The following is a 55,578-nucleotide window of genomic DNA, read 5'->3' as shown; positions in this document are numbered from 1 at the left end:
CGGCAGGGGCCTTCCTGGTAATGCCCCTTGCCGAGCATGGCTCGGCACTACACGTTGGGTTTGTCGGTAAGGCCCCTTGCCGAGCATGGCTCGGCACTACCGCCTGCGGTCTACCGGCTGTGGCCCAGCACCAGTTCGATCACGAACTGGCTGCCGAAGAACGCCAGCAGCAGCAGCGCCATCGCGGTCAGCGTCCAGTGCACGGCCTTGCTGCCACGCCAGCCGTAACGGCGGCGGCCGATCAACAAGGTGCCGAACACGATCCAGGACAGCACGCTGAGCACGGTCTTGTGCACCAGCTTCTGCGCCAACAGATTGTCGACGAACAGCACGCCGGTCAGCAGGGTCAGGGTCAGCAGACAGAAACCAACCGTGATCGTGCGGAACAGCAGGGTCTCCAGGTCGGCCAGCGGCGGCAGGGCACGCAGCCAAGGGCGGAAGTCGCGGCGGCGCAAGGCCCGCTCCTGCAGCCACAACATGATCGCCAGCAGGGCTGCCACGCTCAGCGTGGCGTAGGCCAGCAGTGCCAGCCAGGCGTGGGTGGCCAGGCGCCAGCCCAGCAGCTTGCTCGGCTCATGGCCGTAGCCGTGGTAGGCCAGCAGCAGGATCGCCGCCATCGGGAACACCACCACGCCCAGCGCCGACATACGCCCGCGTGCGCCAACCACGGCGGTCAATGCCGCCATGCCCAGGCCTACCAGCGACAACGCCGCGAAGAAGTGCATGTCCGGGCCACCGGCCGTTTTCATCGCCACCATCAGGTGGTAGCCAGCGTGCAACAGCACGGCGGCGATGGTGGGTGCCAGCCAGTTTCGCGACGGTGGACTGCGCTCGCCGGCCAGTCCGCGGATCAGCAGGGCGGTGGACGCCAGATAGAGTGCAGTGGCGATGAGAACGATTGTCATCGCTGCAGTTTCGCATACAGGCCCGTCGCTGGCGATCTGAACCGGCGGTGGCGGCGGCTGGCCGTTATACTAACTGCCTCTGTTTCCACGATTTCCGCAGGTTCCGTCGCATGTTCGAGTCACTGACCCAGCGCCTTTCCGGCACCATCGAGCGCCTGCGTGGGCGCGGCCGCCTGACTGAAGAAAACATCCGCGAGGCCACCCGTGAGGTGCGCATCGCCCTGCTGGAGGCCGATGTGGCCCTGCCAGTGGTGCAGGCCCTGATCGAGAAGATCAAGGTCCGCGCGGTTGGCCAGGAGGTGCTCAAGTCGCTGACCCCGGGCCAGGCCCTGATCAAGGTGGTACGCGATGAGCTGACCGCGGTGATGGGCGCGCAGGCCACCGACCTGAATCTCAATGTGCCGGCGCCGGCCATCATTTTGATGGCGGGCCTGCAGGGTGCCGGCAAGACCACCACGGTCGGCAAGCTGGCCAAGCACCTGAAGGAAAAGCGCAAGAAGAAGGTGATGGTGGTATCTGCCGACGTTTACCGTCCGGCCGCCATCGAGCAGTTGAAGACCCTGGCAGAACAGGTCGGCGTGCTGTTCTTCCCGTCCGCGCCGGACCAGAAGCCGGTGGACATTGTCCGTGCCGCCATCGATGACGCGCGCAAGTCCTTCGCCGACGTGCTGTTGGTTGATACCGCCGGCCGCCTGGCCATCGACGAAGCGATGATGGCCGAGATCAAGGCCCTGCACGCGGCGGTCAACCCGGCTGAAACCCTGTTCGTGGTCGATGCGATGACCGGTCAGGACGCCGCCAACACCGCCAAGGCCTTCGGTGAAGCGTTGCCGCTGACCGGCGTGGTGCTGACCAAGACCGATGGTGACGCCCGTGGCGGTGCCGCGCTGAGCGTGCGCTACATCACCGGCAAGCCGATCAAGTTCACCGGTACCGGTGAAAAGGTCGACGGCCTGGATGTGTTCCACCCGGAACGTGTGGCCAGCCGCATCCTCGACATGGGCGACGTGCTGTCGCTGGTCGAGCAGGTTGAGCAGCAGGTCGACAAGGACAAGGCGCAGAAGCTGGCCGAGAAGGTCGCCAAGGGCAAGAAGTTCGACCTGAACGACATGCGCGACCAGTTGGAACAGATGCAGAACATGGGCGGCATCGGTGGGCTGATGGACAAGCTGCCGGGCCTGGGGCAGATCCCCGAACACCTCAAGGCGCAGGTCAGCCAGAGCAAGGAAGTGCCGCGCATGATCGCCATCATTGGCTCGATGACCAAGAAGGAGCGGCGCAACCCGGGCCTGCTCAATGGCTCGCGCCGTGCCCGTATCGCGCGTGGCTCCGGCACCCAGCCGGCCGACGTCAACAAGCTGATGAAGCAGTACATGCAGATGGAAAAAATGATGGGCAAGCTTGCCGGTGGCGGCATGAAGGGCATGATGCGCAACATGAAGGGCATGCTCGGCGCCATGAGCGGCAAGGGCGGCCTGCCGTTCCGTTGATCACAACGGATTCCAACCGATAAAAAAGGAGTGGTGCATGAACAACAGGATGTATCTGGTATTGGCGGTGTTGGCGCTGGGCGCGTGTGGTGAAGACCGCTCGATCTCGCAGAAAGCCGGCAGTGCGATCAGCGGCACTGCTACCGATTTTGTCGCGGGCCTGGGCGAAGGCGTCGACAAGCGCATGGCGCTCAAGCTCGATGTGGCGCCGGAAGTCGTCAGCAATGGCATGACCGTGACCCTGGGCAAGAGCCGTGGCATGGGCTCCAAGGACGCCTCGGTCTACGTGGTGGCAAGCAAGCCGTACAAGGGTGTATTTCTGGCGCGTGCATTGGACGAGTCGGGCGCCGAAATTGGCCGCTCGCGGGTGGAAGTGGATTTCCCCGCCGATGATGCGCAGTATGTGAACTTCACCTTCAACGAAGAGATGGACAGCCAGCTGGTGCGCTCCTACGCCCTCTCGCTACGCTGAGCGGCTTGGCTACCGGCGGCACGATCACCGCCATGCACAACGCCGTCATTTCAGCCCGGACCGAAGCGTTCTGCCAACGCTTCGGTCTTGAACTTCCGATCCTGTTGGCACCAATGGCTGGCGCCTGTCCGGTGCCGCTGTCTGCCGCACTTGCCAATGCCGGCAGCATGGGCGCGATGGGCGCGGTGCTGTCCACGCCAGAACAGATCACACAATGGATGCATGCATTCGGCCAGCAGTCGCAGGGGCCGGCGCAGGTCAATCTATGGGTGCCGGATCCTGCGCCGCAGCGCGATCCTTCTGCCGAAGCGGCTACACGCGAGTTTCTGGCGCAATGGGGACCTGCGGTTGCGACAGAAGCGGGCGATGCCGGTCCTGCCGATTTCGATGCCCAGTTCGACGCGCTGATTGCCGCCCGGCCAGCGGTCGCGTCAACCATCATGGGGGTATTCACTGCCGCACAGGTGGCACGGCTGCAGGCCGCCGGCATTGCCTGGTTCGCCTGCGTGACCACCTTGAGCGAAGCGCTGCAAGCGCAGGCTGCCGGTGCCGATGCGGTGGTCGCGCAGGGCATGGAGGCTGGCGGCCATCGCGGCGCGTTTGATGCCGCACAGGCCGAACGGCAGATGGTCGGCTTGTTTGCCTTGCTGCCGCGCCTGGTCGATCACCTGAGCGTGCCGGTGATCGCCGCTGGCGGCATTGCCGATGGTCGCGGTGTCGCGGCCGCCTTGATGTTGGGCGCCAGCGCAGTGCAGCTGGGTACGGCATTCCTGGCCGCCGACGAATCCGATGTTCCTGCGGCGTGGAAGCAGGCGTTGGCGGTTGCCGAGCCCGAAGCCACGCGTGCGACGCGGGCCTTCAGTGGCCGACTTGGACGTGCCCTGGATACCGCTTATGTGCGTGCGGCCGAGGCGGTCGATGCGCCAGCGCCACGGCCCTATCCGGTGCAGCGCGGACTGACCGCTGGCATGCGCAGGCAGGCCAATGCCGCCAATCGGCTCGATGCAATGCAGGCATGGGCAGGACAGTCGGCATGGATGGCCAAGCGCGCGCCTGCAGCGCAGATTCTGCGTGCCATGTGGGCGCAGACGCAGGCGTTGCCATGAGCGTGCTGTTCTGCAATGGACAGCTGGCCGATGCCGGCGCCTTGAGTGCGGCGCTGGTCAACTACGGTCACTTCACTTCATTGCAGGTGCGCGCTGGGGCGGTGCAGGGCTGGGCGCTGCACCTTGAGCGCTTGCAGCAGGGTACGCGCGAGCTGTTTGCGGTTGAACTGGATGCTGCGCAGGTACTGGCATGGCTGCAGCAGGCGTTGCGGCAGCTGGATACGGCGGACGCCTCGGTCCGGATCACGGTGTTCTCGCGACAGTTTGATTTCCGCCAGCCGCTGCGTGCGGTACCGGTGGATGTATTGGTCGGTGTTGGTGCACCGGCACAGATTCCAGCGCTTGCGCGCTCCGTGCTGCCACTGCGCTATCAACGCGAGTTGGCACATATCAAGCACGTGGGGACGTTCCCGCTGTTCCAGCTGCGCCGGCAGGCACTGCAACGTGGGTTTGACGACGCGTTGTTTGTCGATGCGCAAGGGCGCATCAGCGAAGGCACAACCTGGAACCTGGCATTGTGGGACGGCGCGCAGGTGTACTGGCCGCAGGCCTCGGCGCTGCGTGGCAGCGCCGAACGTCTGCTCATGGACGGCTTGGCTGCACTGGGCCAGACGCAGGTCAATGCTGAAGTGCAGCTGTCGACGCTGGCCCGGTTCAGCGGCGCAGCGGCGTTCAATGCCTCTGGTATCTGGCCGTTGGCAGCGATTGGTGAATACCCGCTGGCGCAATCCGAAGTGCTGTTGGCGCATCTGCAACAGGCGCTGGCACGGACCCCCTGGCTGCCGCTCTAGCGCGGTGCGTGGGGTGAATGCAGTTGCTCATCGTGCGGGCGCATGTGGATGCGCGGCGGCGGTGCACTGCGCGTATTCCTGTTGGCTCAGTTTCTGGTCTTTGTTGATGTCGCAACGATGCAGCCGTGCCGCTACGCCCGGAGGGTAGACGTCGATCTCGGACATGGTGACGACGCCATCCTTGTCTTTGTCCAGCTGGGTATAGCTGGGCAAGCTGCTGTCAGCTGCAGGTGGTGCGGCTTGCGCCAATGAACAGCCGCCAGCAAGGAGCATGGTGGCCACGAATAGTTGTGTTGGGTGGGACATGCGCATCACGGTTTCCTCGCAGCCGGACCACCCGGCTGTCTGCCGCCCTAGCAGGCGCTGGCGCGTCTTTGCACAATGTGAAAAAAGGCGGACGGGTGCGTTTGCCGGGAACCAGGATTCATTCGCGGTTGGCAGGTGGCAGCAGGCGGTTGCTGATTCCCGGCATACGGCGCGCGTGTTATTGATCTCCCATGCACAACTATATGGCGTTGGGGTGTTGGCATGATGTTTGATCTGGCTTGGCCGCAGGCCCCCTTGCAATGGGCGGTGACGGTGCTGGTTTTCATCGCGCATCTATTGGTTGCGGCGCGCGCGCTGACCCGGCCGAATCGAGCACCGGCATCACGCGCGGCGTGGGTGACAGTGATCATGCTGGCACCGGTGCTGGGCATGTTTGCCTACCTGCTATTGGGCGAAACCAGTATCGGGCGTGCACGTTCACGGCGCCTGCAGCAGACGGTTCGAATGCTGCAGGCACAGGGCGATCCGTCCAGCAGCGTCTTCGCCGAAGCCGGTGGCAAGGCGGCGTCCTTGTTCGCCCTGGCACAATCGATCAATGGCTTTGCGCCACAGCAGGGCAACCGGATCATGCTGTTGGGTGCAGCGCAGGCAGCGGCTGCTGCGCCCATGGAGGACTGCCGTGCGGCCATCGATCAGCTGGTGCGGGACATCGGCCAGGCGCAACAGAGCGTGCATATCGCTTTTTACATCTGGCTTGATGATGGCGCGGGCGGCCGCGTTGCTGACGCGGTGGCGTCCGCTGCCGGGCGCGGTGTGGCCTGCAGGGTGATGGTGGATGCGTTGGGTTCGCGCGCGTTCAGTGGCAGCCCACGCTGGTCACAACTGCAGCAGGCCGGGGTCAAACTGGTGCGCACCCTGGATGATCTGACCCGGCTACAACACGTGGCCTTCAGCCGCATGGATCTGCGTGATCACCGCAAGATCGTGGTCATCGACAACTGCATCGCCTATTGCGGCAGCCAGAACTGTGCCGATCCGGAGTTCCGGGTCAAACCAGGTTACGCGCCATGGATAGACCTGCTGCTGCGCTGCGAAGGCCCGGTGGTTGCGCAGGTCCAGCGGCTGTTCCTCAGTGGCTGGATTCCTGAAACCGGTGAGCAGGGACTGGACACTTACGCGGTGGCAACGCCGCAGCCGCAGTTCGACGATGGCGGTCTGGCAATGGCGTTTGAAACAGGCCCGGTTACCCGCCACAACGCGATGACCGATATGTTCGTGGCCTGCATCTATGCGGCGCGGCATGAATTGATCATCAGCACGCCGTATTTCGTGCCGGACGAAGCGCTGCTGCGCGCGATCTGCGCGGCACCGCGGCGTGGCGTGCGCACGCGGGTGATCTTTCCCAAACGCAATGACTCCTGGCTGGTGGGGCAGAGCAGTCGCAGCACTTATGCCGACCTGCTGCAGTGTGGCGTGGAGGTCTACGAGTATCCGCTGGGCCTGCTGCACGCCAAGTCATTGACCGTGGATGGAGAGATCGCACTGATCGGCTCGGCCAATATGGACCGGCGCAGTCTGGAGTTGAACTTCGAGAACAATCTGCTGATTGCCGACAATGCGGTCACCGCCAGCATCGTGCAGCGGCAGGAAGGCTATCTGTCGGTATCCGAGCCGGTGCTGTTGTCGCAGGTGATGGCGTGGCCGCTGGCCACGCGCTTGGTGCGCAACGCCGTGGCGATGATGTCGCCGGTGTTGTGATTGGCCTGGATCAAGCGGCTGGCGCGCTGTCGCCGCGCAGCAGGCCCATGAACTCACCGAACAGGCGCCGATCGATCAGGCGTCCGCGGTCGTTGGCCAGGATTTCAATGGCGCGCTGCATCGGCATGGGGCCACGATACGGGCGCTGCGAGGTCATCGCATCGAAGCCATCAACGATGGTCAGGATGCGCGACTCAAGCGGGATGTCTTCGCCCTGCAGGCCGTGCGGATAGCCACTGCCATCCCATGCTTCGTGATGATGGCGGATCAGCTTGGCAACCGCTTTGGCGTCACTGCGGCCGGTGGCGGCAAACAGGCGTGCACCGCGTTCCGGATGGGTGCGCATCGCCGAGACTTTTTCTTCGTCCAACTTGCCCGGATGCAGCAGGACGTCGTCGCGTATACCGATCTTGCCGACATCGTGGAAGCGCGCAGCCAGCACGAGATGGCCGATGCGCTCTTCGGACAGGTCACAGCGGCGGCCCATGGCCTGGGCGAGTTGCGAGACGCGATCGCAATGGTGGTCGGTATAGCTGTCGCGCTGGTCCAGCGCAGCGGCCAATACATCGATGGCACAGGAGCTGTCTTCCGGTGGATGCGACAGGCCCACAGGCGTGGTGATGGTCAACATGAGTGCGGAGCCGCGTGGGGGCGGCTGCGAGCGTAAGAGAGGGGGCGTTATTTTCAACGCCCTTTCACCTTCACGCAATCTTTACCCTTTGATCTATTCAGCTGTGTGCCGGACGCAGCGTGGTCAACAACGCACGCGCGGCGTTGAAGCGGTCCGCGCTTTCCGGCAGCGGATGCTTGATGCGCAGTTTGTCCGGGCCATCCATTTGATACAGCTTGGGTTGCTTCTGGATCAGCTGTATCACCACCATCGGGTCGATGTTGGGCTTGCTGTCGAACACGATGCGGCCACCGTTCTCGCCCAGCTCCAGCTTGCGGATGCCCAGTTCGTTGGCCTGCAGCTTGAGCTCGGCGATGGCGAACAGATGCTTGACCGGATCCGGCAACAGGCCGAAGCGATCAATCATTTCCACCTGCAGTTCGCGCAGGCGCTCGCTGTCGCGTGCCGAGCTGATGCGCTTGTACAGGGTCAGGCGGGTATGCACATCCGGCAGGTAGTCTTCCGGAATCAAGGCCGGCACATGCAGTTCGACGTCGGCACCGCGTGCTTCTTCGCCTGCATCCAGATCCGGCAGCTTGCCCGACTTGATCGAACGCACCGCGCGTTCCAATAGCTCGGTGTACAGGCTGAAGCCGATCTCGGCCATCTGCCCGCTCTGGTCTTCACCCAGCAGCTCACCAGCACCACGGATCTCAAGATCGTGGGTGGCCAGGGTGAAGCCTGCGCCCAGTTCATCCATCGAGGCGATGGCATCCAGGCGCTTCTGCGCATCCGGTGTGATCGAGCGTTTGTCCGGCACCAGCAGATAGGCGTACGCACGATGGTGCGAGCGACCAACGCGGCCACGCAGCTGATGCAGCTGCGCAAGACCAAAGCGGTCGGCACGGTTGATGATGATGGTGTTGGCGTTGGGGATGTCGATGCCGGACTCGATGATGGTACTGGCCAGCAGCACGTTGAAGCGCTGCTTCTGGAAATCCAGCATCACCCGTTCCAGCTCGCGTTCGGGCATCTGCCCATGGGCCATGCCGATACGCGCCTCGGGCACCAGCTCGGACAACTCGCGCTGCATCCGGCCCATGCTTTCCACATCGTTGTGCAGGAAGTACAGCTGGCCACCACGCGACAACTCGCGCTGGAAGGCCTCGCGCAGCTGCGCGTTGTCCCAGGCAGTGACGAAGGTTTTGACCGCCAGGCGGTTCGGTGGCGGCGTGGCGATGATCGATAGATCACGCAGACCGGCCATGGCCATGTTCAAGGTGCGCGGGATCGGCGTAGCGGTCAGGGTCAGCAGGTGCACGTTGGCGCGCATCGCCTTCAGCGCTTCCTTCTGGCGCACGCCAAAGCGCTGCTCTTCATCGACGATGACCAGGCCCAGGTCCTTGAACTTCACGTCCGGCTGCAGCAGGCGATGCGTGCCGATGATGACATCGATCGTGCCTTCGGCAACCTTGTCCAGCTCGGCCTTGATTTCCTTGCTGGTCTTGAAGCGCGACAGCACTTCCACCCGCAGCGGATAGTCGGCGAAGCGGTCGCGGAAGTTGCGGTAGTGCTGTTCGGCCAGCAGCGTGGTCGGCACCAATACGGCGACCTGCTTGCCACCACTTGCCGCAGCGAACGCCGCGCGCAGAGCGACTTCGGTCTTGCCGAAGCCGACGTCACCGCAGACCACGCGGTCCATCGGTTGGCTGGATTGCAGGTCACGGAGCGTCGCTTCGATCGCAGCCTGCTGATCAGGTGTTTCCTCGAACGGGAAGCCGGCCGCGAACGGCTCGTACAGCGAGCGGTCGATATCCAATGCCAGACCGGCACGGGCGCGGCGACGCGCCTGGATTTCCAGTAGCTCGGCGGCAACGTCGCGGACCTTCTCGGCCGCCTTGCGCTTGGCCTTGGCCCATTGCTCGCCGCCAAGCGAATGCAGCGGCGCGGTTTCCGGCGACGCGCCGGAGTAGCGGCTGATCAGGTGCAGCTGCGCGACCGGCACATACAGGCGGTCGCCCTTGGCGTATTCGATCTCGAGGAACTCGCCGGGCATGCCACCGACGTCCATCGCGATCAATCCGCGGTAGCGGCCAACGCCATGATCTTCATGGACGATGGGCGCACCTTCGGTCAGCTCGCCAAGGTCACGGATGATGGACTCGGGCTCGCGCCCGGCACGACGCGTACGCCGCGCCTGTCCCGCACGCTCCGGGAACAGCTGGCGCTCGGTAAGCACGGCCAAGGCCGGCTCGCTGAGCGCAAAGCCGTCATCCAGTGGTGCAACGGTAATGGCGAACTTGAGCCCCTCTCCCTTGGGGAGAGGGGTTGGGGAGAGGGTAGGGGGCGCAAGCCCACCAGCTGTCTGGCTCTTGCCAGCAGCCTTACCCCCATCCGACCCTTCGGGCCACCTTCCCCCGATGGGGGAAGGCAGGAAGTCGTTGAAGCTGCCTACAACCTCAGGCCGCAACTCAGCCGCCTGCAACACTTCCAACAAGGCCTCACGCCGTCCCGGCGAATCGGCCGCGATCAACACCCGACCCGGGTAATGCTCGATGAAGGACTTCAATGCCTGCCCCGCCGGCGCATCCTTGGCGGCGACCGGCAACGGCGGCAGCGGCTGGTCACCCAGCGGCTGTGCCTCGGCGGCGCGCGGATGATCGGCCGCGCAGACTTCCACGCGCGGCAGTTTGTTGAACTGCTCGCGCAGCTTGTCCGGTGACTGGTAGATCTCGTCCGGCGGCAGCAGCGGCCGCTCGATATCGTGGCGACGCTGTTCGTAGCGGCTGTTGGTCTGCAGCCAGAACGCATCGGAGGCGTCGCTGACGCCGCTGCCAAGCACGGTCATGAAGCCGTCCGGCAGGTAGTCGAACAGCGTCGCGGTCTGCTTGAAGAACAGCGGCAGCATGTATTCGATGCCAGAAGGCGCCAGGCCAGCCTTCAGGTCCTGATACAGCGGACTGCGCCGGGTATCCACGTCGAAGCGTTCGCGCAACGTGGCCAGCACCATGTTGAGGCTGGCTTCGTCCATCGGCACTTCGCGGCCGGGCAGCATCTTTACCGCAGTGACCTTGTCCAGCGAGCGCTGCGATTCCGGGTCGAACTCGCGGATGGAGTCGATGTCCTCGTCCAGCAGCTCGATGCGCAGCGGCGCCTCGGCGCCCATCGGATAGACATCGAGCAGGCCGCCACGCACGGCGAAATCACCCGGGTCCATGACCTGCACCACATTGCGGTAGCCGGCGCTTTCCAGGCGGCGCTTTTCAGCGTCCATGTCCAGGCGCTGACCAACCTTGAGGTCGAAGCTGCCACCGACGATGTAGCTCAGCGGCGCCAAGCGCTGCAGCAGGGTCTGCACCGGCACCACGACGATGCCTTGTTTCAGTGTCGGCAGCCGGTGCAGGGCGGCAAGACGCTGCGAAATGATGTCCGGGTGCGGGCTGAACTGATCGTAGGGCAGGGTTTCCCAATCCGGGAACGGTACCACCGGCAGCGAGCTGTCTGTACCCAGCAGGGTCTGCAGATCAGCTACCAGCTGATGCGCGCTGTGGTTGTCGCGTGTTACCAGCAGCAGCGGTTTGGCGTGTGCCTGCGCCGCGCAGGCGACATGCCAGGCCAGCGCACTGCTGGAAGCCGGGGCGCGCCACCAGGCGCGGAGCTGGCCCGAACGGGGCAGCGGCGGAATGGGGTAGGTAATAGGCGACATGAACCGCGAATTTTACCAGATGCGCCCTTGCTGCCAGTCCAAGCCAGATCTGATGTGCGCAGCAGGGCAGCGCGCAGGCCCAGGATGCGACAGGCGCCATGTCGGCGCCTGTCGGTGAGTCGAGTCTGGAATGCCCGCTCAGGTAGCCAGTTCGAGCACCATCCGCACCAGTCCTGGGGCGGCTGCCGGGTGTGGCACCTGCTTGAAGCCCAGCGAAGCGGCCAGTTGCAGCATCGGCTCATTGTCCTGGGCGATATCGCCGTACAGGCGGTCCAGGTACTTGCCGCGCGCCCATTTGACCAGTTTGCGCATCAGCTGCCGACCCAGACCCTGACCAGCGAGGAAGCCGCTGACCAGGATCGCGTATTCGGCATCGCGGGTGCCCGGGATGATGGAGGCGCGGGCTACCGCGCCCACTACCGCCTCGCCAGGCGGCAGCGGCTCGGCCGCGACCAGCGCGATCTCGGTCTTGGGATTGGGGTGGGTCAAGCGCTGTGTGGTCTCATCAGAAAGTGATTCCACCGACTGCAGGAACTTGCCGCGCACTTCTTCCGGCCCGAACAGGGCAAACGCGCCCTGCAGCGGCGCACCGTCTTCAGGGCGGATGGGTCGTATCAGCAGCTCACGGCCGCTGGGTGCCTTGAAATTTTCATGCCACGGGGGCATGCGGTTGCGAGTTGCCATGACTACGTTTCCTCCAAAGTCGCCTGATTCTGTCACCGTGGCTGCTACGTTCTGTGAACGCGGTCCAAAGCGGCTGCAGATTGGCGGCGCTGCCTGTCATTCGGGCGTCTTCAGCCACTCCAGCCGGGTCGAGGTGCCGGTTTCACCCAGATACTGCTTCAGGACCGGCAAGGCCGGGGCCAGCACCTGCTCAAATTGCCATGGCGGGTTCAGCAACAGCATCCCGCTACCATTCAGACGCAGCGGGGAGTCGTCGGCCCTCACCATGAATTCGGCAACCAGGATGGACTTGGCCGGCAGCGCGGCCGCCTTGCGGAAGAACGGCTGCAGGGTGCGGCGTTGCTTGATCGGGTACCAGACCGCGCACTGCGCCTGGGGCATCCGGGTCAGGATCTCACGCAGGGTTGAGATGATCAGCGGGTACTCGGCGTCCTGCACCTCATAGGGCGGGTCGATCAGCACCAGCGCCCGGCCGATCTTGATGGCGCCGCTCTTGGGCGGGATGAAGGCGCGGATGGCTTCGTAGCCGTTGCCAGCGTGTACCTGTACCCGGCGGTCGTGGGCAAACAGCTCCTTGAGTGCGGTGACCTCATCCTTCTGCAGCTCACAGGCGGCCATACGGTCCTGTTCGCGCAGGGCGCGGGCGGCCAGCAGCGGTGAGCCAGGGTAGGAGATCAAGGCGCCAACCGGGTTGTCGGCCTGCACCGCGCGCAGGTAGTGCTCCACCACTTCGGGCAGCGACGGGGTGGTCATCAGTCGCAGCACGCCTTCATCGATCTCGGCGGTTTTGCGGCTTTCCTCGGCGGACAGCAGGTAACGGCCGCGGCCGGCATGCGTGTCCAGCACGAAGAACGGCGAGTCTTTGCGCTTGAGCGCGTCGATCATCGCCAACATGACGATGTGCTTGAGAACGTCGGCGTGGTTGCCGGCGTGGAAGGCGTGGCGATAATTCATCGGCGAAGTTTACGGCTTGCAGCGTGGTGTGGGCGTTTTCATTGGTGGGTGCTGGCTGGGCGAAAGCGCGCAAGGGGGCGCTGAAGGGCGATCTGGCCCACTCCAGGGCCTGTCGATTGCTGCCTGCCGCTGGCGTCTGCAGCAAGGCCAGCTATGCTGATGCAATGTCCAGCCAACCCGCCCGGGTACTCGTCGTCGAAGACGAGGCCGCCATCGCCGACACCCTTCTTTATGCACTGCGCAGCGAAGGCTATGCCGCCAATCATTGCGCCTTGGGCCGCGAAGCTTTGGCCTTGCTGCGCCAGGACGGCGCTGATGTGGTGGTGCTGGATGTCGGCCTGCCTGACCTCGGCGGCTTTGAGGTTTGCCGTGAACTGCGCACCTTCAGCCAGGTGCCGGTGATCTTCCTCACCGCCCGCAATGACGAGTTCGACCGTGTGCTGGGCCTGGAGCTGGGCGCCGACGACTATGTGACCAAACCGTTCTCGCCCCGCGAAATGGTGGCCAGGGTGCGCGCGCGGCTGCGCCGGGCCACGGTTGCCGCGCCGGTTGCAACGGAGGCGGGCGGCTGGAAGCAGCTTGGCCGGTTCGCGATAGATCACGAAGGGCGCCGCATCCGCTACGACGAGGCGCTGCTGGACCTGACCCGCTACGAGTACGCCTTGCTGGCGGCGCTGCTGCAGCGGCCCGGGGCGATCCTGAGCCGGGCGCAGTTGATGGAGCGTGGCTGGGACCATGCCAGCGACAGCACCGACCGTACCGTCGATACCCACGTCAAGACCCTGCGCGCAAAGCTGCGTGCGGCCGGCGCGCAGGGCGAGCCGATCCGCACCCATCGTGGCGTCGGCTACGCCCTGGATGTGTGACCGATGCGGATCGGGCTGAAGCTGTTCCTGGGGTTCTTCCTGATTGTCGGCATCGCCGCGTTCTTCGTGATGCGGGTGTTCGTCAACGAAGTGAAGCCCGGGGTGCGCCAGGCGATGGAGTCCACCCTGGTGGACGCGGCCAATGTGCTGGCGGTGATGGCTGCGCCGGATCTGAAGGCCGGCCACATCGGCGACGGTGACTTCGCCGCGCGCCTGGCCACCGCCCAGCGCCGCGACCCCAAGGCGATGGTGTGGCGCTTTCCCAAGCGCAGCATCGATTACCGGGTGACGGTGACCAATGCACAGGGCATCGTGGTCTATGATTCGCGCGGGCAGGATGTGGGCCGCGACAACTCGCGTTGGAATGATGTCTACAAAACCCTGCGTGGAGAGTATGGCGCGCGTTCCAGCCCGCAGATCCCCGGTGACGAAACCAATACGGTGATGCACGTGGCCGCGCCGATGTACGACCCGGACGATGGCCGCACCTTGATTGGGGTGCTGACGCTGTCCCAGCCCAACGACACCATCGATCCGTTCATCGTTGCCAGCCAGCGCGCCATCATCGCGCGCGGTGCCTGGCTGATCGGGCTGTCGGCGCTGATCGGCCTGTTGATGACCTGGTGGCTGTCGCGTGGCATCAGCGGCCTCAGCCGTTATGCCAAGGCGGTGAGTGCTGGTGAACTGGTGCCACCGCCGAAGCGGCGCCGCGACGAGATCGGCGACCTCGGCCAGGCGCTGGAAACCATGCGCCGCAAGCTCGAAGGCAAGGCCTATGTCGAGCAGTACGTGCAGTCGCTGACCCATGAAATGAAGAGCCCGCTGGCGGCGATACGTGGCGCTGCCGAGTTGCTGCAGGAGCCGTTGCCGGAAGCCGACCGGCAGCGCTTTGCCGCCAACATCGTGCAGCAGGAGCGGCGCCTGACCGAAACCATCGACCAGCTGTTGCGACTGGCCGAGGTTGAACAGCACGGCTGGCTGCAGCGGCGTACCGAGGTGGATCTGGTCGCGGTCTGCCGCGCGCTGGCCGAGGATGCGGCGCCACGCCTGCAGGCCGGGCAGATCCACCTGGATCTGGACCTGCCGGAACAGGCAGCGGTGCAGGGCGATGCCTTCCTGCTGCGACAGGCGCTTTCGAATCTGCTGGACAACGCGATTGCCTTCTCCGCACCAGGCAGCGGCATCGTGCTGAGTGTGCAGCGCCAACAACAGATCTGGCGCATTGCCGTTCGCGACAATGGTCCCGGTGTGCCGGAGTACGCGCAGGAGCGGGTGTTCGAGCGCTTCTACTCGCTGGCACGGCCAGCTACCGGCCAGCGCAGTTCCGGTCTGGGCCTGCCGTTCGTGGCCGAGGTGGCGCGCCTGCATGGCGGTGTTGCGCAGTTGGGCAATCATCCTGATGGCGGCGCAGAGGCGCGCTTGTTGCTGCCGGCCGGCTGACTTCACATTCGCTTCAAACTCGCCACAAACCCTGCTCACCAGCGGCGCTCAACCTGTCCCTGTTTCCATACGAGGACGGGACATGACTTCCCTGAAACTGCTGTTGCGCTTCGCCATTGTCGGCGGGCTGGTGTTGTTGCTGCTGATTCCCCTGCTGCTGATCCGCAGCACCATCAATGAGCGTGAGCGTTACCGCGACCAGGCGGTCGAACGGGTATCGCAGAGCTGGGCTGGCGAGCAGTCGCTGATCGGTCCGGTGCGGGTGCTGCCGTGGACCCAGCAGCGCGAAGTGGACATTCCGGCCGAAGGCGACAAACCGCGCCGCACCGAGTTGCGTGTCGAAAGCGGCTACGACCTGCAGATGCCGACGCGCTTGAACGTGCAGGGCAATATGCGTACCGATGAGCGCACCGTGGGTCTGTTCAAGGTGCCGGTCTACAACTGGCAGGCCAAGCTGCAGGCCGAGTTCGCCGAAACCAGCTATGCCGCGGTGCCGGGACGGACCTATGGCAACCCGTATCTGGCCATGGGCATCTCCGACGTGCGCGGTCTGGTAGGCACGCCGAACCTGCGTGTCGACGGCCGTGCGATCCAGTTGAAGCCGGGTGCTGGGGTATTGGAGGGAACCTCCAAGGGCCTGCATGCAACGCTGACGCCATTGCCGGATTCGATGCAGGGCGTGTTGCGCGAGGGCAGCAAGGTTGAACTGGAGTTCGTGCTGGGCGGCACGCGTTCGCTGGCGATTGCACCGGTGGGTGACGATACCCGGGTTGCCTTGTCTTCGACCTGGCAGCACCCCTTGTTTGGCGGCAGTTTCCTGCCCAACGAGCGCAGTATCGATACCAGCGGCTTCAAGGCGGAGTGGGCGGTGTCTTCGCTGGCGTCGGCGGCGCAGTCGCAGCTGGCCCAGGCCATCCGCAGTGACGGCAGCAATGTCGAGGTCCTCAACGTGGCCTTGGTGGACCCGGTGGACACCTATACGCAGGTGGACCGGGCCAGCAAGTACGGCATCCTGTTCGTGCTGCTTACCTTCGTTGGCTTTGCGCTGTTCGAGCTGATCAAGCAGCTGAAGATCCATCCGCTGCAGTACCTGCTGGTTGGCCTGGCGTTGGCGATCTTCTTCCTGCTGTTGCTGAGCTTGTCCGAGCAGATTGCATTCTGGAAGGCCTATCTGGTCGCGGCGGCGGCGTGTATCGGCTTGCAGGGCTTCTATCTGAGTGGGGTGCTGCACAGCTGGAAGCGCGGTGTCGGTTTCGCGACGATGCTGACCATGTTGTACGGCGTGCTGTATGTGCTGCTGGTTTCGGAGAACAACGCATTGCTGATGGGCTCGCTGCTGCTGTTCGGCATCCTCGCCGCGATCATGTGGATTACCCGCAAGGTCGATTGGTACGAGTTGAGCAATCGTGCGGTGAGCAGGCAGGCCTGATCTGGCAGCTGCGATGACGGGGCGGGGTGGCGTCGGCCATCCCGCCTCTTTCGCAGGGAGGAATGACATGAATCGTGCATTGATCCATCGCCGCGCGCAGCGCTTGTTGCCGGCGGGTATCGAGACCTGCGGGCTGTTGCACTTCGGCTTGGCGCCGGGGCAGGTGGAGCGGGCGTTGCTTGGCAGTGTGTTTGCTGGTGGGCAGGCACAAGGGGTTGTGGCGCTGCGCTTGTCGTTGTCGACGGCGTTGGCGATCCGGCGCAAGGGGCTGCGGTACTTCGGGTCAGGGGATTGGGTGTATTCGGCGTTTGCGGCTGCGAGTGCTTCATTCATTGCCGAGGTGTTGCCGCCTGGGCATGGGGCGGGTTATTCGGCGGTGGCATTGGATGGGCGTGCGTGGTTTGTGGTGCTGCCGGTGGAGCGCTTGGTGATTTACGGGTGGTGGGAGTGAGTTGGCTGTTGGCGGCAGACGAGGGTCAAGCCGTGTAGCACTCCCTTCTCCCGCTTGCGGGAGAAGGTGCCCGGAGGGCGGATGAGGGGAGCTTTTAGCTTTGGCGTTTGCTGTTGACCAATAGCCAAAATCAAAGTCCAAGCCAAAGCGGGAGCAAGGGCTTTCACTCCCCTTCGGGGAGCGAGTTACTTTTCTTTGCTTGTGCAAAGAAAAGATAACCAAAAGAGGCGCTCTTCAACAGCCGAATGGCTGGTCAAGCACACCCTGCCTCCGCGCCCACGCCGCTGCGCGACGCGGGTTCACTCCGCTGGCAGGATTTTTCGACGATACATCCTTGTATCGTCGAAAAACGATGCACATCCATGTGCGCCGCCCCGTTCGGGGTCTTGTCTGCCAGCTCCGTCGCTTCGGAAGGGGCCCGGTAAGTCAATGGCGGAAGCAATAGCAACAGCAACAGCGGCAACGGCAACGGCGACGGCGACAACAAGCGCAACGACTGTGGGCTGATACGGATCGGGGGTGCGCACCCCTTGAGAACTGCCGGGATGTGCTCCGAAAGCCAATGCCCTTGATCGGCAAAGTCGGCGGCAGCCTGCGCTAGCGTATGTGCTGGTGACTCGCGCGGACTGAATCGCCCCGTTGTTGCCAAACCATGACCATTGGCCGACTCGGCAGCTGCTGTTCACTGGCTAGACTCGGTGGTTTGTCGTCATTGGGCCTTGGGCCGGGGAAAGCATGATCAAGCGGGGATTGTTGGCGTTGTGCATGGGCTTGGCGGTGAGCGCTACGGCGCAGGCGGCCGAGCAGGTGGATCTGGACATGGTCAGCAAGATCCGTCAGGAGGCGTTCCACCGTTCGCAGGTGATGGATACCTTCAGCCATCTGACCGAAACCATCGGCCCGCGCCTGAGCAATTCGCCGGCCATGACCCAGGCCAATGCCTGGAGCCGTGGCAAGTTCAACGAGTGGGGCCTGGTCAATGTGCACGACGAGGCCTTTGAGGACTTCGGGCGCGGTTGGGAATTCACCTCGGCCAGCGTCGAGATGCTGGGCCAGCGCGTACAGCCGCTGCATGCCTTGCCCAAGGCGTGGACGCCAGGCACCAATGGTGCGGTGGAAGGGGAGCTGATCCAGGTCGATATCAAGAAGCTGGCTGACCTTGAGAAGTACAAGGGCAAGCTGCGCGGCAAGATCCTGCTGCTGGGTGATGCGCGCGAATACAAGCGTGGCACCGAGTCCGATTCGCACCGCCACGATGCAACTTCGTTGGAAGGCCTGCAGGCCTTCACCATCCCGAAGACTGCGGAAGAGGATCGCGCAAAGCGGTTGAAGGAATTCAACGAGCGCCAGGAGCTGACCAACGCGGTCAATGCGTTCTTCATCGATGAAGGTGCGCTGGCGTCGATCAGTATCAGTGGCTGGGACAACGGCATCATCCGTGTGGCTGGCGGTGGTTCGCGCAAAGCTGGCGAGTCGGTGGGCATTCCGGAACTGGCGATGATCGCCGAGCATTTCAATCCGTTGGTGCGTGCGCTCAAGGACAAGCAGACGGTGAAGCTGCGGGTGAACGTGGATGCGCGCTTCACCGACGACACCAATCAGCCTGGCCATAACACGCTGGCCGAGATCCGCGGCAGCAGCAAGGCCGACGAGATCGTGATGCTGGGTGCGCACATGGACTCCTGGCACACAGGCACGGGTGCGGCTGACAACGCTGCCGGCGTGGCGGTGATGATGGAGGCGATGCGCATCCTCAAGGCGGTGGGGGCCAAGCCCAAGCGTACGATCCGCGTGGGTCTGTGGAGTGGTGAGGAACAGGGCCTGGTTGGTTCGCAGGCGTATGTAGCGCAGCACTTTGCGCGTTATCCGGAGCCGGCTGATGCGACACAGAAGGCGCTGCCGGCGTCGTTGCGTGAGCCGACGGGCCCGCTGCAGAAGCTGCGCGATTACGAGAAGTTCCAGGTCTACTTCAACATGGACAATGGTTCGGGGCGGTTCCGTGGCATCTATGCGCAGGAAAACATGGCGGCGATGCCGATCTTCGAGGCGTGGTTGAAGCCGTTCAACGATGTGGGTGCAACCACGGTGGTGTCGCGTAACACCGGCAGCACGGACCACATCAGTTATGACCGGGTGGGCCTGCCGGGCTTCCAGTTCGTGCAGGATCGTCTGGATTACTTCAGCAATGTGCATCACAGCCATCTGGACACCTGGGACCACGCCGAGGCGGAGGATCTGAAGCAGGCGGCGGCGATCGTTGCATCGTTCGTCTATAACGCTGCGATGCGCGAGGAGCGCTTCCCGCGCAAGCCGTTGTTGGAGAAGTGAGTTAGCCGGATTTGCTTGAAGGAAGGGCCGCATTGCGGCCCTTCTGCTTTTGGGAAAGAGCAAGCAAGCTCGATGCTTCCCTTCTCCCGCGCGCGGGGGAAGGTGCCCGGAGGGCGGATGGGGGGAGCTTTGGCTTTGGCTTCGGTTGTTGCTGTAAGCAACAGCAAGATCAAGATCAAGAGCTTTCACTCCCCTGCGGGGAGCGAGTTACTTCTCTTTGCTTGTGCAAAGAGAAGGTAACCAAGAGAAACACACCCTGCCTCCGCGCCCCCGCCGCTGCGCGGCGCGGGTCCACTCCGCTGGCAGGGTTTTTTGCCCGCAACCGGCCGGGGGGGCGGAAAACACCGCCCCACACCGGGGGGACCCCCCGGCGGGGGGGGGGGGGGGTCCACTCCGGGGGCTGTATTTTTCGCCGAGACATCCGTGTCTCGTCTAAAAACGACGCACATCCCTGTGCGTCGCCCCGTGCGGGGTCTTGTCTGCCAGCTCCGTCGCTGCGGAAGGGGCCCGGTAAGGCAAAGGCAGGAGCAACGGCAACGGCCGAAGCCGAAGCCAAAGCCGAAGCCGAAGCCGAAGCCGCCCTCACCCCGATCCTCTCCCGTGAACGGGAGAGGGGCTTACAGCTGAAGGATGCGGGCTTTGCTGCGTTTTCTGGCCGGTGCGCGTAGGGCTGAAGCGGGTTCGAAGCACCGGCAGGGGGGAAAAGGTAAAATGCCCCGATTCCCACTTCTGCGCCCGTCATGACCGTCCGTACCCGCTTTGCCCCCAGTCCCACCGGCTACCTGCATATTGGTGGCGCCCGCACCGCGCTGTATTGCTGGCTGGAGGCGCGTCACCGTGGCGGTGAGTTCGTGCTGCGCATTGAAGATACCGACCGTGAGCGCTCTACCCAGGCCGCCATCGATGCCATCCTCGAGGCGATGGATTGGCTGGGGCTGGGCTATGACGAAGGCCCGATCTACCAGACCGACCGCGTCGCCCGTTACAAGGAAGTGGCCGAGCAGCTGATCGCCTCCGGCAAGGCTTATTACGCCTACGAGACCAAGGAAGAGCTGGACGCCATGCGCGAGGCTGCCATGGCCAAGCAGGAAAAGCCGCGCTACAACGGCGCAGCCCGCGAGCTCAACCTGCCGTACAAGGACGACCCGAACCGCGTCATCCGCTTCAAGAACCCGCTTGAAGGCACGGTGCTGTTCGATGACCTGATCAAGGGCAATATCGAAATCGCCAACAGCGAGCTGGATGACATGGTCATCTTCCGCCCGGATGGCTACCCGACCTACAACTTCGCGGTGGTGGTCGACGATTGGGACATGAAGATCAATGAGGTCATCCGCGGTGATGACCACATCAACAACACCCCGCGCCAGATCAACCTGTATGAGGCCATCGGTGCGCCGGTGCCGAAGTTCGGCCACATGCCGATGATCCTGGACGAGCAGGGTGCCAAGCTGTCCAAGCGTACCGGCGCGGCCGACGTGATGCAGTACAAGGACGCCGGCTACCTGCCCGAGGCGCTGTTGAGCTACCTGGCCCGCCTGGGCTGGTCGCACGGTGACCAGGAGATCTTCACCCGCCAGGAACTGATCGACCTGTTCGATGTCACCAACTGCAACTCCAAGGCCGCACGCCTGGACATGGCCAAGCTGGGCTGGGTCAACCAGCACTTCCTGAAGACCGAGACGCCGGAGTCCATCGTTCCGCACCTGGTCTACCAGCTGGAAAAACTGGGCCTGGACATCAGCAAGGGCCCGGCCCCGGTCGATGTGGTCATCGCCCTGCGCGAGCGTGTGCAGACCCTGAAGGAAATGGCCGAGAAGGCCGTGGTCTGGTACACCCCGCTGAGCGAATACGACGACGCGGCGGTGGCCAAGCACTTCAAGGCTGGCGCCGAGGTTCCGCTGGCCAAGGCCCGCGAGCTGCTGGCAGCAGCTGAATGGACTGCCGAAGGCGTGTCCGTGGCACTGCACGAGGTGGCCGCGCAGCTGGAAATCGGCATGGGCAAGGTCGCTCAGCCGCTGCGCGTGGCCATCACTGGCACCCAGGTGAGTCCTGACATTTCCCATACCGTGTATCTGGCGGGGCGCGACGAGGCCTTGAAACGCATCGACGCCGCACTCATCAAGATCCCAACGGCCTGACCCCGAGGTAGACATGACCGACGCACACTCCTGTACCGCCCCGCACCACCACGTCGAAGACGCGGCCGGTTTTGTCGCGGTGGTCGAACGGGTGTGCCGTGAGCGCGGATTGCGGCTGACCCCAATCCGCGCCAATGTGCTGCGGCTGATCGCCGAGGCCGGCAAACCGGTCAAGGCCTACGAACTGCTGGAATGGGTGCGTGAAGGCAAGGGTGTGGGCGCTGATGCCCCGCCCACGGTCTACCGCGCGCTGGACTTCCTGATGGCCAACGGTTTCGTGCACAAACTGTCGTCGGTCAACTCCTTCGTCGCCTGTCACCACCCGAGCAGCAACCAGCATTCGGTACCGTTCCTGATCTGCGACCGCTGCCATAGCGCAGTGGAGCTGGAAGACCGCGACATCGTTCGCCAGCTGGAAGCCCGCGCCAAGGAGCTGGGCTTCAAGCCGCAGGCGCAGACGCTGGAAGTACACGGCCTGTGCGCGAATTGCGCAGGCTGAGGCTCTAGCCCCTCTCCCTGCGGGGTGAGAGGGGCAGCTTGCGAACCATTGGTTCGCTGCCCATCGAACGCCCTTGCGCCAGCGCAAGGGCCGGGGTGCGGAGCAGGGGTTGGGGAGAGGGTGAAGCGCCCCGCGGAAATGATTTTTGTAGGAGCGGCGTAAGCCGCGAAGCCGATAGGCTTCGACCGCCCCGGCTACTTGGGTGTGGTCAATGCGCTATCGGCTTCGGGGTTTGCAGTGGCTTCGCGGCTTACGCCGCTCCCACAACAACCACATATCGCTCCTACGGCTTCGGCTTCGTCTCGTAAACCACCTCGCCATCCTTGATGGTCTGCAGCACCTTGATGGTGTGCAGCTGGCTGCGTTCGATGCTCAGCGGGTTGTCCGAGAGCAGCGCCAGGTCCGCACGCTTGCCGACTTCGAGCGAGCCCTTGCTGCTTTCCTCACCATACTGACGCGCGGCCCACAGGGTGATCGACTTCAGTGCGATCAATGGCGATACCCGTTGATCCGGTCCCAGTACGCGACCACTGCGGGTCACGCGGTTGACCGTCGCATCCAGCACCCGCATCGAATCGGGGAACACCACCGGTGCATCGTGGTGCGAGGTGAACACCATGCCCGCATCCAGTACCCATTGCGTGGGCGAGATGTTCTCGGCGCGCTCCGGGCCCAGCACTGAATCGCGGTGCCAATCACCCCAGTAATAGGTATGCATCGGGAACAGCGAGGGGAAAATGCCCAGGCGGCGCAGTTCGCCAACCTGGTCCTTGCGCAGGGTCTGGCCGTGGATCAGTACAGGGACGAGATGCTTGTCCGGGTATTTGGCTTCAGCGGCGGACACGGCATGGATCAGCTGATCAATGGCGGCATCGCCATTGGCATGCGCCAGCACCTGCCAGCCATGGCCCCAAGCCTGGGTGATGAGGTCATCGACCTTGGCGGTGGGGAAGGCGGGATAACCGGCATAGTCCGGCTTCTCGCCCTCAGGCACCTTGTAGTAGGGCTTGGTCAGCCAAGCGGTCTTGCCCTGCGGTGAGCCATCCAGGCTGATCTTCACCCCGCCGATGCGGAAGTGGTCGGTGTAGTTCAGGCCATAGTAGGGCCCCTGCATGGCCGGGTTCTGCAGCGCCACTTCGATATCCGGATAGGAGACCACGTCGATCTTGAGCTTGCCGGCCTTGGCCGCCATCGGCAGCAGCTGCAGGGTGCCGGCGTCGGTCTTGCCGTCCTGGGCGGTGGTGTAGCCGTATTTCATGTACAACGCCTGGCCGGCTTCAAGCATGGCCAAGGATTGTTCGAGAGTCATCGCCGGCATCAGCTTGGCCAGGGCGATGTTGTGCGCGCTTTCCTCAAGCACGCCGTCAGGCACATTGCTGCCGGGTTCGCGGCGGATCACGCCACCTGGTGGATTGGGCGTGTCGGCGGTGATCCCTGCCATTTCCAGCGCCTTGCTGTTGTAGGCGCCGAGATGACCGGACTGGTGCATCAGGATGACCGGGATGTCGGTGGCGATCGCGTCCAGATCCTGCCGGGTCGGATGCCGCTGCTCGACCAGCTGCGAATCGTCGTAGCCGAAGCCGATCAGCACCTTGTAGCCTTCGGGCGTGGTTGGGTGCGCGCGGAATTCGCGCATGATCTTCTGCAGTGCGGGTATCGAGTTGCCTTCGCCATCGGGCGCGGGCAGCAGGTTGGCTGATAGCGCCTGCAGGCCGACACCGGAGACATGGCCATGGGCATCGATGAAGCCTGGCGTCAGCGTATGACCCTGCAAGTCGATTTGCCGCGCCTGCGGACTGAAATGGAGCGCTGCCTTGCGAGTGCCGACAAAGGCGATGCGGCCGTCGCGCACGACGATGGCTTCTGCATCGGGGTGGCGGTCATCCACGGTGACGATGGGGCCGCCGGAATACAGTGTGTCTGCTGCGTTGGCAGAGGTGGCCGTGAGTGCGGCCAGGACGGAGAGCGCCAGAATCAGTTTCACCGAGGGTTCTCCCGGCTGTGGGCAGGGGTACAGCCTAACGCAATCGGGTGAAGGCTTTGCTTTCTCCCTTGCGCAGCAGGGGAGGGGTGGCTTATGGGCCATTCGCGTACTGTCAGCTTCGCGGCTTACGCCGCTTCCACAAGATGGTCGGTAACGCCGCTGCCGAGCATGGCCCGGCACTACCGCCGTTGCTCCCTCCCTTGCGCAGCAGGGGAGGGCTGGGGAGGGGTTGGCTTTGGGCCTTTCGCGTAGCGTCAGCTTCGCGGCTTATGCCGCTCCCACAAGATGGTCGGTAACGCCCTTGCCGAGCATGGCTCGGCACTACCGTTGGGCGGGCGCTGCGGCTGTGTCCACTTCCACCACCACCGACATGCCGGGGCGCAGGCGTGCGGCCAGTGGCTGGTCGGGGTCGATGGCAATCCGGATCGGCAGGCGCTGCACCACCTTGGTGAAGTTGCCGCTGGCATTGTCGGGCTTGAGCACCGAGAACTCCGAGCCGGTAGCCGGGGCGATCTGCTCGATGCGCCCGCGCAGCTTCTTGCCCTGGAAGGCATCCACGCTGAAGGTCGCCGGTTGGCCGATTGCCATGTTCCAGGTCTGGCCTTCCTTGTAGTTGGCTACCACCCACAGCGTGTCCGGGACCAGGAACAGCAGCTGGCTGCCCGCGGTAACGTACTGCCCGAGCCGAACGGTCGCTTCCGATACCTGGCCATCCCGCGGGGCCTTGATGACGGTGTTGTCGAGGTCGATTTTTGCCAGTTCCAGGGCGGCTTCAGCCATGGCGACCTTTGCCTCCAAGCCCTTGCGTGCCACTTCGGTGGAGGTGAGGGTTTCTTCGGCGATATGGATGGCCGCCTGTGATTGCGCCACGCCGGCAGTCGCTGCCTGCGCGGAGGCGCGCAGCTTGTCGCGGTCGCTGTTGGAAACCAGTTGCTGTGCGGCCAAAGCCTCATAGCGCTGCAACTCGGTGCGGCTGCGTTGCTGCTCGGCCTGCTGCGCCGAATGGTTGGCGCGTGCCGAGCTGATCTGCGCACGGTTCTGCGCCTGGCTCTGGTCGGAGTTGGCCAGCTGTGCGCGTGCATCTTCGAGAGAGGCCTGCGCTTGATCCACCTTCTGCCGGTAGATGCGCTCATCGATGCGCAGCAGCGGTTGGCCCTGTTTGACATGGTCGAAGTCGCTGACCAGCACCTCGGTGACATAGCCGTTGACCTGTGGTGCCAGCACGGTCACCTGACCGCGCACATAGGCATCGTCGGTGTGCATGAGCGTGCTGTTGAACGGCCACAACTGCCAGGCGCGCAGGATCAAGGTCAGTCCGATCAGGGCGACGATGATCATCAGTACCACCGCACGACGACTTGGACGGTTGTACTTGGATACCGGCGTCGGCGCCGGGGGTGGAGTGTTCTTTTCGGTCTTGTTGCTCATGATTCCGCTCGGTTGTCCTGGGCCACGGCGCGGTCACGCCGGATCACCTGTTTCACGCGGGGATTGCGCAGCGTCACTTCCAGCAGCAGCCAGCTCAGGAAGCAGATTGCGACCCAGCCACTGAAGGCGAATACATCGTTGAAGGCGCGTACATTGGCTTCGCGTTTGGCCGCTGCTGCCAAGGCGGCACTGGCCTGTGCCTTGAGTTGTACCGGGTCGGTGATGACGCGGGCGTAGGCTTGCTGCTGCAGTTGCAGGCGGCGCGCTACCTGTGGATCGGCGGGATTGAGCTGGCTGACCAGCGCGCTGGAATAGATGTGCTCGCGGTGCAACTGGAAACTGCTCAGGAAGGCCGAGCCGGCGAGGCTGCCGAAGCTCTGCGTCAACGACAGGATCACGATGAAGGACACGATATGGTCCAGCCCGCGCGCCATCGCCTGGCGTATGCCGATCAGCATCAAAGGGCCCATGAACATGCCGCTGCCCACCGCAGCCAAAAACTGGCTGAGGGCGAAATCCATCGGTCGGTCCATGCTGGTGCGGTGCTGGTCGAGGAAGGCGGCACTGCCGAGCAGGATGATCGACACCAACAACTGCGGAATCAGCGCCTTCGGCCCGAAGGTCAACGCACCGGCTGCAATGCCGACCAGTACGCCGATCAGAATGACTCCGAACAAGGGCGCCATCTGGTCTGGGCCCATGCCCAATGCACGCATCATCGAGATCATCCCGTAGGACTGCTCGTTGGTGAGGAAGCGGATCAGGAATGCGCCGACGATGAAGCGCAGCATCACCGGCCCCATCAGCCAGCGCACCTGCAGCAGCGGGTTGCGACGCTGGTGCTCGATGCACAGGCCGGTAGTGATCAGCACCACCGCCGCAGCCAATGCCCAGCCCAGCCACGGTGAATCGAACCACCAATGCAGATAGCCCTGGCTCAATACCACCACCAGCAGCGCCAGGCCGGGGGCGAGCAGGGCGAAGGTGAGGAAGTCGGTGCGTTCGAAAACCTTGATCTGGATGCCGGGCGGCAGCTTCAGCACCACCACCGCGGCAAACGAACACAGTGCCAGCCCGGCCTCGAACAGATACAGGTTCTGCCATTCGCCATGGTCGAGCAGGCTGGGTGACAGCAGCCACGCCAATGGCACGGCCAGCTGCGACAGGCCAACGCCGATCACCAGCAGGTTGCCGACGTATTTGCGCGGCAAGGCCTGCAGCATGTACAGCGTTCCCAGCGTGGTGCAGGCGGCACCGGCAAAGCCACTGCCGGCGCGTACCAGCAATGTCGTCGTGTTGTTGCCGACGAACAGGTGCAGCACGGCCAGCGCGGCGTAAGTGCCAAGGCCGATCTCGGCGAACAGGCGGATGCCGTATTCCTGGCGGAATTTGAACACCAGCAGGTTGGCGCTGACGTTGACCATCAGGTAGGCGGCCACCAGCCAGTTGGCCTCACTGGCCTGCAGGCCCATCTGACCGGTGATCAACGGCAGGTTGGCGCTGATCAGGGCATTGCCCAGCCCACCGGTGATCGCCACCAGTACCGCCACGGCGGCGTAGGCCGCACGCCGGTGCGGCGGATGCCAGGGCATCGAGGCTGAGCCGGGCAGGCTCGGCTTTTCGTGCTCTTCCCAGTCCGGAATCGGCTTGAGGGGTTTCATGTACGTTCCGTTGCAGCCTGCACGGACAGGCCGGGACGCAGCAATTCAATCGCACGTCGTGCGAGGGTGGCGCGATCTTCGACGGTGCGCCCGCGCAGGGCGGCACCGAGCATGCCGGAGATCAACGAGATATCCGACAGCTGCAGGTCAAGCCGGCACAGCCCGGCAGCCTTGGCACGCAGCAGGGCCGGTTCGGACAGGCCGAGAATGCGCTCGCGTGCGGCCTTGATCGTGGGCTCGTCCGGGTCTACTGCGCGCCAGTAATCGGCCAACGCAGGGGAGTGCACGATGCGCCTGGCCATGCCGATGATCAGCTCGAACAGGGCATCGTCGCGCTCACCCAGCTCTTGCAGGTGCGCTTCGATCTTTTCCACGGTCCGCTGCAGCAGGGCTTCGATCAGCGCGGTGCGGTCGGGGAAGTTGCGGTACAGCGTTGCCCGACCCACACCGGCGCGAGCCACCACCAGATCAAGCGGTGCGGTGATGCCGTGCTCGCCGAACACGGCGTCGGCCGCATCCAACAGCAAGGCACGACGCACGGCGGCATCGGAGCGAATGGAAGTCATGCCCATATGATCCGGACAAAAGTGTCCGGTTTCAATGGGCGACATGGAACGGGCCGTTGCGGCGGCCCGGTTCCGTTCAGCTCGTGGCGAGCTGGCGGCGCAGTGGTGCTTCGCGGATCGGCAGGTTGATCAGCGCTGCTGCAGCGGCCAATGCCATGTCCGCGTACCACATCCAGCTGTAGTCGCCGCCGTATTCCAGTGCCACGCCACCCAGCCAGGCACCGAAGAATGCGCCGATCTGGTGCGAGAACAGGGTCAGGCCAAACAAGGTGCCCATGTGGCGCGGACCGAACAGCTTGCCGACCAGTCCCGCGGTGGGCGGTACCGTCGCCAGCCAGGTGAAGCCCAGGGCGGCGGCGAATACATAGAAGGTCATCGGCGTCGGCGGCGAAGCCAGATAGACCGCGATCAGCACCGCACGGCTGAGGTACATCCAGAACAACAGCCACTTCATGCGGAAGCGTTCGCCAAGCGCACCGATGATCAGGCTGCCGGCAACATTGAACAGGCCGATCAGGGCAATCGACACCGAGGCCACGTTTGGCGACAAGCCGCATAGGGCGATTTCGCCAGGCAGGTGGGTGACCAGGAAGGCGATATGCACGCCGCAGGTGAAGAAGCCCAGGTGCAGGCACCAGTAGCTGCGGTCACGCAGGGCGCGCTGCAGTTGTGGGCGCAGGGCTTCGCCGTCGTCACTGGCTTCGTTGCGTGGCGCGCGCTTGCGCAGCGGCCAGGCCAATGGCAATGACAGCAGCACGATGAAGGCCAACGCATACAAGGCCTTGATCCAGCCGAAAGCACTGAGCAGCAGCTGCACCAGTGGTGCGAACAGGAATTGGCCGAGTGAGCCGCCGGCATTGATGATGCCGGCGGCCATGGAGCGCTTCTGCGCGGGGATGCGCCAGGCGGTTGCACCGATCAGCACCGAGAAACTGCCGGCACCGGCACCGGCTGCCAGCAGCAGGCCAAAGCTGAGGTTCAGCCCCCAGGCGCCGGGCAGCAGGGTTGCCGCGAGGAGGCCGATAGCCAGCAGCACGCCGCCGCCGACCAGTACCGGAAGCGGTCCACGCTGGTCGGCCATGGCACCGAAGAATGGCTGTACCGCACCCCATACGAATTGTCCGATCGCCAGCGAGAAGCTGATCTGGGCGATGCCGAGCCCGGTCGAAACATGGATGGGGTCGATCAACAGACCGCTGGTCTGGCGCACGCCCATGGTCACCATCAGGATGCTGGAGGCAGCGAGCAACAGCAGCCAGGGAGTGCGCGTGGGGGGCTGCGTGTTCATGCTGCTTGCTCCTGTTCCAGTGCCTGGGTGAGTGCTTCCAGCTGGTGGTTGAGATCTTCGATGCGCTTGCCGCCGAACAGTATTTCGACCTCCTGCTGGGCTTGCTGCCAGAGAGGAAAGGCCTTCTGCAGGCGGCGCTTGCCGGCGGCGGTGATGTGCAGCCGGCGCTGGCGGGAGTCCGCGCCGGGGGCGGAACTGAGCAGGCCCGCTTCGAGCAACGGCTTGAGGTTGCGGGTGAGGGTGGTGCGGTCCATGCCCAGCGCATCGGCGAGCTCGCCCAGTGGCCGCGGCTGACTGGAGCGGCGCAGGATGGAATAGGCGTTGAGGCTTAGATCAGCGGCGGCCAGATGGCGGTCATAGAGCTGGGAAACGCGGCGCGTGGCGCGGCGCAGCTGGAAGCAGGTGCAGGGGCTGGAGGTGTCCATCGGCTTGTGGGGCAGGGCGATGCGGTGGAGTTTATGTGTATATGCACGTAATTGCGAGGATTGGGTTGTGTGGTGCTGCTCTTGCTGTGATTTGGTTTTCCGGTTTGGCTCCGGCTCCGGTGTTGGCTTGGGTTTTGGTCTTGCTTTGGCTTCGGTTTCGACTTCAGCTTTGCTTTTGTCTTCCCTTCTCCCGCTTGCGGGGGAAGGTGCCCGCAGGGTGGATGGGGGGCTCTTGATCTGGCTTCGGCGATTTTTGAAGTGGTACCCGCACAAATCGCTCAGCGCAAAGAAAAACCACCTTGCGGTGGTTTTCATCTGTGCTCGGGTTGTGAGAGGGCGGCAGAAGCGAGGACAAGAGCAAATGCAAAGGCTTGCCCTCACCCCTGCCCCTCTCCCGCAGGCGGGAGAGGGGAAAGCAGGAGCCAAAGCAACGGCTCAAAGCAACGGCTCAAAGCAAAAGCTCAAAGCAAAAGCTCAAAGCAACAGCTCAAAGCAACAGCTCAAAGCAACAGCTCAAAGCAACAGCTCAAAGCAACAGCTCAAAGCAACAGCTCAAAGCAACAGCTCAAAGCAACAGCCAACCTCACTGCCGAGATCGAATGCTTAGAACCAGGCCCTGATACCAAACGCCACGCCACGCCCAGGCAGCGGTGAGTAATCCCGCAACAGCGAGGTATGCGGGCGTGCCTCACGATTGGTCAGGTTGCTGCCATCAAAGAACACTTCGTAGCTGTTGCTGCCATTGCGGTCCCAGCGATACGCAAGGTGTGCATCCACCAGCGTGTAACCGGCGCTGGGTTCTTCGTTCACAGCCACGTCCTTCTGGCTGCCGTAACGCACAGCGCCCAGCGAGGCGCGCCAGCCGCCCAGCGACCAATGCAGGTCCGCGCCAACACGGGCCGGTGCAATGCGCGGCAGGTAGCCGCCATTGGCCAGCTCGACGTTGTAGTTGTGCGCGTGATCGCCGTGCGGCACGGTGATGGCCACATTGCGGGTGCCGCTACCGTCCAGTTCCGCTTTCACGTAATCACCAAAAACGCGCAGGTCCCAGTCGCCCGCTACGTTTTCAAGCATGTGCCAGGTAGCTTCAGCCTCGGCGCCCTTGAAGGTGGCGTCGTTCTGCGTCCAGGTGCGCACCGGCAGACCGCCTTCGACCACGCCGGTGTCTGCCAGGTAGATGAAGTCCTTGAACTTGGTCTGGTAGATCGCAGCCTGCACGTCGATACGCTCGTTGTGCGCATGCAGGCCCAGCTCCATGCGCCGGCCACGCTCGGTGTCCATGTTGGCGTTGCCGATTTCCAGCGAGCGAGTGGCGATGTGGGCACCGGCGGCGTACAGCTCTTCGTTGGTCGGCGCACGTTCGGAGGCATCCACGCCAAAGCGCAGGTCGAAGGTGTCGTTCAGGGCCCAGATGCCGGAGGCCGAGAGGTTGGTGGCACCAAAGTTGCGGCTGCGCTGGGCGTCGTTCGGGTCGAGCTTGACCTGGTCATGGCGGGCGCCAAGCTCCAGTTTGAACGGGCCAAATTGCTTTTCCTGCAGCACGAACGCACCGATGGTGTCGGTGGTGGTGCCGGGGACGAAGGCTTCTTCGCCGATGGCGCCGAAGTCGCTGCTGCCAAACTGCAGGCCGAAGGCACCGTCCCAGCCGGCCAGCGGTTGCTGCACGGCTTCCAGTCGGCCCTCGAAGCCCTTGTTGGTGAAGCGGGTGGAAGGCGTGCCGGCTTCGAGCTCGGTGTGCTCGTAATCGGTGTAGCCGCCGTGCAGGGTCAGGCTCTTCAGGAAGGAGGTCGGGTTGTACAGGCCCCCCTTCAGTTCAAACCGGTTCTGCACCATGTCGATGCGCACGTCGTGCTCGCCGCCTTCTTCTTCTGCATGGTCATGGTCGTCATGGTCGTGACCGTGATCATCATCAGCATGGACGTGGGCGCCATTGGGAATGCCGTAGTTGCTGCGATAGGTACTCAGCGAAGCACCGAGGAAGGCCTTGTCACCCAGCCAGGTGGCGCCCACGCCACCGGCGCGGGTGCGGGTGGAGCTGTTCTCGAGGCGGCCACGCGGGCCGAGTTCACCTTCCAGATCAGCATGGTCATCGTGGCCGTCGGCATCGAGCGCATGCGGGTCGATTGCATAGCCGGGAATGCGATAGTCATCGCCGTTGCGTACCAGGCCATCGACATGCAGCACAACATTGCCGCCGCTGACGCCGTCCAGACGGAACATGCCGCTGCGTTCCTGGTTGACGGAGTTTCCACGCAGCTCGGCGCGGCCGCTGAGCGGGCGGTCGGGTACGTCGCTGGCGATGCGGCCGTCGACCACGTTCACTGCGCCACCGATCGCGCCGCTGCCGAACAGCAGGGTGGCTGGGCCTTTCAGCACTTCGATCTGGTCGGCCAGGAACGGCTCGATGCTCGATGCGTGGTCGGCGCTGACCGTGGAGGCATCCATGTTGCCGATGCCATTGGCCACCACGGCCACGCGCGGGCCTTCCTGGCCACGGATGATCGGGCGGCCCACGCCGGGACCGAAGAAGGTGCTCTGCACGCCAGGCAGTTTGGCGACGGTATCGCCGAGTGTGCCGGCCTTGTGTTCATCCAGATCGGTACCGGCCAGCACCTCGACCGGACGGGCCAAAGACTCGGCCGAACCCTGCAACGGCGAGGCAGTGACCTTTACCGCGGCCAGTTCGGTCAGATGATGGCTCTGCCCGGCGTCGTCATCGGCAGCACTGGCGACAGCGGGCAGGGCGGCAGCAAGGGCGAGGAACAGCAGGTGATGCTGGGTGCGACGGGGGAAGGGCATGAGGATTCCTTTGTTACTTTGTATCACTGGGGTGGCAGTCTGAACCGGAGGCGGCAGCGGGCTGACGCAGGCGGCTAGGGCGGGGAGGACAATAATGTTATATTATTCCATAACGTTCCGTCGCCCCTGCTGGAAGTCATGCCCACCCCACCTACTGGACTACGCAAGTTCCTCGATCGCTTTGGTGCGACCGGATCCCTGATCTGTGCGGTGCATTGCGCGTTGTTGCCGGCCTTGCTGGCGGTGGCGCCGGCACTGGGGCTGTCGTTCTGGCTCAGTGATGGGGTGGAAGCCAGCATCGTGATCTTCGTTACCGTGCTGGGTTTGTTCAGTCTTATCTGGGGGTATCTGCGCCATCGCGCGCTGATGGCCTTGCTGCTGTTGGTGCCGGGCCTGTTGTTGTTGTGGGCGGGGCTGCTGCATCCTGACCTGCATCATTCGCAGATTCCTCACGCCGTGGTGATGACCCTGGGCGGCGTGCTGGTGGGTCTGGCGCATGTGGCCAACCTGCGCTTGAACCACGTGCACATTCACGACGCCAGCTGCGCACATTGAGGGGCGCATGTTAGGCTTCCTGTCCATGCGCGAGGGCGCTTGTTGCGGCCTCGCCAAACCCGTGCATGCACGGGGTAACTGATTACAAACCAAGGAGTTGACGACATGGGTAAGGGTGACCGTAAGACCGCCAAGGGCAAGCGCTACAACGCCAGCTATGGCAATTCGCGCTCGCACGTGAGCAAGGTGGCCGTGGGTGCAGCTGCGCCGGTCGCCAAGAAGACCGTCGCCAAGGCTGCCGCCAAGAAGGCTGTCGCCAAGAAGACCGTCGCCAAGGCCGGCTGATCCAGCCAGGCAGTGGTTACAGAAAAGCGGCGCATTGCGCCGCTTTTTTTGTGCCTGCGATTTGTGCCTGCGATAAGTCCCGGTTGCGCTGCGCTTGGTCAGGCTACCCCTTGCCCGGACGTGCTCACTTCGATTGGCGTAGTGCCTGGTCCAGTGCGTGCGGGTCGCCATCGTTGGGCTGGGCGGGGATGCCGACCAGGCGGGTCAACAGCGGATAGACGTCGACGTTGTCAAAGGCGGTCAGCTGCTTGCCCTGCGCGAAGGCCGGGCCGCGCGCGACGAATACTGCCTGCATCGAGGGCAGCGCCGGGTCGTAGCCATGCGAACCGCGATCGCCCGGTGCGCGCTTTGCGATGCTGTCGCGGGGAAGTGCATCCCAGCCTTCCTGCATCTGGCAGACGATGGCCGGCACACGCGGATTGCTGCCGTAATGCCAGCGCGCCGGCAGTTGCGCCTTGTTCCAGCACTGGTAATGCGGGTGCTCGCCAAGCAGCGCTTTCTCCGCATCGGTCTGCTTGCCCGGCAGCGGTGCGAAGCCTACCGACTGGCCCACCGACACCACCTTGGCGATATCCGCCGACACCATGTCTTCGATGGCAACCGTGTTGCCGAACTTGACCGTGGCCATGCCGTGATCGGAAACGACAATCACGTTGGTTTGGTCGAGGATGCCGTCGCGGCGCATGCCGTCGAGCAGCTGGCCGATGGCGGTATCCACCTGTTGCAAGGCTGCCTTGTATTCCGGCGAATCCGGGCCGTGCTCATGCCCGGCCTTGTCCACCGGTTCCATATAGGTGGCAACAAAGCGTGGCTTGATCGCGTCCGGCGCGCCGTGCAGCCAGGCCAGGACCTGATTCATGCGCTCGGGCAGTGGCACACTTTCGTCGTACATGCGCCATTGGTTGGCTCGCAGTCCGCGCACCGGCGCTTCGCTGCCCGGCCAGGACCAGGTGGTACTCTTGAACCCCGCCTTGCGCACGCTGACCCAGATCGGCTCGCCGCCATCCCACCAGGCCGCGTTCTGTACGGCGGCGCGGTCGCTGACCTTGAAGTCGCCCAGCGCATCGGCACTCATCGCGTTGTGCACCAGCCCGTGATGGTCAGGACGCAGGCCGGTGACCAGGGTGTAGTGGTTGGGGAAGGTGAGTGCCGGGTAGGACGGACGCATGCCAATGCTGCGCACGCCCTCGCGGGCAAGTCGCATCAGGTTGGGAGTGTCTGCCTGGCTTAGCTTGTCCGCGCGCAGGCCGTCGATGGAAATCATCAGCAGGGTGGGCGGGACGTCCTTGCTGGCAACAGACGAGGGAGTGGTGGCGCAGGCGGCAAGCAGTGCGCAGGCCAGGGCAGTGGCCGAAATGCGTAGAAAAGTCATGCCGCAATGATAGGCCGGGCCGGTGACCGTACAAATACAACCTTGGCCGTGTTGTCAGTGGACGGGCTCAGTTCGCCCGGGTATGCAAAGCGCACCCGGGAACCCCGCACACTCAGGCAAACAGATCGGCCACCCGCGCGCCCTCGCTGGGCACACCCTCCAGTTTCAACAAAGCTGCCTTGGTCGGTAGCCCGCCACCGAAGCCGGTCAGTGTTCCGTTGTTGCCGATCACCCGATGGCAGGGCAGCACGATTGGCAATGGATTGCGCCCATTGGCGGCGCCCACCGCGCGGGTAGCGGTAGGCCGGCCGATGCGTTCGGCCAACTGTCGGTAGCTCCAGGTCGCGCCGAACGGGATCTGCGCCAGCGTGTGCCAGACCTGCAGCTGGAATTCGGTGCCCACCGGCGCCAGTTCCAGCTGGAATTGGTGGCGCTCACCGCGCAGGTATTCCAGCAGTTGGCGGCGGGGCTCAGCGATGGCATCCGGATCGCGTTGCCAATGTTCGCGCCCCTTGGCGTCGTGGCGGTTCTCTGCGAACAGGATGTGGCGTACGCCGACCTGGTCGACGGCGACGGTCAACGCGCCGATGGGGCTGTCGAAACGGTCGTAATAGAGGGTGTTCATGCGCTGGCCTCCGTAGCAGGCTTGGAATTCTTTCTCTCGGTTGGTACTGCCAGGTGCCACAGATGCAGCACCGCATAGGCACGCCATGGTCGCCAACGCTGGGAGCGGCGCTCGGTCTCGCGTTCACTCAGGCGCTGGCCTTCGCCCAGCACCTGCTGCAGCACCAGGTCGCCGGCAGGGAAGGCATCGGGAAGCCCCATCGCCCGCAGTGCCATGTAGTGTGCGGTCCATGGGCCGATACCGGGCAGGGCGGTGGCCTTCTGCACGAAGCTGTCCAGCGTTTGTGCGCGGCTGAAATCCAGTCTGCCTTCGGCGCAGGCGCGGGCGATTGCGCGCAGGGTGGCGGCGCGGGTACGCGGCAGACCGATGCTCTCCAGCGGTGCCTCGACCAGGATTGCCGGTGCCGGGAACTGTCGGTCCAGGCCTTCGGGCATGCCGGGCAGGTGCTCGCCGAAGCGATCGACCAGGCGCCGCGCCAGCGTGGTTGCCGCAGCGACGCTGACCTGCTGGCCCAGCACGGCGCGTGCGGCGACTTCAAAGCCGTCCCAGCCGCCGGGAATGCGCAGCCCCGGCCGCTCGGCGATGCCGCGCGCGAGCAGGGGTTCCTGGCCCAAGGTGGCATGGACGGTGCGCAGGTCGGCATCCAGGTCGAAGACGCGGCGCACCTTGGCGACGATGGCGGGAATCGCGCGTGGATCGGTGGTGCCCAGCTGCAGGCGCAGCTCCGGGCGCCTGGGGTCCGCGGTGACCCGGATCAGGCTGGCAACGCCATTGGCGACGACCACGCGTTGGTAGCTGCTTTCGTCGATGCATTCGATACCCGGCAGCGAGCGGCGGCGCAGGAAGGCCAGCATCAGCGGGAAGTCCAGCGGAGGTCGGTAGGCCAAGCGCAGCACCGGCTCACCGCCGGCGACCGCGCCGTGCTGCTTGCGCAGTGCGCTCGGCGGCATGCCGCAGCCTTCGAGGAAGGCGCTGTTGAAACGGCGCAGGCTGTTGAAGCCGGCGGCCAGTGCGACCTGGGTTACCGGCAGCGCGGTTTCGGTCAGCAGTTGCTTGGCCAGCAACAGACGGCGGGTGGTGTGCAGCTGCGCCGGCGTCGCGCCGAGCTTGGCGACGAACAGCCGTTGCAGCTGGCGCGCGCTGATTCCCATCGCCTCGGCCAGCGCGGTCGCCGGCTGCTCCTGCAGGATGCCTTCGTTGAGTAGGGCCAGTGCCTGATGCAGGGTGTAGTCCTGCAGCAGATTGGCGTCATCCGGCGATAGCTCGGGGCGGCAGCGCAGGCAGGGCCGGTAACCGGCGGCGCTGGCGGCTGCCGCGCTGGGGTAGTAGCTGACGTTCTCGGGCTTGGGGGGCGGTGCCGGGCACACCGGGCGGCAATAGATGCCGGTACTGCGCACGGCAGTGAAGAACAGGCCGTCAAAGCGCGCATCACGCGCCAGGCGGGCTTGTTCGCATTGCACATGGGCGGGCATCAGGAGGGTTTGCATGGCCCCAGTCTAGGCGCGGCCGGTGGCCGGTACTGGCCATTTTCGGACATCAATGCGTGTGACGCTGTGTTGATTCATCGGACGTTGCGGCAGGGTGGGTGTTGCGCACTAGACTGTCCACCTTCCTGGCGCGGCTGCGCCGTCGCTCGGACCTGATTGCTCTCCATGTTGCCCAAGTTCTGGTGGTCGCCGTTTTTGTGCGTCGGGCTGTTGGCCTGCAATCCGCAGACCGGCGAAAAAAAGCCCGTGGCCGACCCTGCTACCGCATTGGCCGCCGATGGCGACCACATGGTGTCGATCAACGCCGCCGATGCGCCGGCACCGCCGGCGCCGGTATTGCCGGCCAAGGACAAGCCCTGGCCCGAGCTGCTGTTGGAGAACGGCAAGGCCTGGGTCAGTTGTGGCACCGACTATGCCGGCGAAAACGGCGATGGCACCGAGCTGGCTGCGTTTGACCGCGCCAGCATGGATGCAGCCTTGGAGCCCTGCAAAGAGCGTGGTCTGCTGCGGGTGCGCTATGCCGGCAAGATCAATCCCTCGTTCGCAGCGATGGTGACGCGGCTGGCGGTAGTGGCTGACGCGATGAAGATCAGCCGGCGCATCCTGGATCTGGATTCCAGTGGCGGTCAGGTGGAAGCAGCCATCGTTGCCGGTGACAGCATCGGCGAGTCTGGCTGGACCATCTGGGTGCGCGAAGGCTCGGTCTGCCACAGCGCCTGCGTGTTCGTGCTGGCGGCCGGTGACAATCGGCTGATCTCGGGCAAGGTTGGCATCCACCGCATGATGCGGATCAGCTCCAGCGCCAGTTCGCGCGCGGAGTTGAACAAGGAGCTGCACGAGGTCTACGACAACGTGAAGGACTACCTGCAGCGCAACGGCGTGGCGGTGGGCGTGGCCGACCTGATGATGACCGTGCCCAACCGCAGCCTGCGGGTGCTGACCAGCGAAGAGCTCAAGCAGTACGGTCTGGACGGCACCAATGCCGTGCAGGATGACCTGGAGCGGATCAAGCAGATGCGCAAGTGTGGCGATGACTTCGTACGCCGCAAGGATTCGTTCCTGATCGCCTTTGACCGTGAGTGCAAGGTTGCTGGTGCCGATCTGGAAGCGGTCAACCATTGTGGCCAGGCGTTGAAGGAGCAGTTCGGTTTTCCCGATGAGGTCTGCCCGGAGGAAAGCCCGTTGTCGGAAATCGATACCGCCATGCTCGAGCCAATGCCCACCGCCATCCCGACCGGCGCTGCCGAGGCGGTGGTGGCGCCGGCAGCCGCAGCCGCAGCCGTGCCAACTGTCAGCGCGCAGGTGAGTGCTTCCGGTACACGAAAGTGAACAAATGAAAGGGTGCGGAAGGCTGCAAACCGTGATTGGATTGGCATTCCGTTCAACAGAAAGCGTCATGGAGAGAGCTATGCGACCCAGTTGTTTGTTGATGGTGTTGTCCTTGGCCGTGCCGGCCACAAGCGCTTTCGCGCAGACGCCAGCTGCGGCCCCGGCCCCGGCCCGGGCCACGCCCCCTGCCGCAGCTGCACCCGCGCCGCCAGCGGCGGCACGGCCGACACCAGCGCTCAGTGCAGCACAGCAGGCGCAGGTGGCAAAGCAGGATGCGGAGATGACTGCAGCTGCGCAGCGGGTGGCGCAGTTGGTGGACAACCAGCAGGCGGGTTCGGTCTGGGACGGTGCTTCGGCAGTGGCGCGCAGGGCGGTGACCCGTGATGTATTCGCCAACAACGTCAATGCGGATCGCGCCAAGCTGGGCGCACTGGTATCGCGTGGCAAGCCGTCGATCACCCGCGTGCAATACCCGGCCGGTGCGTCGGTGCCTGAAGGCATCTACTTGAACGTCAGCTTCCCGACCCGCTTTGCCAACAATGCCCAGCCGGTGCGCGAGCTGGTCTCGTTCCGTCTGGATGAGGACAAGGTGTGGCGCGCCTCCGGCTATAGCGTGCGCGCGGCCTCGGCCAACTAAGCGCGATCACATCGTAGGCATCGCACATGGGCGCCGCAGGGCGCCCGTTGTGTTTGTGTGCTTGGTGTTGCATGGCTGATCTGGATCAATGAATCCTTACGCAGGCCTGCTTAGGCTGCCGGCGGTAGGCATAACGGAGTGGCATATGCGCAAGGTGGATGTGGTGGTGGTGGGAGCCGGTCCGGCCGGTTTGAGTCTGGCTCGCAGCTTGGCCGGCAGCGGTCTCTCGCTGGCGCTGATCGAGCCGCAAGCGCTGTCGGCGCTGGCCGAGCCAGCTTTCGACGGCCGCGAGATCGCGTTGACCCATGCCTCGCGGCAGATCATGCGCAGCATGGGCCTGTGGCAGCGCATCGATCCGGCCGAGATCTCGCCATTGCGCAGTGCCAAGGTGATGAATGGCAGCTCGCCGTTTGCGCTTGGTTTTGCCGCGCATGGCGAGGGCGTCGATGAGCTTGGCTGGCTGATCCCCAATCACCTGATCCGGCGTGCCGCGTGGGAAGCGGTGCAAGGCCAGGCCGGGCTGGATCTGTTGGATGGCCGCTCGGTGACCGCAATCGATGCCGGTGAGGCATGCAGCACGGTCAGTTTGAGTGATGGCAGTCAGCTGGCTGCGCGGTTGGTGATTGCTGCCGACAGCCGCTTCTCCGCGACCCGGCGGATGATGGGGATTGGTGCGCAGATGCGCGACTTCGGCAAATCCATGCTGGTCTGCCGGATGCAGTGCGAGCGTCCACATGAGCACGCGGCCTGGGAATGGTTCGGCTACGAGCGGACCTTGGCGATGCTGCCGTTGCCGGGCAACCAGGCCTCGGCGGTGATCACCATGCCGCCACTGCAGCTGCAGCAGTTGCTGGCACTGGATGAAGCTGACTTTGGCCGTACCGTCAGCGGCTTCTTCGAGCATCGCCTGGGCGCGATGACCCCGGTGGGGACGCGCCATGCCTATCCGCTGGTGGGGGTGTATGCGCATCGTTTCGTCGGCAGGCGCTATGCCTTGATCGGCGATGCAGCGGTCGGCATGCATCCGGTTACCGCGCACGGCTTCAATTTTGGGCTGCACAGCCAACAACGGCTGGCGCGGTTGTTGCTGGATGCGGTTCGTGGCGGTGGCGATATCGGCGCTGACGGCCTGCTGGCCAGCTACCAGCGCGGCCACCGGTTGGCAACGCGGCCGCTATACGAAGCCACCAATGCCATTGCCGGGCTCTACAACGACAGCCGGCTGCCGGCACGCCTGCTGCGCGGCGCGGCCTTGCGGGCCGCGCAGGGCGTAGCTCCGTTCAGGAAGCTGATCGCCGGGCATCTGACCCAGGCGCGCGCCTAGCGGGCCCTTCGGGCAGGTAGGTGGGGCTGGCTTGTGGGAGCGGCGTAAGCCGCGAAGCCGGTGGCGGCGGGTATCGGGTGCTGACAGGCTGCCAGCTTCGCGGCTTGCGCCGCCCCCCAAACGCTGCAGCGCTGATGGGGCGCGGGGAAGACCCCTGCCGAGCATGGCTCGGCACTACATCACTCGTCTTCGTCTTCGTCGTCTTCTTCGGCGCGGTTCGGGTCCGGATCGGCGAGGACGTTGATCAGGACATCGCCCAGGGCTACCTGCTGGCCGCCGCGGATCTTGCAGGCTTTGCGCAGCTCCACCACGCCATCCACGGTGACCTGGCCGTCGGCAATGATCATTTTTGCCTCGCCGCCGCTGGTGACCAGATCGGCCAGTTTCAGCAACTGCTTCAGTTCCACGTAATCGCGGTCAAGTTCAAATTCGATGGTCTGCATGGTGTTCACGGATAAAAACGAGTGCTATTGTGCGCCATCGGCGACCCGTGCGGGTGCTCCAACAGGGGCCACGCGGCGGCCGGTTGTGTTCGTAAGCTGAACGCAAATCTAGCCATGCGCGACAGCTGAGCTGTTTAGAGCGCACAATATGCGTCTTTTCGCCCGCCCGTTCGCGGCGGTGCCCCCGGAGTTACCATGTCCCAAGATACCCCCGCGCCGCTGCTGTTTGCAGATCTCGGCCTATCCGAGCCTGTGATGAAGGCAGTGGCCGAAGTCGGTTACGAGACCCCGTCGCCGATCCAGGCTGCCACCATTCCGGCAATGCTGGAAGGCCGCGACGTGCTCGGCCAGGCGCAGACCGGCACCGGCAAGACCGGCGCCTTCGCGCTGCCGGTGCTGTCCAACATCAATCTTTCCGCCACCAAGCCGCAGGTCCTGGTGCTGGCCCCGACCCGCGAGCTGGCCATCCAGGTTGCCGAGGCATTCCAGACCTATTCGGCGTCGATGCCGGGCTTCCGCGTGCTGCCGGTGTACGGCGGCCAGCCGTATGCGCAGCAGCTGCAGGCCCTGCGCCGCGGCGTGCACGTGGTGGTTGGCACCCCGGGCCGGGTGATCGATCATCTTGATCGCGGCACCCTGGACCTGTCCGAGCTGAAGACGCTGGTGCTGGACGAAGCCGACGAAATGCTGCGCATGGGCTTCATCGACGACGTCGAAGCGGTGCTCAAGAAGCTGCCGGAAAGCCGTCAGGTCGCGCTGTTCTCGGCAACCATGCCGCAGCAGATCCGCCGCATCGCGCAGACCTACCTGCGTGAGCCGGTGGAAGTGACCATCGCCTCCAAGACCACCACCTCGGCCAATATCCGCCAGCGTTACTGGTGGGTGGCTGGCATGCACAAGCTGGATGCGCTGACCCGCATCCTGGAAGTCGAGCCGTTCGACGCGATGATCATCTTCGCGCGTACCAAGGCCGGCACCGAGGAGCTTGCCAGCAAGCTGCAGGCGCGCGGCCTGGCCGCTGCCGCCATCAATGGCGACATGCAGCAGGCCCAGCGTGAGCGCACCATCGCCATGCTGAAGGAAGGCAAGCTCGACATCCTGGTTGCCACTGACGTGGCTGCCCGTGGTCTGGACGTGGAGCGCATCAGCCATGTGCTGAACTACGACATCCCGTACGACACCGAAAGCTATGTACACCGTATCGGTCGTACCGGCCGTGCCGGCCGCAGCGGTGAGGCGATCCTGTTCGTCACCCCGCGTGAGAAGGGCATGCTGCGCCAGATCGAGCGCGCTACCCGCCAGCCGATCGAGGAAATGCAGCTGCCGACCGTGGATGCGGTCAACGACCACCGCGTCACCAAGTTCATGGATCGCATCAGCCAGGCCCTGGCTGCCGGCGACATGGATTTCTACCGTGACCTGCTGCAGCGCTACGAAGGCGAGCACAACGTGCCGGCCATCGATATCGCTGCTGCGCTGGCCAAGCTGCTGCAGGGGGATTCGCCGTTCCTGCTGACCCCGCCGGTGCGTGAGCGCCGCGAGCAGTCGTTCGAGCGTAGCGAGCGTCCGGCCCGTGATGGCGGTTTCCATCGTCGTGACGAGCGTGGTGACCGTGGCGATCGCCCGGCCCGTTTCGAGCCGCGTTTCGAGCGTGCCCCGCGTCACGACGACGGCGAGCGCGCACCGCGTCCGCCGCGTGGCGAGGGTGATTTCGAGTCGCGTCCGCGTCGCGAAATGCCGCCGCGCAGTGCGCCGGAATTCGGCATGGAGACCTACCGCATTGAAGTAGGTCACACCCATGGCGTGAAGCCGGCCAACATCGTTGGCGCCATCGCCAACGAAGCTGGCCTGGAAAGTCGCTTCATCGGCCGCATCGACATCCACGACGGTCACTCTGTGCTGGATCTGCCGGCCGATATGCCGTCCGACGTGCTGCAGCACCTGAAGAAGGTGTGGGTGTCGGGCCAGCAGTTGCAGATGCGCAAGGTTGAGGCGGGTGAGGACCATGGTGCCGCTGCGCCGTCGTTCAAGCCGCGCTTCGACAAGGGCGACGGCAAGCCGGGTGGCCCGCGTCCGGGTGGCCCGCGCGGCCCACGTCCGGGCGGCCCGGGTGGTTCGCGTCCGGGTGGCTTCAAGCCGCGCGGCCCGCGCAACTACTGATCCAGTCAGCCCAAAAGCGTGACCAGACAACCCCGGTAAAGCCGGGGTTGTCTGTTTTTGACCGCTTGCCGGCCTGCCTGGACAGGATGCGGTGGCAAGTTCAAGCCGCGACCGCCTTCACGTACTGCTTGCGTCAGGTTATTGCGATAATGCTGCTTATCCGCGTCGGAGAACGCGAGAGGGAAGCTCATGGCAGAAGGGGGAGGGGCAGGTACTGGCAGGGTCAGGCGTGGATGGACCGTGCTTCTGCTGCTGTCGACATTGTTTGCATTGTGGCCGTTGCTGGGCGCTGCTCAATCGCTGCAGGTGGACCGTGACTTCCTGATTGCAGGCGCGGCCACCGCCGAGCAGGCACCGTTGCGTGCCTGCAGCGCCGAGGCTTTGGCGCAGATGCGGCCAGCGATTGAAATTCCCGCTCCCGAAGGTGGCTGGTCGGGGGCGCCGCAGGGCGTGGGGGTGTTCAACGTCTTTGCCGGCGAAGTGATGATTGTTCACGGCGACCGCCAGGTCTGTGGCGACATGCAGGATGCGCGTACCCGTGACTCGCGTTTCCGCGCCGGTGTCGGCCTGGTGGTGGTGCCCAAGCAGGGCACGGTGGAACCTATCCGGGTGGCCTGGGAGTCGCCGTTGAAGCCGCGCTGGATCCCGACGGTGCATCTTGGTGCGCCCAGCCCGCTGCAGCAGCAGGACACCTTGCGGCTGGTGGTGCGCACCGCGTGTGTGGCTATTGCCTTGGCTTTGGCGTTGTCCGCGTTGATGGGCTTTGCCACCACGCGCGGGCGTGATTTCCTGATCTATACCCTGGTCTGCGCGCTGCTGGTGGTATGGCAGGCGGTATTGAGCGGCCTCAGTGGCTATCCCGAACCGTGGCTGCCGGTGGACGGGCACGCACCGGTATGGATGGTGGCGGTATCTGCACTCAGCTATGCGGTGATGGGCTGGGTGTTGTGGCGCATGTGCGGTGGGCGTTGGGTGTTGCGTGGCTCGCGGCGCTGGATGCAGTGGCTGATGATCCTGTTAGGGGTGGTCGCGCTGGCCGCGCCGTTCATGCCTTGGCCACTGCTGGCGTGGGTGGCGGTGGCGCTGGACGACCTGTTCACGCTGATCTGTCTGGCCTCGGTAGGCATTGCCATCGTTGCCTTGCGGCGGCGCAATTTCCAGGCACTGGACGGTCTGGTGGCGGCGATTCCGCTGTTGGTGATGGCATTGGCGGACCTGATGGACAGTCGTCTGCTGGTGGAGTTCCGGGTCGAGGCGATCCAGGTGTCGGTGACCTGGTTCCTGATGATGGCGGCTTACTCACTCAATCGCAGCCTCAGCCAGCTGCGCCAGCAGCGCGATGAAATGCGCGAGCTTGCCGATACCGACACCTTGACCGGCCTGCCCAATCGCCGCGCAGGCCTGCGCCAGTTGGACCACTATCTGCGCGAGGCCAAAGCGGCCGGGCTGCCGCTCTCGATCGGCTTCCTGGATATCGACCTGTTCAAGCAGATCAACGACCGCTACGGCCACGATGGTGGTGATGAAGTGTTGGTATCGGTGGCCAGCACGCTGTTGACCGGCGTGCGCAGCCGCAGCGACGTGATCCGCATGGGCGGTGAAGAGTTCCTGATCCTGTTGCCTGGAATCGGTGCTGACGCGGCGCGTCCGAGGCTGGAATTGCTGCGCGAGAAGGTCACCGTACAGGCGCGTGGGCTCAAGCACGAAGGCCTGGTGGTCACCGCCAGTATTGGCTTGGCCGAGCTGCAATACCGCGACAACGACGTGGCCGGATTGCTGCGGCGGGCCGACAACGCCATGTACCAGGCCAAGCGCAGCGGTCGCGACCAGGTGGTGGACGCACGCGATGTTCAGGAAGTGCCCTGAACAACGGAGCCCGGTTGCGCTGTTCCAGCCGCGGGCGATGGCGGATAATTCGCCGATGACAATTCGAATCAACAAGCACATTGCCGAAACCGGCTTCTGTTCGCGCCGCGAGGCCGATCGCCTGCTCGCCGCCCGTCGTGTCACCGTCAACGGCATCGTTGCCGGCACCGGTGCCGTGGTGGGTGAGGGCGACGAGGTCAAGGTTGACGGCCAGCCGCTGCGTGCCCGGGCGGTGCAGAAGAGCACCGGTCGCCGCCACGTCTATATCGTGTTGAACAAGCCGGTGGGCATCACCTGTACCACCGAGAGCGCGGTCAAGGACAACATCGTCGAGTTCGTCGGCCACGAGCAGCGCATCTTCCCGATCGGCCGCCTGGACAAGGATTCGGAAGGTCTGATCCTGATGACGAGCAATGGTGACATCGTCAACCAGATACTGCGTGCCGAGAACGGCCACCAGAAGGAGTACCTGGTAGCAGTCAACAAGCCGGTCACCGACGAATTCCTGCGCGGCATGGCGCGTGGCGTGCGCATCCGCAACGAAACCACCTTGCCATGCCGCACCAGCCGCATTGCCAAGTACGGCTTCCGCATCATCCTCGAGCAGGGCTTGAACCGGCAGATCCGTTTGATGGCGGCTGAATTCGGTTATCGCGTCACCCAGCTGCGCCGCGTGCGCATCGACAACGTCAAGATCGGTGCACTCAAGCCGGGCCAGTGGCGCAACCTGAGCGAGCAGGAACTGCGTGGCCTGCTGCCGCAACAGCAACAGTGGTGAGCTGCCGCAACGTCGGTAGCGTTGAAATGTGACACGCTCACCGCGCCCAGCGCGGTGAGCCGTTAGACTCTGCTGCGCTCTCCATCCTGCCGCCTCGGAGCCGTGCATGATCAAGCCCGCATTGCCTGCCAACGAAGCCGAACGTCTTGCCGCGCTGCAGCGCTATCGGGTGCTCGATACCGCGCGCGAACAGGAGTTCGATGACCTGGTGACGATTGCCCGCACCATCTGTGGGACGCCGATGGGGGCAGTGACCCTGATTGATCACGACCGCCAGTGGTTCAAATCCCTGCAGGGTCTGGACGGTGAACAGACGCCGCGTGATGAGGCATTCTGTGCGCACACCATCCTCAAGCCCAAGGAGCTGACGGTGGTGGCTGACGCCCGTCAGGACCAGCGCTTCAGCGGCAACCCCTCGGTATTGGGTGATCCGCATATCCGCTTCTACGCCGGCGCGCCGCTGCTGACCAGCGACGGTTACGCGCTGGGCTCGCTGTGCGTGTTCGACTCAGTACCGGCGACCCTGGGCCTGCCGCAGGCCGAGGCGCTGCGCGCGCTGTCGCGGCAGGTCAGCAGGATGATGGAGATGCGCCTGCTGCGGATTGAAATCGATCATCACCAGGCCGAACACGATTGGTACGAGGCGCATCTGCTCGACTACTACCAGCAGTTGGAACAGGCCAATCTGGAGCTGTCCGAGCAGACCCGCACCGATCCGCTGACCGGCCTGCCCAACCGCCGCGCCTTGTCGGCTGCGCTGTCCGAGGCGATTGAACGCGCGGGCGAGGTGCCACCGGCGGTGGCCATCGTCGATATCGACCACTTCAAGATGGTCAACGACATCCATGGCCACACCGAGGGTGATCGGGTGCTTGTCGAGCTGGCCAGCGTGTTGAAATCGCAGTTTGCCGGGCGCGGCATGGCGGCCCGCTATGGTGGCGAGGAGTTCGTCATCCTGATGCCGGATACGCCGCTGCAGCAAGCCGAGCTGCAATGCGAATACCTGCGCGAATCGGTGGGCCTGCTGCCGATCGGCCTACCGATTTCGGTGAGCATCGGCCTGGCCGTGCACCGCGCCGGTGAAGCCCCGGGCGAGACCCTGCGCCGTGCCGACACCGCGCTCTACCAGGCCAAGGCTGAAGGCCGGGACCGGGTGGTTGTGGCGGGCTGAGCCGAAAGCCGTAGCCCGGGTGAGCGCAGTGCGCCCGGGAAGCACCTGGCCGTGTGCCAACGCGCTCTGCGCAAACGATGCAGTTGACTCAAACTCCCATCCGGGAACTGCAACAGTCCCTGGGTGCGCCGCGCTTGCCCGGGCTACAACCGCGCTCGCTGATCAGACCTGGCTGGTGCTTGTCGCTGCTGGCCGCAGGCGATTGAGCAGCGGGTGCAGGAACACACCGCCGAGAATGATCGCCACGCCCAGATAGAACTGCGGCGTCAGCTCATGCTGTTCGCCGAGGAACAGCATCGCCAGCACGATCGCGTAGACCGGTTCCAGATTGGTTACCAACTGCGTGGTGTAGGCGCTCAAATGCCTTAGCGCGACCAGTGCCAAGGCAAATGGGAGCAGCGTGCACAGGCCGGACAGGGCCAGCAGCAACAGGCTGTCGTGCAGGTTGGGCAGCACCCACAGATCGCTGGCCAGGGCGGGTAGCAGGAACGGTAGTACCGGAGCCAACAGGGTCAGGGTCAGGGTGCCTGCGCCCAACTCCACGGCGGTGACGGTCAGCGGATCGGCGTGACCGACCATGCGCTTGTTGAGCGAGCCAAACAGCGCCACCAACAATGCGGACGCCGCACCTACCGCCACACCCAGACGCATGCCATCAGGTACGCCGCCAACCACCAGCGCGACACCCGGCAGCACCACCACACCCAGTGCCAACTCGCGCATCTGGAACGGACGCCGCGCGATCCACGGTTCGATGATGGAGGTGAACACCGGGGCCAGTGCGATGCAGGTCGCGGCGACCGAGGCATTGGCCAGTTTCACCGCGCCATAGAACGTGAGCCAGTGCAGCGCCACCAGCGCGCCGATACCGGCATAGCCCAGTATCAACCGCAGGTTCAAGCCCGACAGGCCGCGCCACACGCGCGGTAGCAACGCCAGCATCACCACCACCAGAAGCATGCGCCACCACACCAGTGGCAGTGCGGGTAAGGTGATCAGCTTGCCGAGGATGGCGGTGACGCCCCATAACAGAACGCAGAAATGGATCTGCAACAGGGCTTTACGGGTGTCGTTGGTAGGCATCGGCGTATTGTCGCCGATGCGGGTTGGCTGCGCCGCGCCGCGGGCTTCAGTTTGCGTCGATCAGCCGTTGCAGTTCGCGTGCCGCTGCCGGGTTGCGGTGCTTGGCGGCGCTGATGAAGTACAGGAAGACCTCGCGGGGTGCGGCGGCTGCAGATGGCGCGGCCAGATGCGGCAGCTCGGCTGCGTCTTCGCCCTTGCGCCAGCGGCGGATGCGGCCAGCCCATTGTTCGAGTTCACTGGCCGGGTAGCCGCTAGCGTGTTCGTCGCGGCTGGCCATCAGGCGCGCATAGACGAAGTCGCCGGACAGGTCAGCAGCGTTGGGATAGGTGGCCGAGTCGGTATAGACCAAGGCAACCCCGTGCTGGCGGATCAAGGTCACCAGTTCGGCATCGAAGCAGCCCGGATCGCGTACTTCCAATGCATGACGCTGGCGGCGTCCGTTGACCTGCTGCGGCAGCAATTGCAGGAAGGCGGCCAGATCGTCACGGTCCAGCGTGCGGCCAGCTTCGAACTGCCATAGCAGCGGCCCGAGGCGATCACCGAGATGGCTGATGCCGTCGATGAAGTCCTCGATCTGACCACCGGTAGCGGCGAGTTTGCGCGCAGTGACGATGCGCTTCGGCGCCTTGGCCGAGAATACGAAGCCCTCTGGAGTGGCGTCGCGCCAAGCCGCGTAGACAGGTGGCTTCTGTGCACCGTAATACGTGCCGTTGATCTCAATACTGGTCAGCTGCTGGCTGGCGAACTCCAGCTCACGCCGCTGCACCAGCCCGGCCGGATAGAACGTACCTCCTCGCCACGGCGCATAGGTCCAGCCACCAATGCCGATATGCACACCGGGCGCATGCGCTGTGCTGGCAAACAGATCGTTCAAGACAATGCCCCGATGCTTTGTGGGAGCGGCATAAGCCACGAAGCCGATAATGTAACCGCCCAAGGTAGTGCCGAGCCATGCACGGCAAAGGCGTTACACGTAGCGGTTGGAATTCGTGGTAGAGCCCCTGCCGTGCATGGCTCGGCACTACCTGCTGGGTGCCCATGGATCGTAGCTGCCGAACCACCACAGGTGGCCCTCCGGATCACGGCAGGCATAGCCGCGGCCGCCGTAGTCCTGGTCGGCGATCTCCATCACGATCTCCGCGCCGGCAGCCTTGGCCTGCGCGTAGTGCGCATCGGCGTCGCTGACGATGACGCAGGCGCTCTGCGTCTCCATGCCGCCCACTTCATCGGGCTGGATCATATTGCTGCCCCATTCGCCTGGCTGCACCGAGCCGAGCATGATCATGCCGTTGCCGAACACCAGCTGTGCGTGATGAACCACCTCACCGTCCTGGTAGACGGCATGGCGTTGGAAACCAAAGGCCGTACACAACCAGTCGATCGCGGCCGGTGCATCGCGGTAGCGCAAGCAGGGAATGATGGTGGCGGTGGTGCGGGCGGCGAGGTCCATGGTTGCGTGTCGGTAGCTGCGGAAAGGCGAGGGTGGGCGCGCTCGCGTTACCATCGCGAGAAGGCCGGCGCCGAGCCGGTATCGATCCACACAGGAGCGCACTTTGAATAGTTGGTTGGGCGGCGGGCTGATGCTCGCGATGGGCGTGGCGGCACCGATGGCCTCCGCACAGGAGGCAGTGCCGACGGAACTGCAGCAGCTGGATGCCACGGTCGAGCGCGTGCGCCAGCAATTCGATGTGCCGGGCGTGGCAGTGGCGGTGGTCAAGGACGGCAGGGTGATCCTGGAACGTGGCTGGGGCCTGCGTGAACTGGGCAAGCCCGAGCCGGTACAGGCCGATACCTTGTTCGCCATCGCCTCCAATACCAAGGCTTTCACCGCGACATCGCTGAACCTGCTGGCCGAGGACGGCAAACTGAAGATGGACGACCGCGTGGTCGATCACCTGCCATCGTTCCGCATGTCCGACTCCTATGTCACCGGCGAGATGCGTATCCGTGACCTGCTTTCGCACCGCAGTGGTTTGAGCCTGGGGGCGGGCGATCTGCTGTTCTGGCCGACCACCCGCTACAGCAATGCAGAGGTGGTGGCGCGGCTGGCGCAGGTGCCATTGAAGAATGGTTTCCGTGACCGTTATGCGTACGACAACATCCTGTACGCGGTGGCCCAGCAGGTGATCGAGAAGGTGTCCGGGCAGTCGTTCGCCGACTTCCTGCAGCAGCGCATCTTCAACAAGGTCGGCATGAGCGGAACCCGCTACAACGCCGACCATCTGCAGCCCGGTGACAAGGCCGCCGTCGGCCACGCCAAGTACGACTTCAAGGACCTGCGGCCGGTGCCGCCGCTGACCTGGTCCAACAACGCCGGTGCCGGCGGCATCTATTCCAGCGTGCACGACCTGGCCAAGTGGATGAACGTGCAGCTGGCCGAAGGCAAGCTCGCCGATGGCACGCCGCTGTTCACCGAGAAAACCCAGCAGCAGATGTGGCAGATGCAGATTCCGCAGGTGGTGCCCAAGCCGTCGGTGCCCGAGCTGGCACCGGCACGGCCGAATTTCGCCGGTTACGGTGAAGGCTGGAGCCTGAGCGACTACCACGGGCAGAAGCTGGTCTGGCATACCGGCGGCTGGCCGGGCCAGGTGTCGCGCCTGACCCTGGTACCTGAGCAGAACCTCGGCGTGGTGGTGCTGACCAACCAGGAATCCGGTGCCGCCTTCAATGCGATCACCATGAGCGTGCTCGATGCCATGCTCGGCGCGCAGGGTAATGACTGGGTGGCTGCGTATGCCGCTGGCGTGGCCAAGGCGCAGGGCAATGCCGATGAAGGCTGGGACAAGCATGTGGCGGCGCGCGATGCCAAGAGCAAACCGTCGCTGCCGCTGGCCAAGTATGCAGGCACTTATGGCGATGCCTGGTACGGCGATGTGTTGGTCGAACAGCAGGGCGGCAAGTTGCGCCTGCGCTTCGGTGCGACCGCCGATCTGGTCGGCACGATGGAGCACTGGCAGCACGATACCTTCATCGTGCGCTGGGACAATCGCTCGCTCAACGCCGATGCCTTCGTCAACTTCAGCCTGGACCCGGACGGCAAGGTGCGTGAGGTGCGCATGCAGGCAGTGTCCTCGCTGACCGATTTCAGCTTCGACTTCCAGGACCTGCTGCTGAAGCCGAAGGCGGATTGACGGGGTTGTGGGACCGGCGTGGGCCGCGAAGCAGATAGATCATCCGTTCGCTTCAACCACGGCGGCGAAAGCTGCTCCTGCTGCACACGCATGACCTTGGCACTGCAGAAGACCGGCGATGATTCACATCGCCGGTCTTCTTTCATGAGCACTCGCTCGTCCCTGAGCATGGCGACGATAGCCACTGAAGCGTTGCGCCAATGCCGTGTGACAATCCAGACATCTACTGCCAGCCAATCCGATGAAACAGTTCTCATTGATTGGAATCAATGCTGCCAGCGGAACACAGCGATTATCTGTCTATATGAGCTGCGCGCGGGCCAACAAACAAGCAGTCCGCACCCTTTGAAGACTGAAGCAGCAGTTCAGTTTGGCGGAAAAAATGGGCATTTCCCGTGCGAAAAAACAGCTGGTTTCAGATTTGAGACTTGTCTGATGTAAGCGCGGCTGCAGGCCGCTGATCATCCGCGCACTTTCTTTCAGTGGCGCTGGCATGAATCGTATCTTCCGCATTATCCGCAACCCTCAAACCGGGCAGTGTGCGGTCGCCTCGGAGCTGGCGCCACGGCGAGGGCGTGGCGCGCGCCGTGTCGGCATGATCGTCGCGGGCGTCGCCGCTGGTTTCACCTGCCCGGCGACGGCGTACGACCTCATAGTCGACTCTGACTATGTTCTGTCAGGAGCTGCCTCTTCGCTAACTGTTGATGGGAGCATTGCTGTCGGTCAGGCCGGTATCGGCAGATTGACGGTCTCTGATGGCGCCCAGCTGTTTGGTGTGATTGGCCCAACCAGCATTTATTCAGACTTGGATATAGGCATGAACTGGTGGTCGCCAGCGGTGACGCGAGGCGAGGTGATTGTCACTGGTGAGGGGTCAAGGCTCGAAGTCGAGAATGCGCTCTTGGTGGGTACTACGCATGAAGGTAGCTTGACGATTGCCAATGGAGGCTTCGTTCGGAACGGGACATATGCCTATATCGGGGCCTGGGAGGGGGGAGATGGTCAAGTGCTCGTCAGTGGTCCAGGCAGCCTCTGGAAGATGGACGGCGCCTGGATGATGGTTGGGGCTGAGGGCACGGGCCGGTTGAATATCGAAAATGGCGGCAAGGTGATCATGGAGGACGCCAAGGTCTTGGCGTCGCGCGTGGGCGATACCGCATATGGCGAGATGAACGTTGCCGGCAGCGGTTCGGAGTGGCGCAGCAACGGTAGTCTCACCGTTGGCTACGGGAGCATCGGCGCGCTCGATATCTCCGGGGAATCTGCCGTCTCGGTTGGTGGTGACCTTACTCTCGGGGCGATGTATGGCAGCGGTAGTGTGGACCTCTCAACAGGCGCTCGATTGCTTGTTGGTGAACGCCTGCTGGTTGGTGGAGAGGGTGTAGGAACGCTGCATATTGGCGCTGGTTCATCTGTTGTCAGCAGTAGCGGCATCGTAGGTCGCTACTACCTGAGCAGGGGAACTGTCTCGGTTATCGGCGAAGGGGCCAACTGGACAGTTACCGACGATCTGACCATCCATCGTGGAGTACTTCATCTGGATGACGCCGCCCGGGTCTCGGGGCAGACGATCTCAGTGAGCGCAGAGTCAAACGCCTACGCTTATATGTACGGTGGCAGCAGCATGATTGCTGGCGAGCACCTGCTTGTTGGCGAGTCAGGCAAAGGGTTCGTTTACGTTTATGACGGGAGCACTCTTGCCAGTGCTAGCGCAAATCTGGGTGATTATGAACTGGGCTACGGCCTGGTCACCGTTTCAGGCAAGGATTCAAGCTGGAGCAATACGGGCAAGCTGACCGTCGGTGAATACGGTCGGGGCGCTGTGGAAATCGGTGCCGGCGGCACGGTCAGTAGCGGCAGTGCGGTGTTGGGGCGGTTGGTCTGGGACGACAAGCTTTGGGGCAGTCATGGCAGGGTGACGGTCACCGGTGCGGATGCACGCTGGATCAATGCCGGTAACCTGACCGTGGGTGAGTACGGTAAGGGTAGTGTGGAAATCGGTGCCGGCGGCATGGTCAGCAGCGGCAATACGCTGTTGGGGCAGTTCGTCGATGGCGAAGGCGTGGTCACGGTTGCTGGAGCGGATGCGCACTTCAATGCGGGTAGCAACCTTGGCATTGGCGGCCGCGGCAAGGGGGCGCTCAATATGGGTGCTGGCGGTACGGTCAGCAACGGTGATGCATGGATGGGCATGTTTGCCGCCAGTGAAGGCAGTGCGACGGTGTCCGGTGCAGATGCGCGCTGGGAAAGTGCTGGAAAACTCGTTGTCGGCGAAGCCGGTCAGGGCCAGGTGCACGTCGCTGGCGCGGGCGTTGTGTCGGCTGGCGGTCAGGTAATTCTAGGTAATGCGGCCTCTGCTGTGGGCCATGTTGATGTATCCAATGGTGGCGAACTGCATGCCGACGGCGGGCTGACTGTCGGTGCGTATGGCATGGGCGAATTGAGCATCGCCGAGGGCGGTAGCGTCCACAGCGCTTCCGCCACGGTGGGCAAGTTCGCGGGCAGCCAAGGCAGCGTGGCGGTCGTTGGTGCGGATGCAGCGTGGACCAATGCCGGCAACCTGACCGTGGGCGAAGCCGGCCAGGGCAAGGTCGACATCGGCGCAGGCGGCACGCTCAACAGTGGCAATGTGTTGTTGGGGCAACTCGCCTCTGGCGAAGGCGTGGTCACGGTTGCTGGAGCGGATGCGCGCTTCAATGCAGGCGGCAACCTGGGTGTTGGTGGTCGCGGCAAAGGTACGCTCGACGTTGCTGCCGGCGGCACGGTAAGCAACGACGATGCATGGATGGGCATGTTTGCCGGCAGCGAAGGTAGCGCGACGGTGTCCGGTGCAGATGCACGCTGGGAAAGCACTGGCAACCTCTCCATCGGTGAAGTTGGCAAGGGCATGCTCGACGTCGCAGCCGGTGGTACGGTCAGCAGTGGCAGCGCAATGCTGGGTCACCTCGCCGGTAGCGAAGGCATCGCGAACGTAATCGGTGAAGATGCAACCTGGAGCAATGCGGGACGTTTGAACGTGGGTGCTGCGGGTGATGGCGTGTTGACCATTGCCGAGGGAGGCACGGTTGGTGCTGACAAGCTGCTGCTGGCCGCAGCGGTGGGTTCTATTGGAATCTTGAACATCGGCAACGGTGGCATGGCCGGCTGGCTGGACGCCATCGCGGTCGAAGGCGGCGATGGCGTGGCCATGGTCAATTTCAACCACACCGATGTCACCGCGTTCGCGCCCACACTCAGTGGTTCACTGGCAATCAATTCGCTGGCTGATGGCGTGACCACGTTGTTGGCGCAGAATGATTATCGTGGCGCGACCTCGGTTTTGGCGGGCACGTTGCGGGCTGGTTCGGCCGGTGCGCTCAGTGCGGTCTCGCACCATCTTGTAGCCGAAGGCGCGCAGTTGCAGCTGGGCGGCTTCAGTCAGAGTGTTGCGAGTCTGAACAATGCCGGCACGGTAGCGTTCGGAGGGGCGGAGGCGATGCCAGGTACGGTCCTGACCGTGCATGGTGATTACGTCGGCAATGGCGGCGTGTTGCAGATGAATACCGTACTTGGAGACGATGATTCACTGACCGATCGAATGGTGGTCGAAGGTGATACCAGCGGCCACAGCTGGCTGCAGGTGAACAATGTCGGTGGCGCCGGTGGCGTGACCCAGAACGGCATTCAGTTGATTGCAGTGAATGGCGCATCGCGGGGCGTGTTTGAGATGCAGGGCCGTGCGGTGGCCGGGTTGTACGAATACTGGTTGTACCAGGGCGCTCGCGATACGCCGGATGATGGTGGTTGGTATCTGCGCTCGGAGTTGCCGCCGGTTGACCCAGTCGACCCGGTAGACCCGGTAGACCCGGTTGATCCAGTCGATCCGGTAGACCCGGTAGACCCGGTAGACCCGGTCGATCCAGTCGATCCAGTCGATCCGGTAGACCCGGTTGATCCTGTCGATCCTGTCGATCCGGTTGATCCGGTTGATCCGGTCGATCCAGTTGATCCAGTTGATCCAGTGGACCCGGTAGATCCAGTTGATCCGCTGCCGCCGGTAGGCCCAGGTGTAGTGGTTCCGCCGGCGCCGGTTCTGCGGCCCGAGCCGGGTGCTTATCTGGGCAACCAGATCGCGGTGCTGCGGATGTTCCGTAGCACCATGCACGACCGTGTCGGCGAGCAGCATCTCAATGCTGGCAAAACCGACGATCACGGCCACGCCGTGTGGGCGCGTACCCAGACCAGCACGCTGGATGCGGGAACCGTCGGCGGCCAGATCGATCTGCGTGTGCAGACCGATGTTGTCCAGTTGGGGGCGGAAAAGCGGCTCGCCGTGGGTGAGGGCAGTGTCCACATCGGTGTGATGGGGGGGTATGGCCGCGCCACTACCGAGGCTATATCACTTGTTTCCCATCACCGCGCCACTGGTACGGTGAAGGGCAGCATGACGGGCCTGTACGGAACGTGGTTCCAGCAGGCTGATGGCGCACCTGGTGCGTATGTGGACGTGGTCGCGCAGTACGCGCGCTTCGACAATACGGTCAAGGGCAGCTATCTGGGGCGTGAGCAGTACGACGCGCGCTCCTGGTCGCTGTCGCTGGAGACCGGCCGTGCGTTCCAGCTGCATGCCGGCAAGCGCCATGATGTCTACCTCGAACCGCAGGTGCAGGTGATCCATACCGGCTTCAGCAGCGGTGATGTGCGGGAAGCCAATGGCACCTTGGTGCGCAATCGCAGGCTGCGCGATACCACCGCGCGCGTGGGTGCACGCTTGTACGGCCGCGAGCTTGGCAACGAGCACAACCGTGTGCAGCCTTTCGTGGCGATCAACTGGTGGTCGGGCGGGGCAACTGCCAGCGTAATGATGGACCAGGAGCGCCTAAACCATGACCTGCCAGGCAGCGTGTATGAAGCCAAGGCAGGCGTGCAGATGGAGCTGGGCAAGGGCTGGAGCGGCTGGGGGCAAGTGGGTTACCAGCGGGGGGGCGAGGGTCATCGTGACGTGGCTGGCCAGATCGGCTTGAAGCTGGGCTGGTGATGCTGGGTTGGCAGCTGCGGTGGGAGATGGATCTTTCCGCAGCTGCCGGCACGGTTCACATCCAGCAAGTCCATCTACCGTGATGCAGGGGGTGATGATGGAGTACTTCGACTTCTGGCCGCAGGGCGGGCGTGAGTCTGCTGGTGAGGTTGTGGGGGGGGGGGGGGGCGGGGGGGGGCGGGGGGGGGGGGGGGGGGGGGGGGGGGGGGGGGGGGGGGGGGGGGGGGGGGGGGGGGGGGGGGGGGGGGGGGGGGGGGGGGGGGGGGG

44 protein-coding genes are annotated in these 55,578 nt (G+C 64.1%); 24 read left to right on the top strand and 20 right to left on the bottom strand.

What is annotated here, in order from left to right; translation table 11 throughout:
* Positions 1-110 precede the first annotated feature (110 nt).
* The gene (locus ACVOL0_RS06580) at positions 111-905 is read right to left on the bottom strand and encodes a cytochrome C assembly family protein (RefSeq protein WP_481548427.1); all 795 of its coding nucleotides are present in this window, start codon (positions 903-905) and stop codon (positions 111-113) included.
* 110 nt (positions 906-1,015) lie between these two features.
* Between ACVOL0_RS06580 and ffh the strand changes: the two genes are divergently transcribed.
* From ffh to ACVOL0_RS06560, 4 genes are read left to right on the top strand one after another with little or no spacing between them, the layout of a single operon-like run.
* Positions 1,016-2,395 carry a signal recognition particle protein gene (ffh, locus tag ACVOL0_RS06575; protein ID WP_481548426.1) on the top strand — a complete coding sequence of 460 codons (1,380 nt, stop codon included), beginning with the start codon at positions 1,016-1,018 and terminating at the stop codon, positions 2,393-2,395.
* A 37-nt stretch (positions 2,396-2,432) separates the two neighbouring features.
* A complete protein-coding gene (locus ACVOL0_RS06570; protein ID WP_481548425.1) occupies positions 2,433-2,867 on the top strand; it encodes a hypothetical protein in 435 nt (144 codons plus the stop codon).
* 32 nt (positions 2,868-2,899) lie between these two features.
* Entirely contained in the window at positions 2,900-3,973 is a 1,074-nt protein-coding gene (locus ACVOL0_RS06565) for an NAD(P)H-dependent flavin oxidoreductase (RefSeq protein WP_481548424.1), read from the top strand.
* The gene (locus ACVOL0_RS06560; RefSeq protein ID WP_481548423.1) at positions 3,970-4,764 is read left to right on the top strand and encodes an aminotransferase class IV; all 795 of its coding nucleotides are present in this window, start codon (positions 3,970-3,972) and stop codon (positions 4,762-4,764) included. Before ACVOL0_RS06565 ends, ACVOL0_RS06560 begins: the two co-directional genes overlap by 4 nt.
* Positions 4,765-4,791: 27 nt before the next feature.
* Here ACVOL0_RS06560 and ACVOL0_RS06555 read toward each other — a convergent pair whose 3' ends face one another.
* A complete protein-coding gene (locus ACVOL0_RS06555; RefSeq protein ID WP_481548422.1) occupies positions 4,792-5,076 on the bottom strand; it encodes an EF-hand domain-containing protein in 285 nt (94 codons plus the stop codon).
* A 216-nt stretch (positions 5,077-5,292) separates the two neighbouring features.
* Here ACVOL0_RS06555 and cls point away from each other — a divergent pair, with 216 nt between their 5' ends.
* Complete coding sequence (gene cls, locus ACVOL0_RS06550) at positions 5,293-6,789, top strand: cardiolipin synthase (RefSeq protein ID WP_481548421.1); 1,497 nt, start codon at positions 5,293-5,295, stop codon at positions 6,787-6,789.
* A 10-nt stretch (positions 6,790-6,799) separates the two neighbouring features.
* Here cls and ACVOL0_RS06545 read toward each other — a convergent pair whose 3' ends face one another.
* The 4 genes from ACVOL0_RS06545 to ACVOL0_RS06530 all read right to left on the bottom strand — a co-directional run bounded on the left by ACVOL0_RS06545 (position 6,800) and on the right by ACVOL0_RS06530 (position 12,743).
* Positions 6,800-7,420, bottom strand: coding sequence for an HD-GYP domain-containing protein (locus ACVOL0_RS06545; protein ID WP_481548420.1), 621 nt, complete (start codon positions 7,418-7,420; stop codon positions 6,800-6,802).
* Between the two features lie 97 nt (positions 7,421-7,517).
* The gene (mfd, locus tag ACVOL0_RS06540; RefSeq protein WP_481548419.1) at positions 7,518-11,105 is read right to left on the bottom strand and encodes a transcription-repair coupling factor; all 3,588 of its coding nucleotides are present in this window, start codon (positions 11,103-11,105) and stop codon (positions 7,518-7,520) included.
* A gap of 138 nt (positions 11,106-11,243) precedes the next feature.
* Complete coding sequence (locus ACVOL0_RS06535; protein ID WP_481548418.1) at positions 11,244-11,789, bottom strand: N-acetyltransferase family protein; 546 nt, start codon at positions 11,787-11,789, stop codon at positions 11,244-11,246.
* Positions 11,790-11,885: 96 nt separating this feature from the next.
* Positions 11,886-12,743 carry a 23S rRNA (adenine(2030)-N(6))-methyltransferase RlmJ gene (locus ACVOL0_RS06530; RefSeq protein ID WP_481548417.1) on the bottom strand — a complete coding sequence of 286 codons (858 nt, stop codon included), beginning with the start codon at positions 12,741-12,743 and terminating at the stop codon, positions 11,886-11,888.
* Positions 12,744-12,907: 164 nt separating this feature from the next.
* Between ACVOL0_RS06530 and creB the strand changes: the two genes are divergently transcribed.
* From creB to ACVOL0_RS06495, 7 genes are all read left to right on the top strand, one after another.
* Positions 12,908-13,609 (top strand): two-component system response regulator CreB, encoded by a 702-nt coding sequence (gene creB, locus ACVOL0_RS06525; RefSeq protein WP_481548416.1) that lies wholly within the window; start codon positions 12,908-12,910, stop codon positions 13,607-13,609.
* Positions 13,610-13,612: 3 nt separating this feature from the next.
* Positions 13,613-15,049, top strand: a complete 1,437-nt coding sequence (creC, locus tag ACVOL0_RS06520; protein ID WP_481548415.1) for a two-component system sensor histidine kinase CreC — start codon at positions 13,613-13,615, stop codon at positions 15,047-15,049.
* 82 nt (positions 15,050-15,131) lie between these two features.
* Positions 15,132-16,478 carry a cell envelope integrity protein CreD gene (creD, locus tag ACVOL0_RS06515; RefSeq protein WP_481548414.1) on the top strand — a complete coding sequence of 449 codons (1,347 nt, stop codon included), beginning with the start codon at positions 15,132-15,134 and terminating at the stop codon, positions 16,476-16,478.
* Positions 16,479-16,545: 67 nt separating this feature from the next.
* Positions 16,546-16,929, top strand: coding sequence for a hypothetical protein (locus ACVOL0_RS06510; RefSeq protein WP_481548413.1), 384 nt, complete (start codon positions 16,546-16,548; stop codon positions 16,927-16,929).
* A gap of 735 nt (positions 16,930-17,664) precedes the next feature.
* On the top strand, positions 17,665-19,257 hold the full coding sequence (locus tag ACVOL0_RS06505; protein ID WP_481548412.1) for a M20/M25/M40 family metallo-hydrolase: 1,593 nt from the start codon (positions 17,665-17,667) through the stop codon (positions 19,255-19,257).
* Positions 19,258-19,997: 740 nt separating this feature from the next.
* Positions 19,998-21,398 carry a glutamate--tRNA ligase gene (gltX, locus tag ACVOL0_RS06500; protein ID WP_481548411.1) on the top strand — a complete coding sequence of 467 codons (1,401 nt, stop codon included), beginning with the start codon at positions 19,998-20,000 and terminating at the stop codon, positions 21,396-21,398.
* A gap of 13 nt (positions 21,399-21,411) precedes the next feature.
* The gene (locus tag ACVOL0_RS06495; RefSeq protein ID WP_282266682.1) at positions 21,412-21,897 is read left to right on the top strand and encodes a Fur family transcriptional regulator; all 486 of its coding nucleotides are present in this window, start codon (positions 21,412-21,414) and stop codon (positions 21,895-21,897) included.
* 283 nt (positions 21,898-22,180) lie between these two features.
* Here the strand turns inward: ACVOL0_RS06495 and ACVOL0_RS06490 are convergent, their stop codons facing one another.
* The 6 genes from ACVOL0_RS06490 to ACVOL0_RS06465 form a co-directional block, all read right to left on the bottom strand.
* Positions 22,181-23,881 carry an amidohydrolase gene (locus ACVOL0_RS06490; protein WP_481548410.1) on the bottom strand — a complete coding sequence of 567 codons (1,701 nt, stop codon included), beginning with the start codon at positions 23,879-23,881 and terminating at the stop codon, positions 22,181-22,183.
* Between the two features lie 321 nt (positions 23,882-24,202).
* Positions 24,203-25,309: an HlyD family secretion protein gene (locus ACVOL0_RS06485; RefSeq protein ID WP_481548409.1), complete on the bottom strand. Its 1,107-nt coding sequence runs from the start codon at positions 25,307-25,309 to the stop codon at positions 24,203-24,205.
* Positions 25,306-26,970 carry an MFS transporter gene (locus ACVOL0_RS06480; protein WP_481548408.1) on the bottom strand — a complete coding sequence of 555 codons (1,665 nt, stop codon included), beginning with the start codon at positions 26,968-26,970 and terminating at the stop codon, positions 25,306-25,308. Before ACVOL0_RS06480 ends, ACVOL0_RS06485 begins: the two co-directional genes overlap by 4 nt.
* The gene (locus tag ACVOL0_RS06475; protein ID WP_481533599.1) at positions 26,967-27,536 is read right to left on the bottom strand and encodes a TetR/AcrR family transcriptional regulator; all 570 of its coding nucleotides are present in this window, start codon (positions 27,534-27,536) and stop codon (positions 26,967-26,969) included. The genes ACVOL0_RS06480 and ACVOL0_RS06475 overlap by 4 nt, the downstream gene beginning before the upstream one ends.
* Positions 27,537-27,612: 76 nt before the next feature.
* Positions 27,613-28,824, bottom strand: coding sequence for an MFS transporter (locus ACVOL0_RS06470; protein WP_481548407.1), 1,212 nt, complete (start codon positions 28,822-28,824; stop codon positions 27,613-27,615).
* Positions 28,821-29,564 carry a MarR family winged helix-turn-helix transcriptional regulator gene (locus tag ACVOL0_RS06465; RefSeq protein ID WP_481548406.1) on the bottom strand — a complete coding sequence of 248 codons (744 nt, stop codon included), beginning with the start codon at positions 29,562-29,564 and terminating at the stop codon, positions 28,821-28,823. The genes ACVOL0_RS06470 and ACVOL0_RS06465 overlap by 4 nt, the downstream gene beginning before the upstream one ends.
* Before the next feature lie 46 nt (positions 29,565-29,610).
* Here ACVOL0_RS06465 and ACVOL0_RS06460 point away from each other — a divergent pair, with 46 nt between their 5' ends.
* Positions 29,611-29,856 (top strand): hypothetical protein, encoded by a 246-nt coding sequence (locus ACVOL0_RS06460; protein WP_481548405.1) that lies wholly within the window; start codon positions 29,611-29,613, stop codon positions 29,854-29,856.
* Here ACVOL0_RS06460 and ACVOL0_RS06455 read toward each other — a convergent pair.
* Positions 29,853-32,048, bottom strand: coding sequence for a TonB-dependent receptor (locus tag ACVOL0_RS06455; RefSeq protein ID WP_481548404.1), 2,196 nt, complete (start codon positions 32,046-32,048; stop codon positions 29,853-29,855). The genes ACVOL0_RS06460 and ACVOL0_RS06455 overlap by 4 nt on opposite strands.
* 138 nt (positions 32,049-32,186) lie before the next feature.
* Here ACVOL0_RS06455 and ACVOL0_RS06450 point away from each other — a divergent pair, with 138 nt between their 5' ends.
* The gene (locus ACVOL0_RS06450; protein WP_481548403.1) at positions 32,187-32,603 is read left to right on the top strand and encodes a MerC domain-containing protein; all 417 of its coding nucleotides are present in this window, start codon (positions 32,187-32,189) and stop codon (positions 32,601-32,603) included.
* A 105-nt stretch (positions 32,604-32,708) separates the two neighbouring features.
* Positions 32,709-32,888 (top strand): 30S ribosomal protein THX, encoded by a 180-nt coding sequence (locus tag ACVOL0_RS06445; protein WP_481511164.1) that lies wholly within the window; start codon positions 32,709-32,711, stop codon positions 32,886-32,888.
* Between the two features lie 124 nt (positions 32,889-33,012).
* On the opposite strand, the gene ACVOL0_RS06440 is transcribed toward ACVOL0_RS06445, so the two are convergent.
* From ACVOL0_RS06440 to ACVOL0_RS06430, 3 genes are all read right to left on the bottom strand, one after another.
* Positions 33,013-34,260: an alkaline phosphatase family protein gene (locus ACVOL0_RS06440; protein WP_481548402.1), complete on the bottom strand. Its 1,248-nt coding sequence runs from the start codon at positions 34,258-34,260 to the stop codon at positions 33,013-33,015.
* 112 nt (positions 34,261-34,372) lie between these two features.
* Positions 34,373-34,885, bottom strand: coding sequence for a methylated-DNA--[protein]-cysteine S-methyltransferase (locus ACVOL0_RS06435; protein WP_481548401.1), 513 nt, complete (start codon positions 34,883-34,885; stop codon positions 34,373-34,375).
* The gene (locus tag ACVOL0_RS06430) at positions 34,882-36,372 is read right to left on the bottom strand and encodes a DNA-3-methyladenine glycosylase 2 family protein (protein ID WP_481548400.1); all 1,491 of its coding nucleotides are present in this window, start codon (positions 36,370-36,372) and stop codon (positions 34,882-34,884) included. The genes ACVOL0_RS06435 and ACVOL0_RS06430 overlap by 4 nt, the downstream gene beginning before the upstream one ends.
* Before the next feature lie 165 nt (positions 36,373-36,537).
* On the opposite strand from ACVOL0_RS06430, the gene ACVOL0_RS06425 reads away from it, so the two are divergent.
* From ACVOL0_RS06425 to ubiM, 3 genes are all read left to right on the top strand, one after another.
* Entirely contained in the window at positions 36,538-37,701 is a 1,164-nt protein-coding gene (locus ACVOL0_RS06425) for a COG3904 family protein (RefSeq protein WP_481548399.1), read from the top strand.
* A 79-nt stretch (positions 37,702-37,780) separates the two neighbouring features.
* Positions 37,781-38,338 carry a DUF4019 domain-containing protein gene (locus tag ACVOL0_RS06420; protein ID WP_481548398.1) on the top strand — a complete coding sequence of 186 codons (558 nt, stop codon included), beginning with the start codon at positions 37,781-37,783 and terminating at the stop codon, positions 38,336-38,338.
* Between the two features lie 145 nt (positions 38,339-38,483).
* Positions 38,484-39,662, top strand: coding sequence for a 5-demethoxyubiquinol-8 5-hydroxylase UbiM (gene ubiM, locus ACVOL0_RS06415; protein WP_481548428.1), 1,179 nt, complete (start codon positions 38,484-38,486; stop codon positions 39,660-39,662).
* Positions 39,663-39,841: 179 nt separating this feature from the next.
* Here ubiM and ACVOL0_RS06410 read toward each other — a convergent pair whose 3' ends face one another.
* Complete coding sequence (locus tag ACVOL0_RS06410) at positions 39,842-40,105, bottom strand: RNA-binding S4 domain-containing protein (RefSeq protein WP_282266712.1); 264 nt, start codon at positions 40,103-40,105, stop codon at positions 39,842-39,844.
* A gap of 195 nt (positions 40,106-40,300) precedes the next feature.
* Here ACVOL0_RS06410 and ACVOL0_RS06405 point away from each other — a divergent pair, with 195 nt between their 5' ends.
* The 4 genes from ACVOL0_RS06405 (at position 40,301) to ACVOL0_RS06390 (ending at position 46,080) form a co-directional block, all read left to right on the top strand.
* Positions 40,301-42,265: a DEAD/DEAH box helicase gene (locus ACVOL0_RS06405; RefSeq protein WP_481548397.1), complete on the top strand. Its 1,965-nt coding sequence runs from the start codon at positions 40,301-40,303 to the stop codon at positions 42,263-42,265.
* A gap of 240 nt (positions 42,266-42,505) precedes the next feature.
* Positions 42,506-44,131 (top strand): GGDEF domain-containing protein, encoded by a 1,626-nt coding sequence (locus ACVOL0_RS06400; RefSeq protein ID WP_481548396.1) that lies wholly within the window; start codon positions 42,506-42,508, stop codon positions 44,129-44,131.
* Positions 44,132-44,186: 55 nt separating this feature from the next.
* Positions 44,187-44,909: a pseudouridine synthase gene (locus ACVOL0_RS06395; RefSeq protein WP_481548395.1), complete on the top strand. Its 723-nt coding sequence runs from the start codon at positions 44,187-44,189 to the stop codon at positions 44,907-44,909.
* A 106-nt stretch (positions 44,910-45,015) separates the two neighbouring features.
* Complete coding sequence (locus tag ACVOL0_RS06390) at positions 45,016-46,080, top strand: GGDEF domain-containing protein (protein WP_481548394.1); 1,065 nt, start codon at positions 45,016-45,018, stop codon at positions 46,078-46,080.
* Between the two features lie 162 nt (positions 46,081-46,242).
* Here ACVOL0_RS06390 and ACVOL0_RS06385 read toward each other — a convergent pair whose 3' ends face one another.
* The 3 genes from ACVOL0_RS06385 to ACVOL0_RS06375 all read right to left on the bottom strand — a co-directional run bounded on the left by ACVOL0_RS06385 (position 46,243) and on the right by ACVOL0_RS06375 (position 48,613).
* Positions 46,243-47,163 carry a DMT family transporter gene (locus tag ACVOL0_RS06385; RefSeq protein ID WP_481548393.1) on the bottom strand — a complete coding sequence of 307 codons (921 nt, stop codon included), beginning with the start codon at positions 47,161-47,163 and terminating at the stop codon, positions 46,243-46,245.
* A 46-nt stretch (positions 47,164-47,209) separates the two neighbouring features.
* Positions 47,210-48,037 carry a DUF72 domain-containing protein gene (locus ACVOL0_RS06380; protein WP_481548392.1) on the bottom strand — a complete coding sequence of 276 codons (828 nt, stop codon included), beginning with the start codon at positions 48,035-48,037 and terminating at the stop codon, positions 47,210-47,212.
* 147 nt (positions 48,038-48,184) lie between these two features.
* Positions 48,185-48,613: a VOC family protein gene (locus ACVOL0_RS06375; protein WP_481548391.1), complete on the bottom strand. Its 429-nt coding sequence runs from the start codon at positions 48,611-48,613 to the stop codon at positions 48,185-48,187.
* A 103-nt stretch (positions 48,614-48,716) separates the two neighbouring features.
* On the opposite strand from ACVOL0_RS06375, the gene ACVOL0_RS06370 reads away from it, so the two are divergent.
* Together ACVOL0_RS06370 and ACVOL0_RS06365 are read left to right on the top strand one after the other, a co-directional pair.
* Positions 48,717-50,294: a serine hydrolase gene (locus ACVOL0_RS06370; protein WP_481548390.1), complete on the top strand. Its 1,578-nt coding sequence runs from the start codon at positions 48,717-48,719 to the stop codon at positions 50,292-50,294.
* Between the two features lie 493 nt (positions 50,295-50,787).
* The gene (locus tag ACVOL0_RS06365) at positions 50,788-55,311 is read left to right on the top strand and encodes an autotransporter outer membrane beta-barrel domain-containing protein (protein WP_481548389.1); all 4,524 of its coding nucleotides are present in this window, start codon (positions 50,788-50,790) and stop codon (positions 55,309-55,311) included.
* The last annotated feature ends 267 nt before the right edge of the window (positions 55,312-55,578 follow it).

Source organism: Stenotrophomonas sp. STEN021 (assembly GCF_056760175.1).
The sequence above is the reverse complement of the archived record's forward strand: the minus strand, read 5'-3'. Positions and strand labels throughout refer to the sequence as shown.

What these genes read in the sequence shown, in the direction of transcription:
- ACVOL0_RS06470 (WP_481548407.1), bottom strand. Translation starts at nt 28,824, where the DNA reads ATGAACACGCAGCCCCCCACGCGCACTCCCTGGCTGCTGTTGCTCGCT.
- creC (WP_481548415.1), top strand. Translation starts at nt 13,613, where the DNA reads ATGCGGATCGGGCTGAAGCTGTTCCTGGGGTTCTTCCTGATTGTCGGC.
- ACVOL0_RS06395 (WP_481548395.1), top strand. Translation starts at nt 44,187, where the DNA reads ATGACAATTCGAATCAACAAGCACATTGCCGAAACCGGCTTCTGTTCG.
- cls (WP_481548421.1), top strand. Translation starts at nt 5,293, where the DNA reads ATGATGTTTGATCTGGCTTGGCCGCAGGCCCCCTTGCAATGGGCGGTG.
- ACVOL0_RS06460 (WP_481548405.1), top strand. Translation starts at nt 29,611, where the DNA reads ATGCAAAGGCTTGCCCTCACCCCTGCCCCTCTCCCGCAGGCGGGAGAG.
- gltX (WP_481548411.1), top strand. Translation starts at nt 19,998, where the DNA reads ATGACCGTCCGTACCCGCTTTGCCCCCAGTCCCACCGGCTACCTGCAT.
- ACVOL0_RS06455 (WP_481548404.1), bottom strand. Translation starts at nt 32,048, where the DNA reads ATGCCCTTCCCCCGTCGCACCCAGCATCACCTGCTGTTCCTCGCCCTT.
- ACVOL0_RS06565 (WP_481548424.1), top strand. Translation starts at nt 2,900, where the DNA reads ATGCACAACGCCGTCATTTCAGCCCGGACCGAAGCGTTCTGCCAACGC.
- ACVOL0_RS06475 (WP_481533599.1), bottom strand. Translation starts at nt 27,536, where the DNA reads ATGACTTCCATTCGCTCCGATGCCGCCGTGCGTCGTGCCTTGCTGTTG.
- ACVOL0_RS06545 (WP_481548420.1), bottom strand. Translation starts at nt 7,420, where the DNA reads ATGTTGACCATCACCACGCCTGTGGGCCTGTCGCATCCACCGGAAGAC.
- ACVOL0_RS06410 (WP_282266712.1), bottom strand. Translation starts at nt 40,105, where the DNA reads ATGCAGACCATCGAATTTGAACTTGACCGCGATTACGTGGAACTGAAG.
- ACVOL0_RS06385 (WP_481548393.1), bottom strand. Translation starts at nt 47,163, where the DNA reads ATGCCTACCAACGACACCCGTAAAGCCCTGTTGCAGATCCATTTCTGC.
- ACVOL0_RS06365 (WP_481548389.1), top strand. Translation starts at nt 50,788, where the DNA reads ATGAATCGTATCTTCCGCATTATCCGCAACCCTCAAACCGGGCAGTGT.
- ACVOL0_RS06390 (WP_481548394.1), top strand. Translation starts at nt 45,016, where the DNA reads ATGATCAAGCCCGCATTGCCTGCCAACGAAGCCGAACGTCTTGCCGCG.
- ACVOL0_RS06445 (WP_481511164.1), top strand. Translation starts at nt 32,709, where the DNA reads ATGGGTAAGGGTGACCGTAAGACCGCCAAGGGCAAGCGCTACAACGCC.
- ffh (WP_481548426.1), top strand. Translation starts at nt 1,016, where the DNA reads ATGTTCGAGTCACTGACCCAGCGCCTTTCCGGCACCATCGAGCGCCTG.
- ACVOL0_RS06440 (WP_481548402.1), bottom strand. Translation starts at nt 34,260, where the DNA reads ATGACTTTTCTACGCATTTCGGCCACTGCCCTGGCCTGCGCACTGCTT.
- ACVOL0_RS06555 (WP_481548422.1), bottom strand. Translation starts at nt 5,076, where the DNA reads ATGCGCATGTCCCACCCAACACAACTATTCGTGGCCACCATGCTCCTT.
- ACVOL0_RS06495 (WP_282266682.1), top strand. Translation starts at nt 21,412, where the DNA reads ATGACCGACGCACACTCCTGTACCGCCCCGCACCACCACGTCGAAGAC.
- mfd (WP_481548419.1), bottom strand. Translation starts at nt 11,105, where the DNA reads ATGTCGCCTATTACCTACCCCATTCCGCCGCTGCCCCGTTCGGGCCAG.
- ACVOL0_RS06570 (WP_481548425.1), top strand. Translation starts at nt 2,433, where the DNA reads ATGAACAACAGGATGTATCTGGTATTGGCGGTGTTGGCGCTGGGCGCG.
- ACVOL0_RS06465 (WP_481548406.1), bottom strand. Translation starts at nt 29,564, where the DNA reads ATGAAAACCACCGCAAGGTGGTTTTTCTTTGCGCTGAGCGATTTGTGC.
- ACVOL0_RS06430 (WP_481548400.1), bottom strand. Translation starts at nt 36,372, where the DNA reads ATGCAAACCCTCCTGATGCCCGCCCATGTGCAATGCGAACAAGCCCGC.
- ACVOL0_RS06450 (WP_481548403.1), top strand. Translation starts at nt 32,187, where the DNA reads ATGCCCACCCCACCTACTGGACTACGCAAGTTCCTCGATCGCTTTGGT.
- creB (WP_481548416.1), top strand. Translation starts at nt 12,908, where the DNA reads ATGTCCAGCCAACCCGCCCGGGTACTCGTCGTCGAAGACGAGGCCGCC.
- ACVOL0_RS06560 (WP_481548423.1), top strand. Translation starts at nt 3,970, where the DNA reads ATGAGCGTGCTGTTCTGCAATGGACAGCTGGCCGATGCCGGCGCCTTG.
- ACVOL0_RS06485 (WP_481548409.1), bottom strand. Translation starts at nt 25,309, where the DNA reads ATGAGCAACAAGACCGAAAAGAACACTCCACCCCCGGCGCCGACGCCG.
- ACVOL0_RS06530 (WP_481548417.1), bottom strand. Translation starts at nt 12,743, where the DNA reads ATGAATTATCGCCACGCCTTCCACGCCGGCAACCACGCCGACGTTCTC.
- ACVOL0_RS06505 (WP_481548412.1), top strand. Translation starts at nt 17,665, where the DNA reads ATGATCAAGCGGGGATTGTTGGCGTTGTGCATGGGCTTGGCGGTGAGC.
- ACVOL0_RS06405 (WP_481548397.1), top strand. Translation starts at nt 40,301, where the DNA reads ATGTCCCAAGATACCCCCGCGCCGCTGCTGTTTGCAGATCTCGGCCTA.
- ACVOL0_RS06480 (WP_481548408.1), bottom strand. Translation starts at nt 26,970, where the DNA reads ATGAAACCCCTCAAGCCGATTCCGGACTGGGAAGAGCACGAAAAGCCG.
- creD (WP_481548414.1), top strand. Translation starts at nt 15,132, where the DNA reads ATGACTTCCCTGAAACTGCTGTTGCGCTTCGCCATTGTCGGCGGGCTG.
- ACVOL0_RS06535 (WP_481548418.1), bottom strand. Translation starts at nt 11,789, where the DNA reads ATGGCAACTCGCAACCGCATGCCCCCGTGGCATGAAAATTTCAAGGCA.
- ACVOL0_RS06435 (WP_481548401.1), bottom strand. Translation starts at nt 34,885, where the DNA reads ATGAACACCCTCTATTACGACCGTTTCGACAGCCCCATCGGCGCGTTG.
- ACVOL0_RS06420 (WP_481548398.1), top strand. Translation starts at nt 37,781, where the DNA reads ATGCGACCCAGTTGTTTGTTGATGGTGTTGTCCTTGGCCGTGCCGGCC.
- ubiM (WP_481548428.1), top strand. Translation starts at nt 38,484, where the DNA reads ATGCGCAAGGTGGATGTGGTGGTGGTGGGAGCCGGTCCGGCCGGTTTG.
- ACVOL0_RS06425 (WP_481548399.1), top strand. Translation starts at nt 36,538, where the DNA reads ATGTTGCCCAAGTTCTGGTGGTCGCCGTTTTTGTGCGTCGGGCTGTTG.
- ACVOL0_RS06580 (WP_481548427.1), bottom strand. Translation starts at nt 905, where the DNA reads ATGACAATCGTTCTCATCGCCACTGCACTCTATCTGGCGTCCACCGCC.
- ACVOL0_RS06375 (WP_481548391.1), bottom strand. Translation starts at nt 48,613, where the DNA reads ATGGACCTCGCCGCCCGCACCACCGCCACCATCATTCCCTGCTTGCGC.
- ACVOL0_RS06510 (WP_481548413.1), top strand. Translation starts at nt 16,546, where the DNA reads ATGAATCGTGCATTGATCCATCGCCGCGCGCAGCGCTTGTTGCCGGCG.